Origin of the sequence: Paraconexibacter sp. AEG42_29 (genome assembly GCF_040581415.1) — a bacterium.
Classification (GTDB): Bacteria; Actinomycetota; Thermoleophilia; order Solirubrobacterales; family Solirubrobacteraceae; genus Paraconexibacter.
Map to the genome: position 1 here is coordinate 111837 of NZ_CP114014.1, position 56693 is coordinate 168529.

Below are 56693 nucleotides of genomic sequence, written 5' to 3' on the forward strand. Positions count from 1 at the left end.
GCCGATCGCGTTCGTGCCGTCCGGGATGCCGCTGATGCGGATGAGCGGCGCGCCGCCACCGCCCTGGCTCGGTCCGTCGATCGTCAGCGGGCCCGTGATCTGGGGCAGGCCGGCGCCCGTGATCGTCAGCAGCGCCTTGTCGCCCGCGGCCCCGATCGCGAAGGTGACCGTGTCGGCACCCGGGTTGGCGTTGGCGGCCGCGATGGCCTGGCCGAGCGACCCGGGACCGGAGGCGTCCGCGGTGGTCACCGGGTAGGTCGCGGCAGCGGCCGGGCTCGCAAGGAGGCCGGACCCGAGCACGAGGACGGCGGGCAGCAGACGTGACAACGCGTTCATCGGCAGGGACGTTACAAGCGAAAGGCGCCTTTGGGGCGCATTTCGTCCCATTCACTAGGATCCGGGCGATGGCCACCGACCCGGCGAGTCCCGGCGCGGGACTCGTCTCCGTCGTCATCCCGACCTTCAACGAAGCGGACGGCATCGAGCGCTGCCTGACCGAGTGCGCGGAGGCCATGCGAGCGCTCGGCGTGCCGTTCGAGCTGCTGGTCGTGGACGACGGCTCCACCGACGACACGATCGCCGTCGCCCAGGCCGCGGGCGACGCCATCGAAGGGGTGCGGATCGAGGCGGCGAGCGTCAACGCCGGCAAGGGGTCGGCGCTGATCCGGGGGATGCAGCTCGCCCGCGGGGAGCTCGTCCTGTTCGTCGACGCCGACCTCGAGGTGCATCCGCGTCAGCTCGGCCTCCTGCGCGAGACGATGTTCCGCGAGGACGCGGACATCGTCATCGGGTCGAAGCTCCACCCCGACGCGGAGATCGACTACCCGCTGAAGCGGAGGATCCTCTCGCAGGGCTACTACGTGCTGGTCCGGGTCCTCTTCCGCCTGCCGGTCCGCGACACCCAGACCGGGCTCAAGCTCTACCGCCGCCGCGTGCTGGAGCGCGTCGGCCCGCGGCTGCTGGTGAAGCGGTTCGCGCACGACCTCGAGGTCCTCGTCAACGCCCACCGGCTCGGCTACCGCATCGCGGAGGCGCCGGTCGTCGTGACGCGGGAGCGGGCGTTCCCGCGGGTCGGGGTGGGTGACGCCCGCGTGGTGCTGCGCGACACGCTCGGCGTCTTCTACCGCACGTACATCACGCGCTACTACGACCGCGTCGGCCGCCACGTCGACCGGGCGCTCGGCGACGCGCCCGGGTGGCGCTCGGCCGGCCCTGACGGTCCACCCGACGCCAAGAGCTGACGGAACCGGCAGAAACCGCCCCCGGCCCCGGCCGGGTGGCGTATGGTCGGTGGCGGGGGCGTTTTCTGCAGGGGGAACGCTGCCGCGGCAGAGCACCGCGGGCACCAGACCTGCCGGACCGGGACCTGTGTCCCCTCTCGGTCCGGTCAGCGGCGGCTGATCCGCCCGCTCGATCCGCCCAGGTCGGCCGGGCACCAAGGCAGCCGCCACCCTGGTCCCGCCCGTCGCACGATGCGACGGGCGGGGTCGTGGGGTCCCGCGGGACCGTCCGCCCGCACAACTCTTAGACTGCGCGGATGCGTCGGCGCCAGCGCACAGCGGCCTTCCCGCTGCATCGCCACTCGCTCCCGCAGATGGCGATCGACGGGATCCTCGTCGCGGCCGCGTACTTCCTGGCCTACCGGCTGCGGTTCGACCAGGGCCTGCCCGAGCGGTACGACGACCTCCTGAAGGCGACCGTCGGGTGGACGGTGGCGATCAGCCTCGTCGTCTTCGCGGCCTTCCGGCTGTACCACCGGTGGTGGCGCTACACCCGCCAGGCCGACCTCGTGTCGATCGCGCAGGCCGTGACCGTCGCGACGCTCGCCGTCGCGGGGTTCGTCGCGCTGTTCAAGCCCGTGACGGCGTCCTCGCGGCAGGCCGGCGACGTGGCCGTGTCGCTCCCGACCGGCGTCATCGCGATGTTCTTCCTGCTGGCGCTCATGTTCGTGGGCGGCGCGCGGTTCATCGCGCACGCGGTCTACGAGCGTCAGCCCCTGGCCAGCTTCCGCGGGACCCGGGGCGAGCGCGGCGTGCTGATCGTGGGCGCGGGGGACGGCGGGCAGCTGGTCCTGCGCGAGATCCTGCGCAACCCCGAGCTCGGGCTGCTGCCGCTCGGCTTCGTCGACGACGACCCGCTCAAGCAGGGGCAGCGCATCCAGGGGGTGAAGGTCCTCGGGACGACGGGCGCGGACTTCGCGGAGGTCCTCGAAGAGGTTGGTCCGCAGGAGGTCATGATCGCCGTCCCGTCGGCCCCCGGCACCCTGCGGGCGCGGATCGTGCGCGAGTGCCGCCTGAAGGGCATCCAGGTGCGGACGCTGCCGACCGTCTTCGAGCTGCTGCAGACCGGCGGCAACGTCGTCCGGCAGGTGCGCGAGGTCCAGGTCGAGGACGTCCTGGGCCGCGAGCCCGTCGTGATGGACGTCGAGAAGTTCGGGCGCTACCTCAACGGCGAGCGGGTGATGGTGACCGGGGCCGGCGGGTCGATCGGCTCAGAGCTCTGCCGCCAGATCGCGCGCATCACTCCCCAGGCGCTGATCCTGCTCGACCACGCGGAGGACAACCTCTTCACGATCCAGCGGGAGCTGATCGAGGAGCGCCACGTCCACCAGGACGGCCTGGCCACGGTCCTGGCCGACTGCAAGGACGGCGAGCGCATGCGCGAGGTCTTCAAGCGCTACCGCCCGACCGTCGTGTTCCACGCCGCGGCCTACAAGCACGTGGGCCTGATGGAGCTGAACCCGGTCGAGGCGGTCAGCAACAACTCGATCGCGACCCGCTTGCTCGCGCGCCTGGCCGGTGAGCTCGGCGTCAACCGCTTCGTGCTGGTGTCGACCGACAAGGCGGTGAGCCCCGCGACCGTGATGGGCGCGTCCAAGGCCTTGGCGGAGTACGCGATCGAAGCGGCCGCCGACCGCTGGCCGCAGACCCAGTACAGCGCCGTCCGCTTCGGCAACGTCCTAGGCTCCAGCGGCTCGGTCGTGCCGATCTTCCGGCGGCAGATCGCCCGCGGCGGGCCGGTGACGGTCACCGACCCGCGGATGAAGCGGTACTTCATGACGATCCCGGAGGCCGTGCAGCTGATCCTGCGCTCGGGCAACCTGAAGGGGACGGGGACGGGCGGCCGGGCCTCCGGCAGCGAGATCTACGTGCTGGACATGGGCGAGCCCGTGGAGATCATGCAGCTCGCGCGCGACATGATCGAGCTGTCCGGGCTGCGGCCGGAGAAGGACATCGCCATCGAGGTGATCGGCCGCCGTCCCGGCGAGAAGCTCGACGAGGAGCTCTTCAATCCGTTCGAGCTCGTGCAGCCCACGCCGGTCGAGCGGATCTCCCGCGCCGAGCGCCTGCCGATGGACTCCCAGCAGGTCGAGGCGATGTTCAACGAGATCCAGCTGCTGGTGCTGGAAGGCGACGCGGCCGCCCTGGCCGTGAAGGTCGCCGAGCTGTCGGCCGTCAACCGCGCCGCCGCCGCGGAGTAGCCGGGCGCCGGCGGGGGATGCGGCGTGTCACCGGATCCCGGTGGTACATGCAAGTCCGCGCCCACGGAGCCTGCCTGCTGACGTGAGGGGCGGTTCCGCCGACGTCGTTCCCTAGACTTCCGTCGTTCATGCTGGACTTCGCCGTCTTGGCCCTTTCGGTCAACGACAAGATCACGGACGCCGGAGCGTACGCAGGGTTTGCGTCCGTCATCGGGCTCGCGGTCCTGTCGGTGCTCTACTTCGCCCAGGCCCGGGAGCTCAAGCGACTCCGGGAGTGGGCCGGGCGCGCGCCCGAGCGCGCCGCCGAGATGCAGGAGCGCATCCAGCAGCAGGGTGGCGAGCAGCAGCGGCGCGTCGTGGCGCAGCCCGCCCCGCGTACGCCGGCCGCCGCCGCGGCCACGCCCGCCGGCCAGGCGGGTCAGCCCGCTGCTCGCCCCGCCGCGGCCCCCGGTGCCCCCGGTGCGTCCCCGGCCGGCGTCCCCGCCGGTGCGTCCCCGGCCGCGCCCGCGACGGCGGCTGCAGCGGCCGCCGGAGCGGCGGGCGCCGCGGGTACCGCCGCCGGTGCAGCAGGCGCGACCGCGGGTGCCGGCGGAGCAGCGACCGCCGCTCCGGGCACGCCGTCCGCGAACGACGACCAGGCGACCCAGGCCATTCCGGCCGTCGGTGGTCCCGCGACCCCCGCGGCCCGGCCCGAGCCCGCCGTCCCGCTGCGGTCGGCGGCGCCCCCGACCGCCGTCCCTTCTCTCCGTCGCCTGGCCTCGCAGGAGCCCGAGCCCGAACCCGCGTCACCCGCCCGCACCACCCTGGCGGTGGTCGGCGGCGGTCTGGCGCTCGTGCTCGTCGTGGTCCTGCTCGCCACGCAGGTCTTCGGCGGCGACGACGACAGCGGCAGCTCGCAGGCCTCGCCGCGGACGACGACCACGTCGACCGACACGACCACGGCGCCGGACGACACGCCGTCCACCCCCACGACGCAGGCCAGCACCCCCGGCCTGCCGCCGCTGGTCCCCGCGAACTACCAGGTGACCGTCCTCAACGGGACGACCGTCAACAACGCGGCCCGCGACGCCGGCACCCTGCTCGAGTCCAAGGGCTACAAGCTCGGGAACGTCGGTCAGGCGGCGACGAACACCGTCACCACCACCACGGTCGCGTACGCGGACAAGAGCCGCCGCGCCGCCATCGACATCGCCACGAAGCTCGGCATGACCCCGGCCGACGTCGTCGTCCCCGCCACCGCGAACGACACGGCGGTGGGGGGCAGCGCCAAGGTCGTCGTCACCCTCGGCTCCGACACCGTCAAGTAGCCGCGGCCACCCGCGCCGTCGCCTCCCGAACCACCCCGCTCCGCCCACGTCCGTCCGCCCGCTCTCCATGCTCTTCCTGGCCCGTCACGGCGAAACCGCCTACAACGCCGAGGGCCGCTTCCAGGGGCAGGCTCCGGTCGGGCTGACCGCGCGCGGGGTCGACCAGGCGCACGCCCTCGCCCGCACGGCCGCCGAGCGGGAGTGGGGCGGCCTGTACTGCTCGCCGCTGCCCCGCGCACGGCAGACCGCCGCGATCGTCGGCGCCGCGATCGGCCTGGAGCCGGTCGAGGAGCCCCGGTTCATGGAAGCCGACGCCGGGAGCTGGACCGACCGCCTGTACACCGACGTCGAAGCGGCGGACCCGGACGGTTGGGCCGCGTACAACGCGACCGACCCGGCCTTCGCCTTCCCGGACGGGGAGTCGCTCGAGCAGCTCTCGACGCGGGTGCACGACGGGTTTCAGGCGGTGCGGGGCGTCGGCCGCGAGCCGGCGCTCATCGTCTGCCACCGCGGCGTGATCCGCGTCGCCCGCTGTCACGCCGACCCGCGGGGCCTGGCCGGCTTCATGTCGTGGGACGTCGCCAACGGCACGGTGGAGGCTCTTTGAGCACCGCCGGCCCCTCGCGCCTGGCGCAGGTCGTCTTCGCGCTGCTCGTCGCGGCGACGTTCGGCGCGTTCTTCGTGGCGCAGCGCCTCAAGCACGACCCCTCGCCGGTGCAGCAGTTCAAGCAGCAGGGCGTCTTCTCGCCGAACCAGGACGGCCGGCTCGACACGCAGCGCATCAACTTCAAGGTCGTGCGCGACGACGACATCACCATCGAGGTGCTGGACAGCCGCGGCGACCCGGTCAGGAAGCTGGTCGACGAACGCCGCCTGCGCGCCTACCGGCCGACCCGCTTCACCTGGGACGGCAAGACCGACGACGGCCGCATCGCCGCCGACGGCCGCTACCGGATGCGGATCACGCTCCGCGAGGAGGGCCGGTCGATCGTCTGGCCCGAGTCGTTCGTCCTGGACACCAAGCCGCCGGCCGTGCGCGTCCTGAGCATCGGGCCCAAGCCTCGGCCGCAGTCCGGGTTCGCCCGTCCCCTGCCCAAGCTGCTCCCGTCGACCGACGGCGGGGCCGCCCAGGTGCGCTTCAGCGGCCCGGCCCGCCGCAGCACCGCCACGGTCTTCCGCACCGATCCCGGCAGCGAGGAACGCGTCTTCGGGCCCGCCAAGATCGCGGACGACGTCCGCACCTGGCAGTGGGACGGGACCACCCGGCGCGACGGGCCGGCGCCGGCCGGGACATACGTCGTCGTCATCAGCTCCCGTGATGCGGCGGGCAACATCGGGCTGTCCGTGCCGCTCGACGCCCGCACGGGCCTGCCCGCGAGCAGCTACGGCACGCCGTTCGCCGGCCGCGGGGGCATCACGATCCGGCGCCTCGGCGTGCTGCCGCCGAACACGCCGACGGCCGCGGGTGCGGTCGGCGCGGTCGCGATCGACTCGCGGACCACCCCGTATCGCTGGTCGCTGCGCCGCGTCGGCGGCCCGCGCAAGCCGTCCAAGCGCGGCGGCCTCGACCGCCCGCTGCTCAAGCTGCACGCACCGCCCGGGGTCTCGCGGCTGTTCCTGCTGAGCGTCCGCGCGAACGGGGTGCAGCAGCGCGTCCCCTATCCGGTCCAGGCCGCGGAGATCGTCGCCGGTGACGACACGTCCGACCCGCGCGGGGTGCTCGTCGTCCTGCCCGCGATCACGTGGCAGGGACGCAACCCGGTCGACGACGACGGGGACGGCCTGCCGAACCTGCTCGACCGCGGCCTGCCGATCCGCCTGTCAAGCCGCGTCTTCAGCGGCACCGGGCTGCCGTCCGGCTTCCCGCAGAACGAGGGACCGCTCTTCTCCTACCTGGACCGCAAGCACCGGCGTTACGACCTGACCACCGACGTCACCCTCGCAGGGCCGAACCCGCCGGAGCTCGGCCGCTACCGGGGTATCCTGATCGCCGGCGACGCGCGCTGGCTGCCCACAGCGGTCGGGAAGGCGCTGCGGACGTTCGCGCAGGCCGGCGGGACGGTGGTCTCGATGGGGACGGACTCGCTTCGCCGCGAGGTGAAGCTGACCGCGCGCCAGCGCCTGATCGACCCGACGCCGGCGGCGGACACCGACCTGTTCGGCGCACGGCTCTCGCCGCGGATCCGGGTCGACCCCGGGGCGCCCGCGATCGAGAACGTCAAGGACACGATCGACCTGTTCGAGGACGGGACGGGCAGCTTCGCGGGCTTCGCCGGCTACGAGCGGACGCTGAACCTCACCGAGGACGACCCGCGGCTCCTGGCGTCCGCCGTCGACGCGAGCGGCAAGCCGGTCGTCGCCGCCGTCCGGTTCGGCAAGGGCCTGATCATCCGCACCGGCCTGGTCGACTTCGCGTCGCGCCTGAACGCCGACCGCAACGCGGCGGCACTGATGGAGGCCATGTGGCGCAAGCTGTCGCGGTGATCCTGGCGGCCGTCCTGGCCGCCGGCGCGCTCGTCGCCCCGACGGGTGAGGGCCGCGCGCTCGCGATGCTCGGCGCGCTCGTCGTGGCGCCGATCCTGCTCGTCGCGCACGTCTGGGACACGAGCGCCTTCGAGCCGCTGCGGGACCATCCGCCGCTGGCGCTCGTCGTCGTCGCCGGCGGCGCCGTGCTGGTCGGGGGGCTCGCGGTGCTGTTCGACCGACAGCCCGGGCTGTTCCCCCTGGCGACCGTCGCCGCCGTCCCGTTCCGGGTCCCGATCGCGGTCGGCGGCTCGACCTCGAACCTGCTCATCCCGCTGTACGTCGTCATCGGCGCGGGCGCGCTGGCCTACGCGGTCCCGCGGCTGCGGCCGGGCGGGTCCGGGTCCGGCTCCGGAGGCGGGCGGCGGCGCGGCGGTCACGCGCCCGGAGTCGACGCGCTCGCGGGGGTCCTGGCGCCGCGCGAGGGCCGCGTGCGCGAGCCGGAGCACCCCGTCGGCCGGCTCGAGCTGCTGCTCGCGGCGTCCGTGGTGCTCTACGCCGTGCAGGCCACGTACTCGTCGGACGCGGACCACGCGCTCGAGAACGTGATCTTCTTCTACGTCCCGTTCGCGATCCTGTTCGCGCTGCTGGGCCGGGTGCAGTGGACCGCCGAGCTCGTCGGGCGCTGCCTGGGCGTGCTTGCGGTGCTCGCCGTCGTCTTCGCCGGGATCGGCTTCGTCGAGTACGGGACCAAGCACGTCCTGCTGAACCCGCGGGTGATCGCCTCCAACCAGCTCGAGTCGTACTTCCGGGTGAACTCGCTGTTCTTCGACCCGAACATCTACGGCCGCTTCCTGATGGTCGTGATGCTGGGCCTCGCGGGCACGGTGCTGTGGGCGACCGTCCAGCGGACCGCGATCAGCGCGACGGCGGTCCTCGTCGTCCTGTGGGCGGGACTCGTCCTGACGTTCTCGCAGTCCTCGTTCGTGGCGCTGCTGGTCGGCCTCGCGGTGCTCGGCGGGCTGCGCTGGTCGGTCCGCGTCGCTGCGCTGGCCGCCGGGGCGCTGGTGGTGGTCGCGGTCGGGCTGGCCCTGCTGGCGCCGGACGCGATCCGCTTCGACCTCGGCGACTCGAAGTCCGCCGACACGGCCACCAGCGGCCGCTACGACCTGATCGAAGGCGGCCTGGACCTGTTCGCCGACTCGCCCGTCGTCGGGCAAGGCGCGGGCGCCTTCGCGAAGGACTTCCGCCGGACCCAGGGCGCGTCGGACGCCGGCGCCGCGTCAGCGTCGCACACGATCCCGGTGACGGTCGCCGCCGAGCAGGGCATCCCCGGGTTCCTGCTCTACGTGGCGCTGCTGATCGCCGCCTTCGGGCGCCTGTTCCGCGGGGCGCTGACGTCGGTCCCGCGCGCCGTGGTGGCCGCGGCCTTCCTCGCGCTGGTCGTGCACACGCTGATGTACGCTGCCTTCCTCGAGGACCCGCTCACCTGGACGCTGCTGGGTGTGGGGGTGGCGCTGGCCCGGATCGCGCCGGGCGGCCAGGACGTCGCGGAGCGCGTGGCGGCCCGGCGGGCCGCGGCGGCCGCGCGCACGTCGCCGTCCCCCTCCTGACGGCGGCGGCCGCCCTGCCGCCGTGCGGCCCGAACGTCGATCTCCCCGTCCTGTTCCGCAGGGAAACCGACGCTCGCCCGGCGGTCAGGTGCCGCGCGTGTCGACGCCCACGGCGTCCAGGCGCGCCCACAGCGGCGCGTTCTGCGTCGCCGCGGTCTGGGCCAGCGCCCAGGCGCGCAGTTCGAGGTCCGGCGCCGTCCGTGTCCCGGCGGCGGCCCGCAGGGCATCGACGAACGCCGGGGCGCCCTCCGCGAACGTCACCGCGGTGGCCCACGTCTGCGCGCCGGCCAGCGGCTGGGACACCGTCCGCCGGCCCAGCAGGGCGTACTTGAGGATCCGGAAGGGCAGCCCGGCGTCGTTGAACGGCTCGACCTTGAAGGGGACGACGCCGACGTCCGCGCAGAGGATCAGCCGGGCCGCCGCCTCGTCGTCCTGCGCGCCGAGCCAGACGAGGTTCGGCGCCGCGCGGCAGGCGGCGTAGTCGGGGTCGTCCTTGCACTCGTCGTCGTGCCACGCACCGACGAGCAGCAGGACGAGCTCGGGCATGCGTCGGCTGACCTCGTGGAGCAGCGCCCAGTCGTTGCGCCAGCCCAGGTGGCCGAGCGACACGGCCACCACGGGCGGCCGCACCTCACCCTCCGGCCCGCGGCCGCCGACGGGATCGGGCGCCGGGAAGCCGTCCGCGCTGAGCGGGACCAGCGTCGCCTCGCGACCGGCCTCCGTCTCCAGGTCCGCGAGGGCGCCCGAGGCGACGAAGGTGATCTGCGACCGCGTCGCGGCCTGCTCGTGCAGCAGCTCGAGCCGCGAGCGCATTCGCGGGCCGGCGTCGTAGGCCCGCTCGTAGCGGTCCCAGCGGCCGTACCAGAGCTCGCAATCGCCGCCGACAAGACCGATGATCGCCCGCGCCAGGATGTACTGGACAGGGTGGAAGATGACGACGACGCGGGGGACGCCGCCACGGGTGACGTCCCGGCGGGCGTCGCGCGCCAGCGTCTTGACCAGCCGCCGCGCCTGGCCCCCGGCGAGCAGGTCGGCGACGACCCCGGGCAGGCGGGCGAGCGCACCGTAGGGGACGCGCGGCGGCTCGATCGCGACCACGCCGGGCGCGCGCAGCAGATCCTCGGCCTGGTCGCGCAGCAGGAAGCCGTCCAGCGCGCGGGGGAGCAGCAGCAGGCAGAGCGGGCGCAGGGCGGGGTCGTGGGCGGTCGGGTCGAGCGGCGGCACAGCAGCGCGCAGGCTACCGGCGTGCGACCCTTACCCGGTGGTCCCGCCCACCCCACCGCACCGCCACGGCAGCACCGTGACGACGCTCGCGCAGGCCCGCACGCTCTTCTGGGCGGGTCGCTCGCCGCGGATCCTGGCGGCCGGAGTCGCGGCGCTGCTGGTGGCCCGGTGCGCCTTGGGCGGCGCGCCGACATGGCGGGACGCGGCCGCGGCGGCGACCATGCTCGCGGTCTTCCCGTTCGGCGAGTGGGCGATCCACGTCTACCTGCTGCACCTGCCCCCGGTCCCCTGGCGCGGGCGCAGGGTGGAGCTCGTCACCGCGGCGTCGCACCGCGAGCACCACGAGCGCCCGCATCACCTGGGCCTGATCCTGCTCGGCCCGTCCGAGGCCGTCGCGTTGCTGGCCGGCGCGGTCCCGCTCGTCGTGGGGACGGGAGTCGGGCTGCTCGCGGCCGCCGGGGTCGGCGTCCGGCTCGGTCCCGTCCTGACCGCAGTGCTGATGACCTACGTGCTGATCCTGCTGTACGAGTGGACCCACCTGCTGATCCACACCGCCTACCGCCCGCGGGGCCGCGCCTACCGGGCGATCCACCGCGGCCACCGCCTGCATCACTTCAAGAACGAGCACTACTGGCACGGCATCACATCGACCGTCGCGGACCGCGCGCTCGGCACCTCGCCCGACCATCGCAAGGTCGAGCGGTCGCCCACCGCCCGCACGCTGCGCGAGTCCTGAGAAGCCGTTGACCGCCTACCTCAAGCGCCTGCTGGCCAGCAGCATGGCCTACCAGGCGCCGAGCCTCATCGCTGCGTTCCTGGCCGTCATCACGCTGCCGCTCTACACGCGGTCGCTGACCCCGGCCGACTACGGCTACGCCGAGACGCTGCTGACGTTCATCATCTTCACGTCGATCCTGCTGCGGCTGGGGCTCGGCGACGCGTTCCTGCGGTTCTGGTTCGACGACGAGGACCACGCCCGCCGGGTCGACCTGGCCCGTTCCGTGATCGCGCTGACGGCCACGATCTCGGGGGTCGCCGCGTTGGTCGGGGTCGCCCTCGCGGACCCCCTGTCCAGCCTGCTGCTGGGCCGCGAGGACGGCGGCCTGATGCGGCTCGGCCTGCTGGGGCTGTGGGCCTTCACGAACCTCGAGATGGCGACGGCGCTCCTGCGCGTGCAGGAGCGGCGCAAGGCATACGTCCTCGCGTCGGTCGGCAACGTCCTGCTGACGATCACGCTCACCGTGACGCTGGTCGTGATCCTCGACGGCGGCGCCCGCGGGTACGTCCTGGGCAACTACGGGGCGTCGACGCTGGTGCTCGCGGCCCTGTGGTGGGAGCAGCGCGAGTTCGTGGCGGTCCGCATCCGGCGGGGGACGACCGCCACGCTGCGCCCGCTCCTGGCGTACGGCGGGCCGACCATCCCGGCGGAGGCGACGGTCTTCCTGCTGAACGTCGTCGATCGCGCCTACATCCTGCGGACGCAGTCGGCCACGGCGGCCGGCGTCTACGCGGTCGCGATCAAGCTCGCGACGGCGGTCATCGTGGCGGTGCGGGGGTTCCAGGCCGCGTGGCCCCCGCTGGCCTACTCGGTCACCGACGATGCCGAAGCCAAGCGCCTCTACGCGCTCGTCACCTCCGCGTACGTCGCGGTCACCGGGCTGGTGGTGGCCGCCCTGACCCTGATGGGCCGCTGGATCGTCCGGCTGCTGGCGGCGCCGGAGTACTTCGAGGCGCACGAGGTCATCCCGTGGGTCGCGCTCGGCTGGGCGCTCTACGGCCTGAACCTCGTCTTCATCACGATCGCCGGCCGGGCGAAGGTCACCACGCGCAACTTCCCGGCGGCCGTCGCGGGTGTTGCGGTCAACGTGCTCGTGCTGGTGGCGCTCGTGCCGTCGATGGGCATTCGCGGGGCGGGCATCGCGCTCTGCTCGGCGTACGTCGTGATGGTGCTCGTCATCCACCGACTCACCCGGACGCTGTTCGAGGTCCCCTTCGAGTGGGGCCGGCTCACGCTCCTGGTGCTCGTCATCGGCGGCATGGCGGTCGGCGGCGAGCTGCTGCTGCCGGACGCGGGGGCCGCGGGCTTCCTGGCGCGGTCGGCCCTGCTGGCGGCGATCCCGGTGGTCCTGCTGGCGGCGGGCGTGATGCGGCCGGAGGAGAAGGCGGGCCTGCGGGCGCTGGTCGCGTCCCGTCGCGGTCGGGGTCGTGGCCGCGGCGGCGGGGACACCCCCTCCACCGTCTGACGACCAATTCTGGTCGCTGGCACGACCACAATCGGACGTCAGACGCCCGAAGCGGGGAGTGCCCGCACGGGCCTCAGAGGCGGGCGCCGCCCTTGTTCAGCTCGAACGCCGCCTCGCGCAGGCCCTCGCCCTCGTTCGGGCGCAGCGTCGCGGACACGTGCCGGCGGTAGCGCTTGGGATCGTGGCCGGGGAGCACGACGGCGACGACCGAGCGGACGAAGTAGGTGTAGGCCGTGAGCCAGCGGACCGTCCACGCCGCCAGCCGCGAGTGGTGCTTGCGCATGTAGCGGTCCCGGTTGCGCGAGAGCTCGACGATGCGGCGCTCGGGGACGACGTCCGTGCTGAGTTGCTCGTGGTGGATCGCCTGCGCCCCCGGCACGTACAGCGTGTGCCAGCCGGCGTCGTCGAGGCGCTTGCAGAAGTCGACCTCGTCGGAGTAGACGAAGAACAGCGGGTCCAGCCAGCCGATCTGGGCGGCGGCGTCGGTCCGCACGAGCATGGCCGCGCTCTGCGCCCAGTCCACGCGGCGCGTCCGGTCGCCGCCCGACTGCACGGTGGTGATCCGGTGCAGGCCGAGCGCCGCGGCCAGCGCGGTCGCCGGCGTCGGGAAGCGCCAGGCGCAAGGCTGCGCTCGGCCCTTCGGGTCCAGCAGCTGGGCCCCGGCGGCCCCGGCCTCGGGGTCGGCCTCGAGGGCCGCGATCAGTGCCTCCGTGGCCCCGGGCTGCAGCTCGGAGTCCTCGTTCAGCAGCAGCCCGAAGCGCCCGCGGGCACGCTGCAGCAGCAGCGTGTCGTTCTCCGCCTTCCCGCGGCGCCGGTCGTTGACGATGACGCCGTCGACCGTGGGATGGGCACGGGCGGCACCGACCGAGCCGTCGCCGGACGCGTTGTCCAGGACCAGGACCTCCGTCGCGACCCCGGCCGCGTGGAGCCGCTCGCGCTCGGCGGCGATCGCGTCCAGCCCGCGCACGAGCAGCTCTCGCTGCGCCGTGTTCACGATGAGGAAGGACAGGTCGACCGCCACGCCCCTCCCATTCAACAACACCGCGGTCGCGTATCGTCGCGCGGGCCGTGCGCGTCCATCTCGTCGATCCCCCGGCCTACACGCCGCCTTACGACCGCGCGCTGTGCGCCGCCCTGGCCGCGGCGGGGGCGGACGTCACGCTCGTCACCTCCCACTTCCGCCACGGCGACGTGCCGCCGGCGCACGGCTACGCCGTCGACGAGCGCTTCTACCGCCGCGCCGTCCCCCGGCCGGTGCAGCACGTCCCGGACATGCTCGGCTACGCACGAGCCCGCGCCCGGCCACCGCGGCCGGACGTCGTCCACTGGCAGTGGGCCTCGATCCAGGAGCTCGACTGGGCGCTCACCGGCCGCCGCTCACGCTGCGGGCCGATGCGCGTCATCACCGCCCACGACGTCCTGCCGCGGGTGGCCCGCCGCCTGCAGACGGCGGGCCAGCGGCGGCTCTACGCGGGCATGGACGCGGTGGTCGCCCACACCGCGCACGGCCGGGAGCGCCTGATCGCCGAGGCCGGCGTCGATCCCGGCCGGGTGCACGTGATCCCGCACGGCGCGTTCACCCACCTCGCGGACGTCGAGCCGCAGGCCCCGCCGGAGCTGGAAAGGGCCGGCGCGAGTGCCGACGCGCCGCCTGCGGCGCTGCTCTTCGGCCTGCTGAAGCCCTACAAGGGGCTCGACCTCCTCTACGAGGCGTGGCGCAACCTCCCGGCCGGCGCGGGGCAGCTGTGGATCGTCGGGGCGCCCCGGATGGAGCTGCCGCCGGCGCCGCCCGGGGTGACCGTCGTGCCGCGGTTCGTCACCGACGCCGAGGCGGCCTGGTGCCTGCGCGCCGCGGCGCTGACCGTCCTGCCGTACCGCGCGATCGAGATGTCGGGGGTGCTGTTCAGCGCGCTCGGGCTGGGGCGGCCGCTGCTGCTCTCGGACGTCGGCGGCTTCCCGGAGGTCGCCGCCGCAGCCCACGTCCCCGCAGGCGACGCCGACGCCCTCGGCGCGGAGCTGCAGCGGCTGCTCGGCGATCCCGCGGCCCGCGATGCCCTCGCCGGCGCATCCGCGCAGGCGGCCCGCACCACCTACGCCTGGGACGCGATCGCCGCGCGGCACCTGGAGCTCTACGCACGGAAATCGTGACGGCGCGGTGGGCGCGCCGTAGTACCCCCAGCGCGGCCCGGACGGCCGCCCACCCGCTCCCCACCGAGGAGGACCCATGAGGATCCCCACGGTCGCCGCCCTGGCGACCACCCTGGCCCTGGCCGCCGCCACCGCCGCTCCCGCCGTCGCTGCCGCCGACGACACGGCCGCCACCCTGTCGATCAACGGGACGGGGGTCACGATGATCACCCCCGACGTCGCGACCATCTCGGTCGAGGTCCGCTCCGGGTCCGCGAACCGGGTCACCGCCCGCAGCCGCGCGAACATCCGTACCAAGAGCGTGCTGAACGCCCTCGCCCGGCAGGGCGTGCTGCGCACCGCGATCACCACCACCGGCGTCGAGCTCAGCCGCACCCAGGTGAATCGCAAGAAGGTCTTCTACGCGTCGTCGAACACGATCGTGGTGCGATTCACCGACATTGCCAAGGTCGGCCCGTCGATCGACGCCGTGACCAAGGCGGGCGCCGACACCGTCGACGGGCCGCAGCTCTCGTTCTCCGATCCCTCGGCCGGCCTGGCCGAGACGACGCGCGCCGCGATCGCCGACGCCCGCCGGCGTGCGGACGACGCCGCGGCCGCCGCCGGCCAGCGGGTGACCGGCGTGCAGTCGATCGTCGTCGATCCCTACAGCGTCCCGGAGGTCGCGGGCGGGACGTCCTACGACGCTTCGGCGCCGGCGCCGAAGCGCGGCGAGCCGACGCAGGTCGTCGCCGGACGCCAGGAGGCGACCGCCACGGTCCGGATGGTCTTCACCATCGCCCCGGCGTAGGGCACGCGTCGGGCCGGGGGCGGACCGGGGTGGCGGGCCGGTAGCCTCCCCGGCCCGTGTCCGCCCGCCTCGCCAGGAGCAGCTTCTGGGCCGCCACCGGCGGGCTCGTCTTCGGGCAGCTGGGGTACCCCGCGGCGCTGCGGCTGCTGCCCCGGCGCCCGCTCGCCGCGGCGCCGCGCGACGCCGCGCTCCCGTCGGTCAGCCTCGTCATCGCGGCGTACAAGGAGCAGGAGGTCATCGCCGCGAAGGTCGCCAACGCCCTCGCGCTCGACTATCCCCGCGAGCTTCTGGAGGTCGTCGTTGCCTGCGACGGCTCGCCCGACGCGACCGCCGAGCGCGCCCGCGCGGCCGGGGCGGACGTGGTCCTCGAGCTGCCGCGCGGCGGCAAGATCCGGGCCCAGGACGCCGCCGTCGCCCGCTCGAGCGCCGACGTCGTCGCGTTCGGCGACGCCAACGCGCAGTGGGCGCCGGACGCCCTGCGCGAGCTGGTGCGCCCGTTCGCCGACCCCGAGGTCGCCTACGTCTGCGGGCAGGTGTCGTTCGTGAACCCGGACGGCGCAGCCGGGACGAACCAGGAGGGGCTCTACTGGCGCTACGAGATGTGGCTGCGCGCGGCCGAGTCCGCGCGCTGGTCGGTCACTGCCGGCAACGGCGCCATCTACGCGACGCGCCGCACCGACTACCTCGTCGTGGACGCCGTGATGGGCCACGACCTGAGCCTGCCGTTCAACCTGGTCCGCCGCGGCCGCCGGGCCGTGTACGCGCCCGACGCGCACGCAAGCGAGAAGATGGTCCCGTCGATCGAGGGCGAGTGGCAGCGCAAGCGGCGGATGATGAGCCACGCCTGGGCGATCATCCTGCGCGGCGGCCTGCTGGATCCGCGCGGCTTCCCGCCCCCGTACCTGCTGATGCTGGTCGGCCATCGCTGGCTGCGCTACGCGGCCCCGTTCCTGCACCTGGTCGTGCTCGCGACCGGTGCACGGCTCGCGGTCCGGCCCGGCAACTCCGCGGGCGCCGGCAACCGCGGCGGCGCCTCCGTCCCGCGGCTGGCGTTCGCCGCCCACGTCGCCCTGCTCGCCGCGGCCCAGGCAGGCGGGGGCGCAGGCCGCGCCGGCCTGATCGCCCGCTACTACACGCTGACGAACGCCTCGATCGCCGCCGGCCTGCACGACCACCTCCGGCACGGCACCGCCGCCGGCTGGGACGCCCCGGAGGGCACACGATGAACGACCCCGCAGGCCGGCCGACCCCGACCCCGGGCGGGCAGCCCGAGCGGTTCGGGGTCCGCCGCATCGTCGATGTCCTCGTCAGCGGGGTCGCGCTCGCGCTCGCGTCACCCGTCCTGCTGGTCGCCGTGGTCGCGATCCGCCTGGAGAGCCCCGGCCACCCGATCTACCGCCAGCGGCGCAGCGGCCTGGGCGGCAGCGAGTTCGACGTCATCAAGCTGCGGACGATGGTCTCGGGCGCGGAGTTCATCGGCGCCGGGCTGGCGGTCGACGCGGGGGACGCGCGGATCACGAAGGTCGGCGCGTTCCTGCGGCGGACCTCGATCGACGAGCTGCCGAACCTCGTCAACGTCCTGCGCGGGGAGATGTCGCTCATCGGCCCGCGCCCGACGCTGCCGCAGCAGGTCGAGCAGTACACCGATCGCCAGCGCGGCCGGCTGGCCGTCAAACCCGGCCTGACGGGCTGGGCCCAGGTCAACGGCCGCGCCTCACTGCCGTGGAGCGAGCGCATCGAGCTCGACCTCTGGTACATCGCGCACCGCTCGCTGCGCCTCGACGCCCGGATCATCGTCCGGACGGTCAAGGTCCTGCTCGGCGGCGGGGGCGACACCTACCGCGGCGAGGCGGGCGGCTGGCGGCCGTAGAGCCCAGCCCGCGGACCAGAGCGGGAGTTGGCCCCCTGGGCCAACTCCCGACCGTCGATCGCCCCCTGGGCGGTCTACGGCACGAGTTCCGGGCCCTTGTCCGTGTAGTCCTTGCGGAACGCGCGGATCGCGTCGAAGACCTGGTCGTTCATCGCGGGGCAGGCCAGGAGCTGGCCCCAGGCCGCGGCGGCGACCTTCGGCTTCATGCCGGTGTTGTTCTGGAAGACGAGCACGTGGTAGGCGTCGGAGCCGTTGAGCTCCTCGCTGCCGAGGGTCTCCAGCTGGTTCACGGTCTTCACCGGCGTGCCCGGCGGGTACTGGATCTCGATGCGCCCGTGCTCGAGCGAGTGGACGTAGTTCTCCTTGGCGGGCTCGTTCCCGGCGGCGTAGATGCCGTCGGTGGCCGGGATCTCGTTGTGGTCGCCCGACGTCGGCGGGTTGGTCTTGTACGTGACCTCGCCGGTGACGTGGTTGCTGCCTTCGATCTCCGGGCTGGAGAGGACGCAGCCTGCGGCCTTCGCGGCCGGGGCCAGCTCGGTGATCTTCACCGGCGGGATGGCGACCTTCGCGTCGATGCCGCCCTCCTCCACCGTGCCGGTGCTCTCACCGCCGCCGCCGCTGGACGCGATCAGCGCGCCGGCGCCGCCGAGGATCGCGATGACGAGGACGACCCCGAACACCAGCTGGATCCGCTTGCTCGTGGCGGCCGCCTTCGCGGCTTGCGCCTCCTGGGCCTCGCGCTCGGCCTTGCGGGCGGCTTTCTCTTCCTGGCGGCTGCTCATCGTGCGCGTAAGGGTAGGCGAACGGGCGCCTCCGGCGCGTCGGACGGCCACACCTCCTGGAGGAACGACTTCACCTCGCGGGTGAGGCGCTGGGGGGAGAGGCGCATCTCGAGGATCGAGGCGGCTTCGACCAGGCGGGCGTTCGGGAGCTCGTCGGCCAGCATTCCGGCGTCCGTCATCGGGTGGACCGGGTCACGCCGGTGGCCGATGATCAGCGTCGGCTGCTGCAGCTCGCGACGGATCCGGGACGGGGGCGCGACGCGGGCGAAGAACAGGCCCTGCAGGACGGCGGCGCTCGGCCGCGGGTCCTGCCGGACGAGGTCCAGCGCGACGTCGGCGGGGCCGGCGGGCAGCGGGAGCAGGCGCGCGACCCGGCTGACGAACCGCAGCGCCGGCTCCCCGAACGTGAGCGCCAGCATCAGCGGCGTGAACGCCACGGCGCAGCCGATCAGGGCGTGGTCGAGGACCGGCATCTCGATCAGCAGGCCCTTCACGCGGTCGGGCGCGAGCGCGGCGGCCTCGAGCGCGGTGTTGGCCCCGAGCGAGAGGCCGCCGACCACGGCCTCGTCGACCTCGAGATGGTCGAGCAGGCCGATCACCTGCTCCCCGAACGCGGTCATCGAGTACTTCCACATCTCGCGGGGGCGGTCGGAGTCACCGTGCCCGAGCAGGTCCATGGTCACGACGCGGTAGCCGCGGCGCGAGAGGTGCTCGGCGAGCGGCGTCATCAGCTTCTGGTTGAAGAGCAGCCCGTGGATCAGGACGACCACCCGGTCGCCGGCGCCGTGCTCGTCGTAGGCGAGCCGGTGCCCGGCGTGCATGAACGTGCCCATCCTCCGAGTCTACGGTCCGCAGCTGAACCGGATTCAGCACGGGAACGTGTAACTGGCTAAGGTTGACGCCAGCGTCACTTTTCGTCCCGGCATCGAGCAGGAGAGAGTTCCCATGGCCAAGCAGCCCCGCATCCTCAGTGGTCAGGTCGTCGCCATCACCGGCGGCGCCCGCGGCATCGGCAAGGAGACGGCCCGCGCGCTCGTCGCCCAGGGGATGAAGGTCGCGATCGGCGACCTCGACCTCGCCGCGACCGAGAAGACCGCCGCCGAGCTCGGGGGTGGGCGGGATCAGGTCAAGGGCTACGCGCTCAACGTGACCGACCGCGACTCCTTCACCGCCTTCATCGACGGCGCCGAGCGGGACCTCGGTCCGCTCGACGTGCTGATCAACAACGCCGGGATCATGCAGCTCGGGCCGTTCCTCGAGGAGGACGACCTGACCGCGCACCGTCAGGTCGACATCAACGTGCACGGCGTCCTCTACGGCATGAAGATCGTCCTGCCGCGCTTCGCCGCCCGCGGCCGCGGCCACCTCGTGAACATCGCGTCGTCGGCCGGCAAGGGCGGCTTCCCCGGCGGCGCCACCTACTGCGGGACCAAGCACTTCGTGGTCGGCGTCTCCGAGGCGGTACGCGGCGAGCTGCGCGGGACCGACGTCGAGGTCAGCTGCGTCATGCCGGGTGTCGTCAACACCGAGCTCGCGACCGGCCTGAAGGAGGCCCGCGGGGTCAAGAACGTCCAGCCGCAGGACGTCGCCGAGGCGATCGTCGAGGCGCTGCAGGTCCCGCGGTTCGACGTCTTCGTCCCCAAGTCGATCGGTCCGATCACGAGCGTCATGGGCCTCGTCCCCCGCCGTGGCCGCGAGGCGATCGTGCGCGTCATGAAGGCCGACCAGGTCCTCGCGTCCGCCGACCCGAATGCCCGCAAGGCCTACGAGCTGCGCGCGGCGGCCTCCGAGCCCGGCCTCGAGCCCGGCGAGCAGGTCAAGCAGCTGACCGAGTAGCCCAGGCCGCGCGGTTATAGTGAAAGTCGATCGGACATTTGTTCTTTCCGACAGTCACGAGACCGGAGACCACCCCCATGAGCCTGACCATCGGCGACACCGCCCCCGACTTCGAGGCCGACACCACTGACGGCCGCATCCAGTTCCACGACTGGATCGGCGACAGCTGGGCCGTCCTCTTCTCCCACCCGCGCGCGTTCACGCCGGTGTGCACCACGGAGCTCGGCTACATGGCGAGCATCAAGCCCGAGTTCGACCGGCGCGGCGTGAAGATCATCGCGATCTCGACCGACCCGGCCGAGGGCAGCGCGGAGTGGTCGAAGGACATCGAGGCCTCGCAGGGGGCGGCGGTCAACTACCCGATCATCGGGGACACCGACCACGCGGTCGCCAAGGCCTACGGCATGCTGCCGGCCGACGTGGAGGGCGACCCGACCGCTCGCACGCCCGCCCAGAACGCGACGCTGCGCAACGTCTTCGTCATCGGGCCGGACAAGAAGATCAAGCTGCTCCTGATCTACCCGATGACCACGGGCCGCAACTTCGACGAGGTCCTGCGCGTCATCGACTCGCTGCAGCTGACGGCGGGCCACGCGGTCGCGACGCCGGCCCAGTGGCAGCCGGGCAGCCCGGTCATCATCGCCGGCTCGGTGACGAACGACGCGGCGAAGGAGAAGTACCCGGACGGGTGGGAGGAGCCGCTCCCCTACATCCGGGTCGTCCCGGACCCCACGACCGCGGCGTAGCCACTCGCCGTCCGGCCCCCAGCGCCGAGACCCGTTGTTCATCACCCAGTCCGATGCTCACCGGGTCTCGGCCGTCGTCCGGGTCGACAGCGCACCCTCGCGGGAGAGGATGCGCCGCAGGATCGCGATCGACGAGGCGTAGGTCGAGTCCATCCCGCGGTAGTTCAGGCCCCGCGCGCCGAGCGTGCGGGCCTGCGTGTACGGCGTGTCGGACGCGTAGTGGATGATCCCGAAGTCGATCGGGAGCTTGGAGAAGTTCACGTGCTGGCCGATCGGGTAACGGGCTGAGTCGGCCACCTCGTAGACCGCGGCGCAGTACGGCCCGGCCTCCATCTCGACGACCGTGTACGCCTCGCGGTAGTAGAAGTCGAGGTAGGTCCGGTTCTGCAGGAACGTCGACTTGACGGTCACGGCGCGCTGGTTGTCCAAGCCGCTGCCGAACCGCAGGTACGGCGCGATGTCCTCGACGCCGAACGCGTTGTCGAGCCAGTACGTCGTGTTCGAGTGCTCGTCGTGCACGACGCTGGAGATCAGGACGTCGCCCACGTCCGCGTTGAGCGTCGCCGCCTTGCCGAGGACGTAGACCGAGGACAGCGTGTCCGCGTCCTCGCAGATCTCGCGCAGGATGTTGTACGCCGCCAGGCCGAGCGGGTAGTCGACGTTCACGATGACCCCGCGGCTGGCCGCCAGCGCGGCGGTGTCCACCCCGCCGATCCGCGGGTCCAGCCGCGCGGGGTCCAGGTCCCGCACCGCCGTCACCTGCGCGGCCACCGACAGCGCCGTCGTCGACCCCAGGTGGACGACCCCCGCGCCGCGCTCGGCGTCGCGCCGGCGGGCGGCCTGCCGCGGGTGGGCCACGTGGTAGTCGCGGGCGGCGTAGTAGAGGAAGTTCTCCCACGACCCGCGGGTGGCGCCGGTGTCGAACGCGCGGACCTCCTCGCGCAGGTCGCGCGGGCCCTCGCGGCGGACCCAGTCGACCAGCTCGTCCTCCATCGCGCGCGCCTCGCCGCTGACGAGGTTCGCCAGCGAGTGGGTGTTGGAGGAGACGAAGTAGACGGGACCGTCCTGCAGCCCGGTGGCGTCGATCGCCGTCCGGATCGGGCGGAACCAGTGCCGGGTCATCCGCGCGTAGCCGACCGCGCTGCCGCCGAGCATCCGGATGCGCAGCCGCATCTCCCGCGTGGCCACGTCCCCGAGCCGCGCCGCGAATGCCGTCCCCCAGACCTCCTGCAGCCGGGCCCAGTCGTCCTGGGAGCCGCCGAGCGCGCGGGTGCAGTCGTCCGCCCCCGGGGTCTTCTGCGGCCGGGGCCACCCGACGCCGCGCAGCTTGCGTCGCAGCTTGTTCCACTCGATCTGGAAGGCGACGAGGGTGGGGACCAGGTCGTCGAGGTCGCTCGTGCTGGACAGCAGGACGGCGTACGTGAGCGGTCCGGCGGGGTCGTCGTCGGCGGCGGGGGGCGGCGCGGCGAACCAGCGGCGGCGGCGGGCGACGGCCTCGACCGGCTCCCAGTCGTCGAGCGGCCCGATCCCCGCCTTCGTGAACTGCGACGCCTCCTGCCCCATGACGATCCGCGTGGCGCGGAAGACCTCCGCGGGCAGTCGCGCCGTGGCGTACATGAACGCGCCGAGGTCCAGGACGTCCTCCTCGGCCGCGTGCGGGTGCAGCGATGAGGCCATCGCGCGGTGCGCGGCCTCGAGGACCCGCAGGTCGGTCTCCCCCGTCGAGCGCAGGAGCGTGCTGTAGGTCCGCTGGTAGAGCGCAACCTCCTCGGCGGCGAGCTCGACCGACGGCGGCGTCGCGCCGGAGCCCCCGAGCGCCGGCGTCATCGGCCGCGGCCGCGCCGTGCGCAGGCGCCAGAATCGCTGCGCGCGGGGACGCGGGCCGCGTAAGGTGTCGCCCGTCGAGCATCCATTCGTCCACCGGCGGGCCCCTGCGTGATCGCTGCGGTCTGCGGCGGCGTCATGCTGGACAACCTACCCCTCGCACGACCTCCCGGATCGTCCTGAACGTGAACCGCTCCCTCCGCCTGATCGTCCTGCTGACCGCGTGCTCCGCCGGGCTGGCGCTGCCGGCGGGCGCGTCCGCTCGGATCGTCGCCCCGAAGATCACCGAGCCCGCGAACGCGTTCGCGCCGGTGTTCTACGACCTGGACGGGACGACCGGACGCGGCATCACCGTCGCGGGGACGGTCGCCCCCGGGGCGTCCGACGGGGAGAAGCTCGACATCGTCTGTCTGCGGCGCGGCGAGGGGCGCCGGCCTGCGCCTGCCCCCGGCGCCGTCGGGGCGGACACCGTCGCGGCCGGCGTCGCGGTCCGCGTACCGCAGCCCGGCAGCGCGGGCACGTTCTCGGTGACGGCCTCGGCGGACAGCACGGCGTTCGTCTCGCCGTGCCGGCTGCTGGCGCTCACTGCCGGGAACAGCACCGTCGAGTCCGACGCGTCCGGCCCGTCGATCTACCCGTCGGTGCTGCGCGACTTCGTCGAGACCGCCCCCGGGAACCCGAACGCCGGCCAGCGCTACGACGTCGATGCGAGCACCGTGACCGCCGGCCTCACGAGCACCGCTCACATCGAGTCGTTCGGGGGCTGTGGCCTGTGGAACGCGCGCCCGCTCGATCCGGCCGTGGCGCCGGACAAGGCAGCGCTGAACGTCTTCGAGTGCGCCGGCTACGCCGACGACGTGGCGGACGGGACGTCGCCGACCCGGAGCGAGCTGCAGATCGACGGCCGCAACGCCTTCACCGGCGCCATGGCGGCACTCGGCAGCGGTGGTCTGCCGGGCGTGGCGGGCCGTCCCGCCCTCACGCGGTCGGGCACGCGCGATCCGGCGACCGGGCTCCTGCGGCTGGCTGAGAGCACCGACGTCGTCCGCTGTCAGACGACTCCGGCGGGTTATCCGTTCACGGATCCGGCCGAGTGCGGCGGCCTCGTCGGCACGGGCGTACGGCTGGTGCGCCAGGTGACGATGTCCGAGGACGGCCGCTCGACGACGATGCGCGACCGCTGGGAGTCGACCGACGGCGCCGACCACATCCTCGACCTGCTGCTCGAGGTCGACTTCGCGACGCAGGACTACGGGATCCGGGTGCCGTGGACCGGCGGCGGCGTGACCGCCTACCCGGGATCGGCCAGCCTGCCGGGGCCGCCGAGCGTCCCGGCCAGCATCTTCGTCAGCAGCGACCGCCGCGTCCCGGACGGTGACCTCGCCCACGCGACCGGCGCCGTCAGCTTCTCGACGGCGCCTTCGGCCGTCGAGTTCATCTCCGGCCTCGGGGATCCCTCGCGCTTCATGGAGCTGCGGTACATCCGCAGCGTGACGGCGGCCGCCCCGCTCGAGCTCGTCCACACCTTCTCGATGGCACCGACCGCCGCGGAGTCGGCGGCCCTCGCCGGGAAGGCCGAGGATGCGTTCACCGGGCCGAGGGTGGCCATCACCTCCCCGGCGGCAGGAAGCACGACGGCGCTGGACACCGTCACCGCGACCGGCACCGCCTCCGACGACCGCAGCCTGGCGTCGCTGATCGTGAACGGGCTGCCGGTGAGCACGGCCGACGACGGCTCCTGGAGCGCACCGGTGGCGCTGAGCCCAGGCGCCAACACGATCGTCGCTCGCGCCATCGACAGCGCCGGGAACGCGACGGAGGCGTCGGTCGCGGTCACGCGGGTCGGGGCGAAGCGCTGCGTCGTCCCGAAGGTCAAAGGACTGAAGTCGGTGGGCGTCGCGATCACGCCGCTGCGCAAGGCCGGCTGCCGGCTGGGCAAGGTCCTGACGATCTACTCCAAGCCGAAGATCGTGGTGAAGGGCAAGCGGCGGCTGAAGGTCACAGTCAAGCGGTTCGCGGTCCTGGGGTCCAAGCAGAAGCAGGGTCGCCGGCTCGCGCCCGGAGCGGCCGTCGACCTGATCGTCCAGGGCCGGAAGCCGAAGGCGGGTGCGAGGAAGCCGGCGGTGAAGAAGCCGAAGCCCGGGGTCAAGAAGCCGACCCCGGCGGCCGCGAAGCCGAAGCTGCCGACGTACGTGCCGGACCTGCCGGCCGCCTCGCGGCGGCGCTGACCCAGGCGGCCGGAGGATTCCGCGGGGCCTACCCCCCGAATCCTCCGAGCGGCGGATCCGGCCCCGGTGCGCGGAGGATTCAGCGGGGCCTACCCCCCGAATCCTCCGAGCGTGCCGTCGGCGTGGCCGCGGCGTGTCGGCGGAGGGACGCTGCCAGCGTCACGGACGCGACAGACGCCGGACGGGACCGCGCGGAGGATTCGACGTGTCGGATCCACCCAACCCCAGGAGCCTCGCGGCTATGCGCAAGAACCGTCTCACCGCCGTCCTCACCGCTGCCGGCATGGCGACCGTCCTCGTGCTGCCCGGCGCGGCGGACGCGCGGCAGAACACCGGCCCGAAGGCGCCGACGGCCTGCAAGGCCGGCGCGATGAAGAAGGACAAGGACGGGGCCGTCACCCACGTCTGCAACAAGAAGGGCAAGTGGGTGAAGGTGCTCTACCGCACGGCCGGCGAGGCGCCGGCGGCGCAGCCCGCGTCCGAGGCGGCCAGGCAGAGCGGTGGGGGCGGCACGCCGTCGCGCGGCTGCGACTTCGACGGCGCGCCGGTCGGGGTCGGGGACACGGTGTCCGTCGTCGTGCACACCCGCGTGGGCAGCCGCTGGACCGCGGTGACCACCACGTTCATCTGCGGCGACGACGGCAAGCTGCACCAGGTCGCGCGGACGGCGCCCGCAGCCGTGGAGCCGCGCGACGCACCGGTGGTGACCGCCGCCGACACATCGGCGGCGAAGCGCGCCGGTGGCGCAGGGACGCCCACGCGGACGTGCGCCGACAGCAACGCCGCGCCCGGCGACGAGGTCGTCGTGGTCGTGGACGTCCGCTCGGGCAGCGGCAAGCTGATCAAGCGCACGGTCACGCGCTCCGTCTGCGGCGACGACGGCTGGCTGCACCCCGTCGCCCGCTGACGCCCGGTCAGGACGCGGCCGCCCGCTGCTCGGGCAGCCGCGTCGTCCGGGGGCTGACGCCGCCTGGCAGCGGCTCATAGACTCCGGCAGACATGACCGAACCGATCGACCAGCTCTGCATCGACACCATCCGTGCCCTGAGCATGGACGCCATCCAGGCGGCGAACTCCGGCCACCCGGGCCTGCCGCTCGGCATGGCGCCCGCGGCCTTCGTCCTCTACGCGGACGTCATGAAGCACGATCCCGCCGACGTCGACTGGCCCGACCGCGACCGGTTCGTGCTGTCCGCCGGACACGGCTCGATGCTGCTCTACAGCGCGCTGCACCTCGCGGGCTACGAGCTGTCGTTGGACGACATCAAGGCGTTCCGCCAGTGGGACTCGCGGACCCCCGGTCACCCCGAGCGCGAGCGCCACCACGACGGCAGCTGGCGCACCCCGGGCGTGGAGGTCACCACCGGCCCGCTCGGCCAGGGCTTCGCGAACGGCGTCGGCATGGCGATCGCCGAGCAGCACCTGCGTCACACGTTCGGCAGCGAGACGCAGGACCACTACGTCTACGCGATCGTCTCCGACGGCGACCTCATGGAGGGTGTCGCGTCGGAGGCGGCGTCCATGGCGGGCCAGCTGGGCCTCGGCAAGCTGATCTACCTCTACGACGACAACGACATCTCGCTCGACGGCCCGACGTCCCTGAGCTTCGACAGCGAGGACACGTCCAAGCGCTTCGAGTCCTACGGCTGGCAGGTCCTCGAGGTGTCCGACGCCAACGACATCGACGCGCTGCGCGCCGCGCTGGCCGAGGGCAAGGCCGAGACCGCCAAGCCGACCCTGATCCACGTCAAGTCGATCATCGGCTACCCGTCGCCCAACAAGCAGGGGACGAGCGGCGCGCACGGCTCACCGCTGGGCGACGACGAGGTCCGCCTCACCAAGGAGGCGATGGGCTGGGACCCGGACAAGACGTTCTTCGTGCCGGACGGCGTGTACGAGCGATTCGGCGCCGGCGGCCGCAAGGGCGCGGAGGCGCGCTCGGAGTGGCAGACCCGCCTCGACGCCCTGAAGCAGGACGCGGCCAAGGCCGAGCTGTGGGACAAGGCCTGGGTCGGCGAGGCGCTGCCCGGCGTCGCGGACGCGCTTGCGCCCGGCAAGATCGACTGGGGCAAGCCCGCGCTCGCCACGCGTGCGGCCGGCAAGGCGGCGATGGCGGCGTTCAGCTCGTTCGTCCCGACCATGGTCGGCGGGGCCGCCGATCTCTCCGGCTCCACCAACACGCTGTTCCCGGGCGGGGACGACGAGACGCTCTCCAAGGGCCATCCCGGCCGCAACGTCTACTACGGCGTCCGCGAGCACGCGATGGGCGCGGCCGTCAACGGCATGGCGGCCCACGGCGGCATCGTCCGGCCCTACGGCTCGACCTTCCTGCAGTTCGCCGACTACATGCGCGGCTCGATCCGCCTCAGCGCGCTGATGCAGCTGAAGGTCGCGTGGGTCTTCACGCACGACTCGGTCGCGCTCGGCGAGGACGGCCCGACGCACCAGCCGGTCGAGCATGTCGCTGCCCTGCGCGCGATCCCGGGCCTGACCGTCCTGCGTCCGGGTGACCCGCTCGAGACCGCTGAGGCCTGGCGCGTGATCCTCGAGGACCTCGACGGCCCCGGCGTCCTGATCCTGAGCCGCCAGAACCTGCCGGTCCTGGAGGGCGCGCCGGTCGTCGGCGGCGTCGAGCGCGGCGCCTACACCGTCCGGGGCACGGAGGCGCCCCCGCAGGCCGTCATCGTCGGCACCGGCTCGGAGGTCCACACCGCGCTCGAGGCGGCCGACCTCCTGGAGAAGGAAGGCCTCGTCGTGCAGGTCGTCTCGATGCCCTCGTGGGAGCTGTTCGAGGCGCAGGACGAGAGCTACCGCCAGCAGGTCCTTCCGCTCGGGGTCCCGAAGGTCTCCGTCGAGGCGGGCATCGCCATGGGCTGGTCGCAGTGGGTCGACGCGTCCGTCTCGATCGAGCGGTTCGGGGCGTCGGCTCCGGGCGAGGAACTGCTCGAACGCTTCGGCATCACCCCCGCAGCCACGGCCGCGAAGGTGAAGGAGCTGATCGGCTAACCGGACGGCTTCCTGCCTGTGGTCGCCTTCGCGGCGACCGCAGGCGCAGGAACGGGCGCTCCTGCGCCCAGCAGCGGCAGCAGGCCCGACACCTTCGAGCTGACCGTGATGTGGATCGCGGCCGGCTCGCGGACCCAGGCGATCAGGTTCAGCGCCGTCAGCCGGTCCAGCGCGTACTGGAAGGCCAAGGACTGGGCCGGGCTCACGTACTGCCGCGCGATGTCGAAGGTGAACCCGGTCGTGTGCAGCGAGTAGGCCTTCGTCGCCTGGATGTTCGAGCGCGTGAGCGCCTTCTGGTACGGCCGGTCCCGGATCGAGCTCGTCACGACCAGCGGCCCGTTGCCCGAGATCCCCTGTGTCGCCGCGCCGATGTACAGCAGGACGGCGAGCGCCTCGGGACGCAGCGCGCGGTACAGCCGCTTGGACTGCTTGAAGCGCGGAGCGAACTCGCCCATGGCCGGCGAGATCACCAGGCCGTACCGGGCCAGCCGGTCGGCCTGCAAGCGGACGAGGTCACCGGCGGCCTGCGCACGGCCGAGCTCGAACGGGTCCTTGAACTCGGGGACGCTGAACTCGGGGTGCAGGACCTCCTCGGCCGAGTTCTTGTTCAGCTGCAGCTCCGACTGCTCCGCCAGCTCGGCCGGATCGGACCGGTACGTCGCCATGATCGACTGCGCCGCCTTCACCCGCCACAGGTAGGTCGAGGAGTCGTCGCCGAGCGACCGCAGGAACTCGTAGGCCTCGCGGTGGTCCACCGGCGAGCTGCCGAAGTAGAGCTCGGCGTACGACACGTCGTCCCCGCCGTCGTAGCGCTTCAGCGCGGTCTGAAGGTTCCCGATGCCCATGTGGTAGCTGACGATCGCGAGCTCGGGGTCGTCGCCCAACTTCTCGGCGCCGAGCTTCAGGTAGCGGACGGTCGCCGCGAGCGCCTTGACGGGGTCGAAGCGCTCGTCGATCCGGGCACGCTCCCGCCGGCGAGCAGCGACCTTCCGCCCCCGCGCGATGCCGCGGGTCAGCCTCGCCGACGCCGCCACGTCGACCTTCAGGCCCAGCAGGTTCGTCCCCGTCTCCGCCAGGATCTGCGTCAGCCCCGCCGCTCCGCTGAGGTCGCGCGGGTTGGCCAGCGCGTCCGGCCGTCCTGCGCTCTCCAGGAACACGATGCCCTCCAGCGCGTCCGGATCGATGCCGCCGGCCGTCGCCGCCGCATCGATCCGCGGGCGCAGGGCCGCGACGCGCCGCGCCGTGGCGACAGCGCCGCCCGGCGACTTGGCGTAGAGCACGTGCGCCAGCCCGGCGGCCGCGCGGCGTTCGCGGTCCGCCCGCAGCGCGTCGGTGTACCGCAGCGGGTCGACGCCCTCGCCCTCGGCGGACCCGGGCAGGAGGTCACCCGGACTGCGCTCGATCTCGGGCAGCTGCACGAGCCCGTCCGCCGGGATGCTGACCCCGCCGGCGCCGCGCGCGTCGTCGTCCCCGTCGCCACCGGACGTCAGCGCGAGTGCGCCGCCGGCCCCGACGAGGACCGCGAGCAGCAGCAGGACACCGGCGCGGAGGCGACGCCGGCGCAGGGCGGTCATGCGGGCGGGGCGGGAGGGCCGCGGCGGACGGGACGACGTGCTGGCCATCACGACAACCGTGGCACAGTTTCCTGAAGGCCCGCCGTGCGACCCTTGACGGCGTGACCGAGCCCCTGACGATCTCCACCGACCCGGCGCGCCTGGACATCGACCTCATCCACGCGTTCCTCAGCGAGCAGGCGTATTGGGCGATCGGCCGCCCGCGCGCCCTGACCGAACGGGCCATCGCCCACTCGCTGTGCTTCGGCGCCTACGACGCCGAGGGCGCGCAGCTCGCCTTCGCCCGGGTCGTCACCGACCGCGCGCTCTTCGCCTACCTGGCGGACGTCTTCGTGGTCCCCGAAGGACGGGGTCGCGGCGTCGGCAAGGCACTGGTCGCGGCGATCATGGAGCACGAGGACGTCCGCTCGCTGCGGCGCGTCGTGCTTGCCACCGACGACGCCCACGGGCTCTATGCGCCGTTCGGGTTCACGCCGCTGTCGGACGCCGAGAAGTGGATGGGCATCCGGCGCGGCCCGGTTTGACGGCCCCGCGCCTGGCCATGGGCCTCGGGCCATGGGCCACCGGCCGCGGGCGGTGGCTCACCGCAGCCGGTAGACCTTCGTCTTCGACGTGACCCGGCCCGTCAGGTCGCGGCCGGTGAACTTGACCGTCGCGGTCACGCGCTGCTTGCGGCGCAGCGCGGCCAGGATGCGGTCGGTGCCGAGCTCGGACGGCGCCAGGTTCACGACCGCGAGCCCCGGGAACTCGAGGGCCCGGCGCTCGGTGTCGAGGGTGATCGCTCGCCGCTGGCCGCGGATGGTGACCTTGCCGCTGATGACCCCGGCGCACGGACGGCCGCACGAGACCGCGGGCCGGACGGCGAACTCCTGGCGGAACTCCTGGATCGCCGCGCCGCCGAGCGAGGCGACGAACCGCTCGGCCGGGTCCTTGGCGACCGAGCCGCACGGGACGGCGCCCTTCACGCCGAAGCGCTGCACGCGGCGGTTGCCGGTGTCGGCCACGTAGAGGGTGCCGCGGCAGTCGGTGGCCAGCGCCGTCGGCTCCGTGAACTGCGCGGCCTGGCTCCCGGGGGAGAGGCCGACCGGGCTCTGGTAGGCCCCGCTCGCGCTGAACTGCTGCACGCGCGAGAGGCGACGGTCGGAGACGAACAGCGTCCCGGCGCCGAACGCCAGCGACTGGTTGTCCTCGAAGAACGGCCCGGGTGCATCGCCGCTCTCGCCGAGGGAGCCGAAGAAGGCGCCGTCGAGGCCGAACACCGACACCGTCGGGGCGTCGGTGACGTACAGACGGCCGTCCGGTCCGCTGACGACGTCGCCCGGGCGGTCGAGCGCCTCGCTCTCCAGCGTGCCGGCGGCCGCGCCGCCCTGGGTGAACAGCGTCAGCCGGCCGGAATCGGCGACGACCAGGCGCCCGCTCGCGTCGAACGCCATGCCCTTCGGGTCGGTGATCTGGCCGGGCCCGCTGCCGGAGGCGGCGAACGCCCGCAGGTACTTCCCTGTCGCGCTCCAGACGCTGATGCGGGTGCGGTCGGGCCCGTCCTCGGCCACGTAGACGTTCCCGTCCGGCCCGACGGTGAGCGCCCGCGGCTCGTAGAGCAGGCCGGGCACCTGGTCGTTGTCCCCGCGCTCGCTCTCGTCAGCGCTGCGGCCCCACTGGCGCACGAGGCGGCCGTCGCCGGTGAACTTCTGCACGCGGCCGTCCCCGTCGACGAACGTGTCCAGGACGTAGACGTAGCCCCGGGTGTCGGTGGCGACGTCCTCGATGTCCGTGAACTGGCCGGGCTTCTCCCCGAGTGAGCCCCAGCTGCCGAGGTAGTCGGCCCCGGCGGCGGGCGGGGGCGCCAGGACGGCCGACGCGAGCGTCGCGACCGCGCCCGTGAGCGTCAGCCGTAGCGCGGTGCGCAGGCGGGCGGGGATCATCGTGCGAGCCCCCAGGCCGGGCCGGTGAGCTCGACGTTGCGCGCGACCAGGCGCGGCTGGCCCCCGCGGGTCGGGATCACGAGCAGGTCCTTGCCGCGGTTGAAGGCCACCTGCGTTCCGTCCGGCGAGAAGATCGGGTTCGTGTCGCGGTCGCCGGTGGTCAGGTTCCGCAGGCGCTTGCCGTTGGCCGGGTTCCAGAGCTCGATGCGGCCGCGGAACTTCTGGTCGCCGTCCTCGCCCGTGGCGGGCTCGGACACGACGGCCAGGGTGCGGCCGTCCGCTGACGTCGAGACCCCGGACAGCGCTCGCGTGGGGTCCTTGGCGACGGCGCGCGCACACTCGCCCTTGGCGTCGAGCAGGCACATGTACTCGTTCCCGAGCTCCGGGCCGTCGGGCTCCTCGTCCTTGATCAGCCCGTCGCGGTACCAGCCGTGGGTGACGACGGTGGTCTCGACGGTGTCCGAGTCCTTGTCGCCGAGGCTGCGGATCTCCAGGCTCGGGACGAGCGGGTAGTTGCACTGCAGGATGAAGTCGACGCCGGGGAAGCACGACGGGACCGTCACGAGCTGGTTCCAGGCGACGCTGCGCCCATCGGCCCGCAGCGCCGGGCGGCTGCCCGACTTCGACCAGAGCGTGCGGGCGCGCCCGTCGCGGCCGGCGCGGAAGATCTCGTCGTCGTAGTCGAAGCTCGTGGTGGCCCCGGTCTGGGACACGGTCACCGCCGCGTAGGGCTTGGCCTTCGTCCCGGACAGGATCACCTTCGACCGGCGCGAGACCGGGTCGATGCGGCAGATCGAGTAGCTCCGGCAGACGCCGTAGAGGTACGAGCGGCCCGCGACGGTGAGCTTCGGGACCGCCGAGCGCACGCGGAAGGCGCCGCCGAACCGGCCGGCCGCGTTCCCGTTCGCCGACTTGTCCTCGACGGGGGCGGGCGTGGGTGTGGGTGCAGGCGTGGGTGTAGGAGCCGGAGCGGGGGTCGTCGGGGCCGGCGGCGGGGTGCCGCCCTCGGGCGTGAGCGAGAAGCTCCGCAGCGTGTCGTAGGTCTGGCTCGCATCGGCCGTGTTGCCGATCAGCGCCCGCGCGCAGTCGGGCTCCGCGCCGCCCGGCAGGGTCGCCGCGGTGCTGAGCGTCACCGTCGCCCCGTCGACGGTCCGGGTCGTGGGGATGTCGGCGTCGCTGTCGCTGCGCCGCGCGAACGGCGTGAAGGTGCTGGCGGGATCGGTGAAGCCGACGACCGTGACGCTCGGACCGGTGCAGGCCAGCCCGTCCAGGCGGCCGACGAAGACCCCGGCGTACCCGTTCGTCGCCGCGGTCGCGGGACCGGCGAGCGTCACCGTGGCGGTGGTCCCGGACGCGGGGTCGTGGCGCACGGTCAGGCCGGTCACGTCGCGGGCGGGGAGCGGCCCGTCCCCGGCGGAATCGGTGCCGCTGCCCGTCTGGACCGCGGCGCCGGCGCCCGGTGAGGCGGCCAGCAGGAGCGCAACGGCGAGCCCCGTAGCGCGAATGGTCGTCCCCAGGCGTCCGTGCGTCACGCACTCGCACTTCTCCGCACGGCGCCGAGTTGAAACCGGCGGGTCAGATCGCGGCGCGCACGGCGAGGGCGCGCGCCGGGACGTCGGTGATGACGGCCTCGACCCGCGGGTCGGCGAGGAACCGCCGGAGGCCGTCCTCGCGGTTGACCGTCCAGACGAACGCGCCGAGGCCCGCCGCGTGGGTCCGCTCGAGCGCGCCGAGCGAGGCGATCAGGAGGTGCATGCCGACCGCGTCCGCCCCGCAGGCGCGCGCCCGGGCGACCGGCGACAGCTCCGAGAGCCGCGTCCGGACGGGGTGCGGCCCGGGGCGATCGGTCCCGACGAGCAGGCCGGTCCGCACCTGCGGTGCGCGCTCCTTGACCTCCGCCGCGACGGCGTCGAGGAACGAGGTGACGATCAGCGGCTGCGCGGGGTCGGCGTCGGGGTCCGCGTCGCCCAGCGCGGCGAGCACGCGGTCGACGTAGCCGGCCTCCTTGAGCTCGACGTCGAGCCCGATGCGGCCGCGGGCCAGGTCGATCACCTCCGCCAGCAACGGCGGGGTGTGGCCGGTCATCGCGCCGATCTGGGCCCGGGTGAGGTCCGCGACCGGCTTCCGACGGACGTGACCGTCGTGGAACGTGATGAGCTGGTCGTCCGCGGTGCGGCGGACGTCGAACTCGATCGCGTCGGCGCCGGCCACGATCGCGCCCTCGAACGCCTCCAGGCTGTTGTCGACGTGGCCCGCAGACGCCCCGCGGTGGGCGACCACGAGCGCTGTCATCGCGCCTCCGGGCCCGACGCGCCCAGCGGCAGGCGGTCGTCGAGCCAGGCGACGACCGTGTCCGCGATCCCGCGGACGTCCTTCTTGAGGCCGTGATCGCCGGGCACGCGGGCGACGGTCCAGCGGGCCGGGTCCTGCGCGTCGTCGTCGACCATCCCGAAGCGGTCGTTCACGCCCTGCACCACCAGTGTCGGCACGCCGGCACCGGCCAGCTCGGGCAGGCGGGAGGGGCCGGACGTCCCGTCGCGCCGCGCGGGCGGCTGCAGCGGAAAGGCCAGGCAGAGCACCGCGACGGCGCCCACGGCGGTCGCGGTGCGGCAGGCGACGCGCGCGCCCGAGGACCGGCCGCCGCAGACCACCGGCAGGCCGGCCAGCGGCCCGTCGCGCAGCGCGGCGAGCACCGGGATCCAGGCCTCGTCGAGCTTCGGCGCCGGGGGCGTGGACTTCTTGCCGGCCACGCGGTACGGCTGCTCGACGAGGGCGACGCTGACCCCTGCCGCGACAGCGGCCGCGGTCACGGCGACGAGGTCCGGGGCGGTCACCGAGCCCCCCGCGCCGTGGCCGAGGACGAGGCCCCCGCGGGCGGCGCCGGTCGCGGGGTGCAGGTGCGCACGCGCCGGGCCGTGCGGGGTGTCGAGCTCCATGACGGTCATGCGTGCCGACCATTGTGCAGCGCGCGGCGGCCCCCGGCCATGCCCAGATGCGTCAGATCCCGGTTGCGGCACCGGGCGCGGCCCGGTTGACTTGGCCGATGCGCGATCCGCGGCGGGGCTCGACCACCGGCGATCACAGGGGCAGGCGGCTGCGCCGCGCCGGCCTGGCGACCGCGGCGCTGCTCGCCGGCACGGCCACGGCGGTGGCGATGGCGATCGCGCCCCCGAACGACCCGGACTACGGGAAGCAGACCGCCGCCGGCGGGGCGCTCGCGATCATCAAGCACCCCGAGGCGCTGCGGACGATCGGCAAGACGCCGCTCGCGGACGTGCTGGTCACCGCGCTCGACACCGGCCTGGACCTCGACCACCCGGAGTTCGCCGGCCGCCTGGCGACCGTGCCCGCCGGGACCCCGGCGCCCAAGGTCTACGGCAGCCCGCCGACCGACCCCGCCGTGGTGCCGCCCGGCGGATCCAGCGGCTGGGACCTGATCGGCACGCTCGAGCCCGGCGACAGCACGCTGAAGCCGGACGCCGACCCCACCGACCCGGTCGGGCGGACCAGCCACGGCACCGCGGTCTCGGGCGTCCTGGGCGCCGCGACGGGCAACGGCGTCGGGGGCGCCGGCGTCGCGCCGAACGCGCGTTTCCTGGCGCTGCGCACCTGCTGGGACGACGACAACTGCTACCAGTCGATCCAGGCCGACGCGACCACGTGGGCCGTCGACCGCGGGGTCCGCGTGGTGAGCATGAGCTGGCTGTCCTCGCCGGTCGGGGGCGACGGCCGCTGGGGCGACGGCTTCGACACGGTGATCAAGCAGTCGACGAACGCTCTCTTCGTCGCGATCCCGGGCGGCAACGGGGACGGTGGCAAGCTCGCGGACGCAGACCGGCGACCGTGCGGCGACCCGGCGGCGAACATCCTCTGCGTCACGACGTCCTCGCCCGGCGACGGCCTCGACTGCGGTGAGGTCAACCCGGCGATCGTCGACCTCGCCGTCCCCACGCAGAACAGCGTGACGGCGGCCAACGGCGGCGGGACGCAGGCGACGGGCTGCGCCACGAGCTACGCCGCACCGGTCGCGGCCGGGGCCGCCGCGGTCCTCTTCGGCCTGGACCCGAAGGCGACCCCGGTGGACGTGAAGAACGCGCTTGTCGACTCGGCGCGCAAGGTGCCGGCCTTCGCGGGCAAGACGGTCAGCGGCGGTGTCCTGGACCTCGACGCGGCGGTCAAGCTGTTCGCGCAGCGGCGCGGCATCACGCTCGTCCCGGACACCGGCACGGGGACGACGACCACCCCCACGACGACGACGACCGGGACGACGACCACCGGGGGGACGACGACCCAGCCGACCACGGCGCTCCCGCCGCTGACGCCGGTGTCGCCCCGCAAGCTGACTGCGACCGGCACCCGGAAGGGCTTCGCCACCTTCACCCTGAAGGGGCGGCTCACGCTGCCGCCGGGGGCGAGCACGGCGCGGTACTGCGGTGCGGGCGGATCGGTGACGGTCACCGCCCGGTCGGGGCGGCGGACCCTGGCCACGCGGAAGGCCAAGCTCACGAAGACGTGCCGGTACTCCCTCGTCGTCGCGTTCTCGCGCAAGACGCGGATCGGCGGGACGTCCGTGCGGTTCTCGGTTCGCTTCGGCGGCTCGTCGGCCGTCCGTGCCCGGGCCGCGCAGACCGTCACGCTGAAGCTCGGCCGGCGCACCTGACGCGGCGACGACCGGTTCTGGAAAGGTGTGGCTGTGCCGTCCCTCTGGCTCATCCGCCATGCCCCTGCCGCCGGCAACCTGAACGGCGTGTTCATGGGGCAGCTGGACGGCGAGCCGGACGTCGACGGGCTGGCCGCCGCGGGCGCCCTCGGCGGCCAGGTGGCCGCCGACTTCATCTGGTCCAGCCCGCTGCGCCGTGCCGCCCTGACGGCGGCTGCGATCTTCCCCGGCCGGGACGTCGTCCACGACGACCGCCTGATGGAGCGCCACCTGGGCAGTTGGCAGGGCCGTGTGAAGGACGAGGTCCGCGCCGAGCGGCCGGACGCGTTCACCGACGCCGGCACCCTCGACCTGACGATCACGCCGCCGGGCGGCGAGAGCCTCGCGGACCTGAAGACGCGGGTGGGCGCGGTCCTGGACGCGGTCGCTGCGCTGCCCGACGGCTCGACGGTCGCGCTCGTCGCCCACAACGGCGTCCTGCGCACGGCGCGCGTCCTGCTCGGCCAGATGGACGTGCACGAGGCCTCGCGCACCCCGGAGAAGTTCGCCAGCCCGGCCCGGCTGACGCTCGACGCGCCGCGCCTGGCGCGGCTGAGGGCCGCCCGGCGCATCACGTAGGGTCTGGGCAAGCGTGCCCTCCGGAAGCTCCGTCCTGCCCCTGCCCCCGCGGGCGTCCAAGCCGCGCACGGCCGGGCTCACCCACGTGCTGGACCAGGGCCTCGGCCCGGCGGAGGTCGACAGCCTGCTCGCCGTGGCCGGTCCGCACATCGACCTCGTCCGGCTCGGGTGGGGCTCGGCGTTCGTCACCGCGAATCTGCCGGACAAGCTCGCGCAGTACCGCGACGGCGGCGTCCCGGTCATGGTCGGCGGCACGCTCACCGAGCTCGCGTGGCTCCACGGCCGCGTCGACGCGCTGCGCACCTGGCTGCAGGAGCACGCGATCGACCGCGTCGAGGTCTCCTCCGGCGTGGTCCCGATCCCGGCCGACGAGAAGCACGCGCTGATCACGGCGCTCGCACAGGACTTCACGGTCTACGCCGAGGTGGGGGAGAAGGACAGCGACGCGATCCTTGCGCCCTACCGCTGGGTCGAGCTCATCCGCGCCGCGCTGGCGGCCGGGGCGGAGCTCGTCGTCTGCGAGGGCCGCGCGACCGGCACCGCGGGCCTCTACCGTGCCGACGGCGAGGCGCGTACCGGCCTGATCGACGAGATCGTGCACGAGGTCGACCTCGCGAAGCTCGTCTTCGAGGCCCCGCGCAAGGACCAGCAGTCGTGGCTGATCAACCGCTTCGGAGGCGCGGTGAACCTCGGCAACGTCCCGCCGGCCGAGGTCATCTCGCTCGAGTCGCTGCGGCTCGGGCTGCGGGCCGACACGCTGCCGGCGTTCCACAACAGGAGCGGAACGTGAGTGCTGACCACAGTCCCGGGAAGGTGAGCCCTCCGGGCGAGTCTTCCCTGCCCACCGTCCTCCTGACCGGCGTCGGCAAGCGCTTCGACATCGTGTCCGCCTTCGGCCGGCACGCCCGGACGATCGCCGCGGACCCCAACCCGCTCGCACCCGCCCGCTACGCCGCCGACCTTGCCGTCGTCCCCCCGCGGATCGACGACCCGGACTACATCCCGTACCTCGAGCGGCTGGTCGCGGAGCACGACGTGAAGGCAGTCGTCCCGCTCACCGACCTCGACATCCACGTCCTCGCCGCCGCCGGCGACCGGCTGCCCGCGTTCGTCGCGTCGGTCGCGACCACGGAGGCGATGTACGACAAGTACAAGACCCACCTCGAGCTCGAGGCCCGCGGGCTCCCGTCCCCGCCGACGGTCCTGCCGCCCGCTGAGCCGCCGTCCTACCCCGTCATGGTCAAGCCGGTGTTCGGGTCGGGCGCCCGCTCGATCCACCCCTGCGCGGACCGCGCGGAGATGGAGTTCTTCGTCGGCTACGTCAAGGAGCCGGTGATGGTCCAGCGGCTGATGGGCGGCCCGGAGTTCTCGATCGACGTGCTCTGCGACCTGGACGGGCGCTGCCTGAACGCGATCCCGCGGACGATGCTCGAATCACGTGGCGGCGAGTCGATCAAGGGCCAGGTCATCCACGACGAGGAGCTGATGGGCCTGGCGGTCCGGGTCGCCGAGGCGTTCGCCTTCCGCGGGCCGGGCACGATCCAGATGTTCCGCGACCCGGAGATCGGCCTGGCGATCACCGACGTGAACCCGCGCTTCGGCGGAGCCTTCCCCGCGCCCATGTACGCCGCGCTCCCGGGCCGGACCTACCCCGAACTGATCGTCCGGATGGCGCAGGGCGAGCGGATCGAGCCGCACGTGGGCGAGTTCCGCTCCGGCCACCACTTCACGCGCTACTACGAGCAGCTGGAGCTGGACGCCGACCAGCGCCCGACGGGCCGCCCGATGCTGGGGTGAGAGTTGGGTTGGCGGGGCGGTCGGCGATCGGTCGTGGCCCTTCGCGGCTGGGGCGCTGAAGCACTCGCGCCAGGGGCAGCCGTCGTCCGGCGCCGGACGCCGCTGCGGACCACGACCGCTGGCCCACCACCCCGCGCCGCACTCCACGCGCGTCGAGCGTCGATTTCCCGTCCCTATGCATGGGGAAATGGACGTTCGGTTTCCGGCCTTGCCATCTGGCGGATCGAACGTCGGTTTCCCCATGACATGACAGGGGGAAATGGACGTTCGGCTCCGGTCGGCGGAACGTGGCCGACGCTGCCGACCGCCACAGCCGCGGGCTGGCGTCGTCGACCTCCGCCCTGGCCGACGCCCCGCACCCAGGCACAGAGCGCCAACAAGCGCCCCTCGGCGTCTTCAGCCCGCGGTTCTCAAAGCCGCCGCGACCACCAGGTCCTCGGCGTCAGCGCCACCGACCCGCCGCACGACCGATCGACGCCGGTGACGACGTGCAGCTTGGCCTCAGCAGCCGACCGCGCGCCGGACGAAGACCAGCAGCGCCGCCACGATCGCGTCCGCGTCGGGCGGCGCCGCCGCCAGCGGGGACGTCGGGCCCACCAGCGCCTCGCCGAGGGCGCCGACCAGGGCCGCCGCGGTCAGCGCCGCGTCCTGCGGGGGGATCTCCCCGTCGTCGACAGCGGCCTGCAGCAGCAGCGTGAGGTCCTCGCGGTAGCGCTGGCGGAAGACCAGGCGCTCGGCCTCGACCAGCGGGTGCACGGGCTCCGCGATCAGCGTCCAGGCCAGCCGCGGGCTGCGCAGGGCGCGGGTGCAGAACGTGCCGAGGACGGCCTCGGCGCGGGCGACGGCGGTGGGCAGCGCGGGGTCTGCCCCAGCCGCCTGCATCGCGGACAGCTCCCGCGAGCAGACCGTCCGGAAGAGCTCGGCGTAGAGCTCGCCCTTGCCTGGCCAGTGGCGGTAGAGCGCGCCCCGGGACGCACCGGCACGGTCGGCGATGGCGGCCACCGAGGCGGCCGCGTACCCGCCCTCCCGGGTGAGCTCGAGCGCGGCCGCCAGCAGGCGGTCGCGCGTCGTGGCCCGGCCGGACGTGGCGGCCGCGTCGCTCACGACCGGTCCTCCTCGGCGATCGGGGCGCCTTTGTACGTGCTCGGCCCGCGGTCGCCGTACGGCCCGTCGCGCTCGGCGACCGCTTGCCGGAAGCCCGCCTCGGCTGCCCGCTGCTGGAACGCGTAGCCCTCGGCGGTGTGCCGCGTGATGCCGTCGAAGACCGTCCCCAGCACCTGCGTGCCGTGCAGGCCCCGGGCCATCGTCTCCTGGTTGACCAGCAGCTTCATCATCATCAGCTGGTTCACGGGCGTCTGCGCGATCCGCGCCACCAGGGCCTCGGTGGCAGCATCGAGCTCGTCCGCCGGCGGGGCATCGATCGCCAGGCCCCACTCCACGGCCTCCGCGCCCGACAGCGAGTCCCCGGTGAACAGCAGCCGCTTGGCCCGCTGGGGACCGAGGCGGTGCGCCCACATCGACGTGGTCGGCGAGCCCCAGACGCGTGCCGGCGGGTAGCCGATCTTCGCGTCCGCCGCCATGATCAGCAGGTCCGAGCAGAGCGCCATGTCCGTCCCGCCCGCGACGCAGAACCCGTGGACCTTGCACACGACGGGCTTGTTCGCGTGGAAGAGCGACATGAACCCGCGGACGTTGCGGGCCATCATCCCGTAGTCGACCATCGGGTCCCAGACCCCGGAGGGGTCGTGGTTGCGCATCTGCACGAGCGGGTCCAGCGGCGAGCCCTCGGGGGCGGACGTCCCGGCGCCGAAGTCGCCGTCGCCCATGCCCTCGGCGCTGTCGACGAGGTCGTACCCGCCGCAGAAGCCCTTCCCGTTGCCGGCCAGCAGGATCACGTGCACCGCGGGGTCCAGGTCCGCCCGCTCGACGCTCTGCTCGAGCTCGGCGATCAGCGTGCGGGTGATGCCGTTCCCGCGGGCGGGCCGGTTCAGCGTGATGCGGGCGACCCGCCCCGTGACCTCATAGGTCAGCGCGCGCAGCTCCGTCATGCCGGCAGGGCGCGGTCGATGAGCGCCCCCGCGTCGACGCCGCGCGGCAGCGTCCCGTAGACGCGACCCCCGCCGCCGCCCAGGCGCGCGGCGCAGAACGCGTCGGCGACGGCCGGCTCGGCATGGCGCACCAGCAGCGAGCCCTGGAGGGCGACGGCCAGGTCCTCGACCAGGCTGCGCGCCCCGAACTGCGCGGCGGCGAGGTGCTCGCGCACGTCTGCCCCCGGGCCGGCCGCGGTGGCCAGCCCGCCCAGGTCGGCGCGCAGGCCGGCCAGGTGGGCATCCAGCCGCGCGTCGGCCCCGGCCGCCAGGTCGCATTCGGCCAGGAACGCCGGCAGGCCCTCGGGCTCCTTCGCCAGCGCGCGCAGGACGTCGAGCGCCATCACGTTGCCCGACCCCTCCCAGATCCCCGGCAGCGGCGCGTCGCGGTACAGCAGCGGCAGCCCCGAGTCCTCGACGTAGCCGTTGCCGCCCAGGCACTCGAGCGCCTCGGCCGCGTGCGCCGCCGCCCGCTTGCAGATCCAGTACTTCATCACTGCGGTGCCGAAGCGCCGGAAGGCCGGCTCGTCCGCGTCGTACGAGCGCGCCATCCGCAGGGCGGCGACCGTCGAGGCCTCGGACTCGAGCGCCAGGTCCGCGAGGACGTTGCGCATCGCCGGCTGGTCGACCAGCCGGGCGCCGAACGCGGACCGGCCGCGGGCGTGGTGCACGGCCTCCAGCGCGCCGCGGCGGATGCCGGCCGTCGACCCCAGCAGGCAGTCCAGGCGGGTGTGGCCGACCATCTCGATAATGGCCTTCACGCCGCGGCCCTCCTCGCCGACGAGGCGGCCACGGATGCCGCGGAACTCGACCTCGGACGAGGGCAGCGAGCGCGTCCCGAGCTTGTCCTTCAGCCGCTGGAACTCCATTCCCGGGCCACGCTCGACGAAGAAGCACGAGAGTCCGGCCTCGGCCTGGGCGAGCACCAGGAAGACGTCGCACGGCGGGTAGGAGCAGAACCACTTGTGGCCGTGCAGCTCGTACTCGCCGCCGCCGACCGGGACCGCCCGCGTCGTGTTGGCACGGACGTCGGACCCGCCCTGGCGCTCGGTCATCGCCATCCCGGCGATCGCGCCGCCGTCGTAGTCCGGCCGCGTCAGCCGCTCCTCCCACTCGGCCGCGATCTCCGGCGCGCCGCCGCGCAGGGCGGGGACGACGGCGTACGTCATCGAGATCGGGCACAGGACGCCCGAGTTCATCTGGCCCATCAGCATCAGCAGGCCGCCGCGGACCACGTGCCCGCCGGAGCGCGTCTCGCGCCAGGGAAGGGAGTGGACCTCGCGCTCGATGCTCGCGCGCAGCATCCAGTGCCACGAGGGGTCGAGGTCGACGGCGTCGACACGGTTCCCGTAACGGTCGTAGGGAACCAGCTGCGGCTCGTGGCGCTCGGCGCGGCGGCTGTGCTCGCGCGCCTCGGGGGACCCGGCCAGGGCGCCGGCGTCCCGCAGGCGGTCCTCGCCCCAGGCACCGCCTTCGCGCGCGATCGCCTCGGTGAGCGCCGGCCACTGCGTGAAGTGGTCGATCGGCTCCAGCGGCGCGGCCTGGTTGAGGACCTCTCGGGTCTGGACGTGGTCGTCGAGCAGGGTCACGGCATCGGCTCCTTGTGAATCGGGATTCACACGACGCTAGTGAATCCGGATTCACAGCGCAACTCCGTCGCGTTCACCGGGTCCGCCGCCGCAGCTGTCACCGTTCCGGGCCAGTCCTCCGTTCGAGGACGGCTTCCGTCTGCCGATCTGGCTGCCTGCGAAAAAGGACTCTCGCCTTGCGCCGTACTCTCCGCTCCCTCCTGGCCGCGACCGTGATCGGGCTCGCCGCCGCTCCCGCCGCGTCCGCGGCCGAGCCGCCGAACCAGAACGACCCCTGCTCCAGCAACGCGCGCAACACCTGCGGGACGACGGGCGTCGGGGACTACAAGACGTACAAGTTCGGTCCCCGCTGGTTCGGCGACTACCGCGGCGCGATCCCTGGGGTCACCGGGGCGAGCTTCTGCATCGACCTGCGCTTCTGGTACCCGGCGAAGTCCTACGGCTACGAGAAGCGCTCGCTCAGCGCCGGCCTCAAGAACCGCGACGGGGACACGGTCACGGTGGGGAACCTGCGCCGGATGGCGTACGCGCTGTGGTCCGACGGGCGCACGCAGAGCAAGACCTCGCAGGGCGCCGTGATGCTCTACGTCCACCGGCTGATGGGCGACGGCGCCCCCGGTGAGATCGACCCGAAGGCCGTCAGCCCGGCGGTCGCCGCGGCGTTCACGCGCATCACGCGCGAGGCGACGAAGTACGCGGGCCCGTACAAGCTGGACCTCAAGGCGCCCGACAAGCTCGTCGCGGGCAAGGCCGACAAGCTGACCGCGCGCGTGCTGGCGGCGTCGGGGGCCGCGGTGCCCGGCGTCACGCTGAAGCTCAGCGGCAGCGGCGCGGACGGCCTGGCGAAGACTGCCAACACGGGGTCCGGCGGCAGCGTCGACATCCCGGTGACGGCCGACGACGCGGCGGGCGGGCTGAAGGTCACCGTCACCACCGAGGACCTGCCGTCGACCCTGCCGGTGATGTACGTCCCGACGAAGGGCCCCGCGGCCCGGAGCGGCCAGCGCCTCGTCGTCCCCGACTCCCAGACGCTGACTGCGCGCGCCGCGGTGACGGTGCAGGCCCAGCCGACGGTCCGCACGCAGGTCAGCTCGGCGACGCTCGAGCCGGGCGACGCCGTCAGCGACACCGTGATCGTCGAGGGCCTCCAGGGCCGGACCGCGACCGTCAACGCGATGCTCTACGGCCCGTTCCCGTCGGTCGACAAGATCGTCTGCACGACGCCGCCGGTGTGGACCGGCACGGTCACCGCCACCGGGGACGGCTCGTACGTGACCGAGCCGGTGGTCCTGACCCAGCCCGGCTACTACACCTACCGCGAGTCGCTCGTGGCGACCGACACCGTCGCCGGCGTCGAGACCGCGTGCGCCGAGGCGTCCGAGACGACCGTCGTCCGCGGGCGCCCGGCGATCCGCACGCAGATCAGCGCGGCGGAGACCAAGCCCGGCGCCCAGATCACCGACACTGCGGTGGTCAGCGGCCTCGGCACCCTCAGCGCGCCGGTCCAGGTCGAGCTCTGGGGCCCGTACGACGCGCTCGCGGACATGACGTGCACCGGGACACCGGTCCACACGAGCACGTTCACCGCCAACGGGGACGGCTCGTACGTCACCGAGCCGGTGACGCTCCCGCGGGCGGGGTACTACACCTACCGCGAGGCGATCCTCGAGACGCCCGCCTACGCAGGCGTGCAGACCGAGTGCGGCGAAGCGACGGAGACGACCTTCGCCAAGGCCGCCCCCGCCGTCACCACCGTGGTGTCCAGCGCCGTCGTCAAGCCGGGCGCGAGCATCTTCGACCGGGTCAAGGTCACGGGCGCCGGGCAGACGCCGCTGAAGATCGAGGTCGACCTCTACGGGCCGTTCGCCTCGCGCGCGGCCATGCGCTGCACCGGCACCCCGCTCTCGCGCACGACGCTCGAGACGCCGGGGGACGGGACGTTCAGCTCCGCCAAGGTGAAGGTGGCCAACGCCGGCTTCTACACCTACCGCGAGCGGATCAAGGGCACCGCGCTGATCACGGCGACGCAGACCGAATGCGGCGAGGAGGCCGAGACGTCGCTCGCGGCGCCACTGATCCTGACGGGCCGCGGCGACCGCACGACGGGGCACGGCGGCCTGCCGGCCCGCAAGGCACAGACGGCATCGGCGGTCACCCCGACGCGCGTGTCCGTCGCGCGGCTCGGCGTCAGCGCTCCCGTCGCGGCAGTCGACATCGACATGGCGACCGGCGCGCTCGACGTCCCGAAGAACATCCAGCGGGTCGGCTGGTGGCGCGACGGCGCGGCGCCCGGGAGCACCGCCGGCACGGTCCTGCTCGCGGGCCACGTCGACAGCGCCCGCGACGGCGGCGGCGCGTTCTACGCGCTGAAGGGCGCACGGCCCGGCGACGTGGTCAAGGTCACGAGCGACGACGGGCGGACGCGGTCCTACCGGGTGACGTCGCGGAAGTCCGTGCGCAAGAACGCGCTCCCGGCGTCGATCTTCACGCGCAAGGGGCCGAAGCGCCTGGTGCTCGTGACCTGCGGCGGCCCGTTCCTGCAGGACGTGGGCCACTACCGCGACAACGTGATCGTGACCGCGCGGCCGGTCTGAGGACGCCTTGCCCGAGCCGGCGCCCGCTGCGGCGCTGGCTCAGGCCTGGCGCGGCACGATGAAGCTCGTGACCAGCGCTGTCGCGAAGCCGATGAGCCGGTCGTCCGTGAAGTGGTCCGGGTCGGTGAGCGCCAGGCGGATGCCCTGCTCGGCACCGGCGATCAGGATCGCGGTCGTCAGCTCGGCGTCGAGGTGGTCGAGCCGCAGGTACTCGAGGCCCCAGCTCACCAGCGGCTCGATCTGCAGGAGGAACTGCTGGTGGTTGCGCTCGACGGCGGCGCGCGCCGCGGGCGGCATGCCGTCGGCGGGCAGCACGAAGATCCGCCAGGTGGCGGGCCGCCGGCGCGCGGCCTGCAGGACGGCGCCGAGCGCGGCCTGCAGCACCTCGGCGGGATCGGCGTAGGGCGGGCGCGGGATCGCGGCGGCGAGGTCGGCCACCGCGCGCTCGAGCTCGCGGTCGACCATCGCGCTGAGCAGCGCGTCGGGGTTGTCGAACGACGCGTAGACGACGGTCTTCGCGAGGTCCGCCTCCCGGGCGACCGCCTCGATCGAGAACGCGCCGAACCCCTGCGTGTCGACGATCTCCAGGGCCGCGTCCAGCAGCTGCTCGCGCCGCTCCTCGCGGGAGCGCCGGGGTGAGTACTTGCGGGTCGGAGCCTTGGCCATCGCGGGGTAGCTTGACATGCGACAACCGCGGTACCACGCCTGTGTCACGGCCGGATAGCATCGGCCCATGCGCTCAGCCCGTGTCCTGACCCTCGCCGGGGCGGCGGCGGCAGCCGTCGCAGTGGCCGGTTCGGCAGCGGCGGTCACGCCCGTCACCCCCGACCCGGTCGCGCCCGCTCTGACGTCGACGCTGAAGCAGCTCAAGGCGAAGACGAAGCTCCCGGTGCTGCTGCCGTCCGAGCTGCCCGTGTTCCGCGAGGGCAAGAAGCCGCTGTACCCGACGATCGGCGCCGACGCCAAGAGCTACGCGGTGACGCTCGGCCTGGTCCCGGACTGCGGCGCGAACGTGTGCAGCGTCGGCTACCTCTACGCGCTGCGGACGAAGAAGTTCCCGTCCGCTGCCCAGGGCAAGTACAAGGTGAAGCTCCGCAAGGGCGCGACCGGCCGCTACCAGCCGCTCTCCTGCGGCGCCAGCTGCACGCCCCCGACGATCACCTTCCGCTCGGCCGGGGTCAACTACTCCTACTCGTTGAAGCTCGACATCAAGCGGCCCGACACCGACCGCTCGGTGCTGACGAAGCTCGCGAACCAGGCGCTGGCCGCCGGCCCGCGCTAGCTTTCGCGGGGTCGGTCAAGGGCGGCGGTGGCCGTAGGTCATCGCCGCGACTGGCAATCGCGGTATTTGCGTGGATCGGGCTGCGGGCCCCGGCAGGTCGCTCTGGGTGCGGCAGGCTGATGAGGCGCCGTCGTGCGGCAGGCTTTCGTGTGCGCCGTCAGAGAGCGGCTGCGCGGGCGGGCGGCAAGCTAGTGTGCGCCGTCGAGCGGCTTAGCCGGAACGCCGTCACCGCCCGCGCGCCGAGCGCGAGCGTAGCGCCGATCGTCGTAGGGCTGTTGGGTTTGAAGAAGGCGCCAGCAGAGCCGGCAGGCGTGCCGGGCAAGCGCAACGCGCGCTTGCATCGGGCGCATCCCGCGCGCGGTCAGCTGCGTGTTGCGGGCGGCGAACGCTGGGGCGTAGAGCGAGAGGCCCCAGGCGATGCCCATCAGCGCGTCGCGGTGCTCGGCCATTCCGGTCCTGGCGATCTTGCCGCGCCGGGTGATTGTCGAGGACTGATAGCTCGCCGGCGCCAGACCCGTCGCCGAGTACAGATGCTCGGGGGTGGGCCAGCGCTCGATCGGCAGCGTGAACGCGCTGAACGCTGCAGCGCGAACGACCGCGACCCCGGGCAGGCTGGTCAGGACCTGACCCGGCGTCTGCGCAAGGAGCGCCTCAAGCTGGGTCTCGCAGACCGCGATGTCGGCTTGGAGGTCCTGCCAGCGACGCAGGTCGCGACCGAGCCGCTGCGCGCGCAGCTCGGCATCGACCGGCGGCGCCAGGAGCCGCTTCCAGCGCTGTGCCCAGAACGCGGCGGTCGCCTCGGTCATCCGGCCCGGTGCGCGAGCCAAGAGCGACCGCGCGGACGGTGCTCGACCGGTGAACGCGACCGCGCAGGCAAGCGCGGCCTGTCCGGTCGGCGAGTCGATGAGCAACGCCCGACCCTGACAGGCCGGCGAGGACAAGCCCGGGCAGAGCGCATTGAGCTGATCGTGCAGCCGCTGCTGCAGCTTCTTGCGCGCGTCGACGAGCTGGCGGCGATGACGAACCGTCCCCAACAACGCCTCGACCGCATCCGGCTCAGCGGCCCGGCCGGCACCCTGCCTCAGCAGCCAGACCATCGCAGCGCAATCGCGGTCATCAGTCTTAAACCGCCGCGATCCAAGCTGCGCCCTGGCCGCGGTCGTCTCCGATGGCGCGAACAACCGAAGCGACCCCGGCCAGCGTCGCTGGATCTCCGTCGCCCACGCCCGATGCAACGCCCCGGTCTCTTCCATCCCGATCACCGGCGGCCCGCCGACCCGGCTCTCCGCGATCAACCGCTCGAGCTCCTCGATCCCGTCACGAAGCACCGGCAACGACACCGGCTCCCCGATCAACCCACGCTCCCCGGTGGTCAACCACACACGATTCACCGCCTTGCCCGGATCGATCGCGATCACCAACGTCGACGCCGGCACCTCCGTCCGCAGCAGTCCGTCCATCTCTCTCCCTCTCAGGACAAAGAAGAAGACCCTCCCCGACACCGCCGAGAAGGACCTCTCAACAACCGGACTGCTGATCTATCAGCCGGCTCGCTGAGCGTCGGGCGCGTCGACGACCGCGAGCACGTCCCCGGCCGACACCTGGTCGCCCGCCGCGACCGGCAGCGCGCTCAGCGTGCCGTCCGCCGGCGCGACGATCTCGTGCTCCATCTTCATGGCCTCGAGTACGAGCAGCGGCGTGCCGGCGGTGACCTGCGCGCCGGCCTCCGCGAGGACGCGCAGGACGGTGCCGGGCATCGGCGAGGTCAGCGACCCGGCGCTGAGCGCGGCCGTCGGGTCGACGAACCGCGGCAGTTTGCGCAGCGGCGCCTCGCCGTCGGGCGTCGTGACCGCGTCCGGGCCGACCCGGTAGGTCCGGCGCAGACCGTCCGCCGTCAGCGTGACGGCGTCCGCCGCGACCGCGTGCAGGACGATGCCCGCGGGCTCCACGAGCTGCGTGCCGGTGCGGTCGTAGCGGTAGCGGACCTCGAGCTCGTCCTCGTGGGCGGTGGCGAAGCGCGCGACCTGCGGGACGGCGGGGTTGTTGCGCCAGCCGGAGGGCACGCCCGCCAGCACGGTCGCAGCCGCCCGCCGGCCCGCCGCCCCGGCGAGTGCGGCCGCCAGCGCGGCGACGCGGGTCTGCTCCGCGTCCAGCAGCGGCGCGGCGAGCGCGGCGACGTCCGCGCGGTCCAGCCACGCGGTGTCGGCCTCGCCGCCGAGGAACTCCGGCGAGCGCAGGACCCGAACGAGGAAGTCGCGATTGGTCGTCGTCCCCTGCACGGCGGCGCGGGCGAGGGCGTCCGCGAGCTTGCGCGCGGCCTCCTCGCGGGTGGCGCCGTGCGCGATCACCTTGGCGATCATGGGGTCGTAGAACGGTGAGATCTCGCTGCCGCTCTGGACTCCCGTGTCGACCCGCACGGCGTCGTCGACCTCGAACCGGGTGAGGGTGCCGGTGACCGGGAGGAAGTCGTTCGCCGGGTCCTCGGCGTAGAGCCGGGCCTCCATCGCCCAGCCGTCGAGCGGCGGCGCGGCGGCAGCGGCCGGCAGCGCGCGGCCCTCGGCGACCAGCAGCTGCAGCTCGACGAGGTCGAGCCCCGTGACCAGCTCCGTCACCGGGTGCTCCACCTGCAGCCGGGTGTTGACCTCGAGGAAGAAGAAGTCCTGCGTCCCGTCGACCAGCAGGAACTCGACGGTGCCCGCGCCCGTGTACTGCAGCGCCTGCCCCGCCTTGATCGCGGCGTCGGCCAGCCGCGCGCGCAGGGCCGCGTCCACCGCGGGGGACGGCGCCTCCTCGATGACCTTCTGGTGGCGGCGCTGGACCGAGCAGTCGCGTTCGTGCAGGGCGAGCACCGTCCCGTGCGTGTCGCCCATGAGCTGCACCTCGACGTGCCGCGAGCGCGGGGCGTAGCGCTCCAGGAAGACGGTCGCGTCCCCGAACGCGCTGCCGGCCTCGCGCTGGGCGGCCTCGACCGCGCCGGCCAGCGCGCCCGCGTCGGCCACGACGCGCATGCCCTTGCCGCCCCCGCCCGCGCTGGCCTTCACCAGCAGCGGGAAGCCGACCCGCGCCGCCGCGTCGTCCAGCGACTCGCCGTCGGTCAGGTGCGCACCCGGCAGCACCGGCACGCCGGCCGCCTCCATCCGCTCGCGCGCACCGATCTTCGAGCCCATCGCGACGATCGCCTCGGGCGACGGCCCGACCCAGATCAGGCCCGCGTCCACCACGGCGCGCGCGAACCCGGCGTTCTCGGACAGGAACCCGTAGCCGGGATGGATGGCGTCCGCCCCCGTGGCCAGGGCGGCCGCGATGACCGCATCACCCCGCAGGTAGGAGTCCGCCGGGCTGGAGCCGCCAAGCGCCACGGCCACGTCTGCTTCGCGCACGAAGAGGGCGTCCGCGTCGGGCTCGGAGTAGACGGCGACCGTGCCGACACCCAGGCGGCGACAGGTCGCGAAGACGCGGCGGGCGATCTCCCCCCGGTTGGCGACGAGAACACGGTTGATGGAAGCGGAAGGCATGGGAGGGACCTCGTCCTACATTCGGAAGACGCCGAAGCCCTCGGCGCCTTCCACGGGTGCGTTGTGGACGACGCCGAGCGCCAGCCCCAGGACCGTGCGCGTGTCGCGCGGGTCGATGATCGCGTCGTCGTAGCCGCGCGAGGAGTTCGCGAGCGCGGTCTGCTCGGACTCGATCTGCGCCTCGACCATGCCGCGCATGTTCTTGTCGAACTCCTCGTCGTACTCCTGCCCGCGGGCCTCGGCGGCGCCGCGCGCGACGATCGACAGCACGCCGGCCAGCTGCGCCGGGCCCATCACCGACGACTGCGCGTTCGGCCAGCTGAACAGGAACCGCGGGTCGTAGCCGCGGCCGGACATCGCGTAGTTGGCCGCACCGTACGAGCCGCCGATGATCACGCCCAGGTGGGGGACCTTCGAGTTCGACACGGCGTTGATCATCTTCGCGCCGTCCTTGATGATCCCGCCCTGCTCGTAGTCCTTGCCGACCATGAACCCGGTTGTGTTGTGCAGGAAGACGAGCGGGACGTCCTTCTGGTTCGCGAGCTGGATGAACTGCGCGGCCTTCTGCGCCTCCTCGGAGAACAGGATCCCCTGGATGTTCGCCAGCACGCCGACGGGGTGGCCGTGGATCGCGCCCCAGCCGGTGGACAGCGACGCGCCGTAGAGCGGCTTGAACTCGTCGTAGCGCGAGCCGTCCAGCAGGCGGGCCAGGACCTCGCGCGTGTCGAACGGGACCTTGGGGTCGGCGGACGGCAGCGCGACGAGGTCCTCGGTGTCGTACAGCGGGTCGGCCGGTGGCAGGGTCGGCCCCGGCCCGTGCCGGCGCCAGTTCAGCGACCGCACGATCTCGCGCCCGATCCGCATCGCGTCCTGCTCGTCCGCGGCGAGGTAGTCGGCCAGGCCGCTGGTCTTCGCGTGCATCTCCGCGCCGCCGAGCTCCTCGTCGCCGCTGTCCTCCCCGGTCGCCATCTTCACGAGCGGCGGCCCGCCGAGGAAGACCTTCGCGCGCCCCTCGACGAAGACCGTGTAGTCGGACATGCCGGGGACGTAGGCCCCACCCGCCGTCGAGTTGCCGAAGACCAGCGCGATCGTCGGGATGCCGAGCGACGAGAGTCGCGTCAGGTTGCGAAAGGTCGCGCCGCCGGGGACGAACGCGTCGGCCTGCGTCGGCAGGTCCGCGCCGCCGGACTCCACCAGGGAGATCAGCGGCAGCCGGTTCGCGACGCAGATCTCGTGCCCGCGCAGCGCCTTCTTCAGCGTGTACGGATTCGACGCGCCGCCGCGGATCGTCGGGTCGTTGGCGCTCACGAAGCAGACGACGCCCTCGACGACGCCGATCCCGGACACGAGCGAGGCCCCGGTCGTGAAGTCGGTGTGGTGGGCCATGAACGGCTGCAGCTCGAGGAACGGGCTGTCGCGGTCCAGCAGCAGCGCGATCCGCTCACGCGGCAGCAGCTTGCCGCGTTTGCGGTGGCGCGCGACGTACTTCTCACCGCCGCCGCCGTTGAGCGTCTCGAGCAGGCCGTCGATCTCGGTCAGGCGCTCGAGCATGGCGGCGCGATTCGCGGCCGCCGCGTCCGAGCGCGGGTCGAAGCTGGAGCGGAGCGTCGCCACGGCGCGAGCATATGCTGAAACCGATTCAGGTGTTCGCCGTTGTCCCGGCCCGACAAGCGGCACCGGCCCGGTTGGGTGGTCTGACAGCGCGTCGCCGGTCAAGGCGCGGATAGCGTCTGCCAATGAGCAAGCACCCAGTTGTCATCTACGGCGCCAGCGGCTACACCGGCCGCCTCGTGGCCGAGTACCTGCGCCAGTTCCACGTGCCGTTCACCGCGGCCGGGCGTGACGCAGGCAAGCTGCAGGCGATCATGGACAAGGTCCCCGGCATCGAGACCGCGACCTACGACTGCGTCGCCGTCGAGCACACGGTCGAGGGGCTGACCGAGCTGTTCAAGGGCTCCAAGGTGGTCTGCAACATGGTCGGCCCCTTCGCGGCCCTCGGCATGGACGTCGCGGAGGCCGCGCTTGCCGCCGGCTGCCACTACATCGACACGACCGGTGAGCAGAACTGGATGATCGACGTCCAGGAGAAGCTCGGCGACGCCTACGCGCAGGAAGGCCTGCTGCTGTCGCCCTGCATCGCGCAGATGTACACCAACGGCGAGATCGCGGCCAACATCGCGCTCGAGAACCCGGGCGTCGACACCCTCGACACGCTCGTCCTGTGGGGCGGCGATCCGACGATCGCGTCGACGGCGTCGATCTTCACGATCCTGATGGCCGACCACCTCTACCTCGAGAACAACGAGTACCAGAAGTGGCCGGGGGACGCCTCGTTCAACGTCTCCGTCCCGGGGCAGCACGAGACGGCGCTCGTCCTCACCTGGGGCGGGATCGCCCACCCGGTCTGGTTCAAGGACGACCCGCGCGTGATCACCTGCAAGTCGCGCGGCGGCCTGTTCAACCAGACCGTGATGCAGGGTGTCGTCCAGGTCATCGAGATCATCGAGACGCAGGTCAAGCCCCTCCCCACCGAGGAGGAGCAGCAGGCCGCGATCGCCGCGATCACCGCGCAGATGCCGGAGACGGTGACGCCGCCGCGCGAGAACGCGCTCGTCAACCGGTCGCTCGACAGCGTGATCGGCAGCGGCCCGCTGGGCGCGGTCCAGGTCGTGATCCGCGGCAACAACAACTACCAGCAGACCGGCCTGCTGCAGGCGTACGCCGCGTTCTCGCTCCTCAGCCAGCCGCCGAAGCGCGTCGGCTTCGCGTCGGCGTGCCAGGCGTTCGGGCACCGCGAGCTGCTCGGCGTCCAGCAGCGCTTCGGCCTCGTCGGCGAGCCGGTCGTCACCGCCGTCTGATCAAGCGTCGTCCCTCCGACGATCCGGGCCGCCCGTGGGCGGCCCGGTGTCGTTCTGGGGGTTGGGCTCGGGTCAGCGACTGCGGTGCCGCGGCGAGAGCCGTGGCTTCAGCGGGCGGACCGGCCGCACGGGCTGGGGGACGACGGGCATCACCGGACGGCGACGCGGCTGGCCGGGACGGGGATTCGGTACTGGCATGGGTGCTCCTGACGACGGAGTTCGGCATTGGGGGCGCCGGACCGCGACGGCCACGGGCGCACGAGAGCGTACGACGGGGCAGGGACGGCAGGGGTCACGGACGGCGGACAGGGCACGCGGCGACAGCCGGGGCTGGGCGTGCGGATCGGTCTGATTCTCAGTTGTCCATGACGGTCATGACCGTACCAGCCGGCCCCGACCGGGCGCAAACGGCGTAACCAAAGCCGTTCGAGGTCCTAGCATGGTGAGAGCGATCTGGGACTCCATTGCGCCCGGTCGCTCAACCGATCCGCCGCTTCATCCGATATCACCCAGTGACCGTGGTCCTGCTTCCGAACCACATAGAGCTCTACCCGGACCGCGACGGCCTGCCGTCGGTCGCGGTCACGTTCGACCTGACGCCGTCCCAGGTGGAGGCCGTCCTCCACGGGCTGCGCACGGTCCGGGAGGCGCGTTACGCCCTCTCGCAGATCTCCACCGACGACGCGATCGCCCTGCGGGAGTTCACCGCGCTGATCGACGTCCTCGCCGATCTGTCCGGGCGGCAGGGGGTCGGGCGCGTCCAGATGACCGTCGCCCGCCTCGGTGTCCTGCGCACGGCGCTTGCGGAGTTCGCCTCCGGCGAGCACCTCGAGCGCGAGGGGGACGCCCTGCAGCGCCCGATCATCCTCGAGGTGCTCGACGCGGTCGAGGAGATCCACGTCCGCGCGGTTCGCGCCGCCCTCGACGGCGCACTCACGCCGAACCCGTAGCGCCGCGGCGCCCTGCGGCGCCTACGGCGTCCGCCCCGGCGTCGTCAGTCCTCGTCGCGCTGCTCCTCGTCGCCGGCCGCCGGCGCCGACTCCTCGTTGCGCTGCACGGTCCCCTCGACCTGCGGCGGACCCTCGAGCCCGCCGGCCCGCAGCGTGATCTTCTTGCCGTCCTTCGTCGTCAGCGAGAACGGCTTGCGGTCGTACGGATCACTCGGGATCGGGCTCATCGTGCGAGCCTAACGCCGGGGCTGCCGCCTGCGCGCTACCCGGTCGTCTGCCGGTAGCCGAGGAGCTTCGACACCGTCACGAACGTGTAGCCGCGGCTCTTGAGCGTGCTGATGATGGTGGGGACGGCCTTCCGCGTGTTGGGCCGGGTGCTGCTGCCGCCGGCCTCCCCGTCGTGCATGACGATGATCGACCCCGGGCGCGTCGCCTTCAGCACGCCGGCGACGATGTCGGCGGCCGGCGGCTCGTCGTAGTCCGCGGGGCTGACGTCCCAGGCGACCGTGCTCATCCCCTCCGCGCGGGCGCGCTTGACGAGGTCGCTGCCCACGGAGTCGAACGGCGGGCGGAAGGCGCACGGGGTGTAGCCGGTCGCCTTGCGGATGGCGTCGCTCGCCTTGGTCAGCTCCGTCGTCGCCTCCGGGCCCCCGTTGCCGAGGTCGGCGTGCGTGAAGCTGTGGTTCTGGAACTCGTGGCCGGCGGCGAACGCACGCTTGACCACCGCGACCCGCGCCGGGATCTTGTCGGCCTGGGGGAAGAAGGTCGCTTTCACGTTCGCCGTCTTCAGGCTCGCCAGCAGCTGTGCCGTACCCGCGGACGGGCCGTCGTCGAAGGTCAGCGCCACGAGCTTGCGGGTGCGCGGGCCGTTCTTGACCACCGCGCTCCCGGGCTTGCTCTTGCAGCCCGTCACCCGTGGCGTCTGGGCGGCTCCGCCCGAGGTGGCCACGCCGCCGGCCGCCAGGCCCGCGACCAGCACACCGGCCACCACCGCTCCCGCACGCGCTCGCATGGACTGCACTATGCCTGAGGCGCGGGCGCAGGACCACGACTTGCCGCATTCCGCTCGTGTCCCTTCGTCTCCCGGCAGCGGCAGGTGACGATGCCCCGCCGGGCCACCGTCGGCCGGCTCGACCGGCGGAACCGCCTGGCCCCCGGGCGGTTCCGTGAAGGAAGTGGAGCTAAGGAGACTCGAACTCCTGACCTCTGCCATGCGAAGGCAGCGCTCTACCAGCTGAGCTATAGCCCCGGGGTGACCACCGATGGTACCGGCGCGGCGCGTCCGGGGTCGCGCGCGGCGGGAAGTGTCGCATACTCGCCGCTGCAGGCGCTCACCCACGGCGCGTCACCTGCCGATAGCACGGGTACGCTCGCCTCGGCGTGCGCGCGGACCGGCCCCGCGCGCAACACGCTCCAGGCCCCGCGACTCCCGCATGAGCTTCCGCAACCGCCTCACCCTGTTCTTCGTCCTCATCGTCATCGTGCCGATGCTGTCGCTGACGGTCGTGCTCTTCAGCCTGATCTCCGACAACGAGAACGGCAAGCAGGACGCGGGGGTCGCGGCGCGGCAGCGCAGCGCGGTGAACCTCTACGAGGCCGAGAAGGCGGAGGCCGGCGCGGCGCTCGCCAAGGTCAGCGGCGACCGGGTGCTGGCGACGGCGCTCCGCGAAGGCGACCAGGAGGCGACGACCGACCGCGCGCAGGAGCTCCTCGGGACGCTGCGGCTCAAGCGCATCCAGATCACGCGCGACAGCGCCGTCTACACCGACGTCGGGTCCCGGACCGCGACCTTCCCCGCGACGGGCAACCTGGCGTTCCGCAGCGGCGGTGCGTCGTTCGGGTCGCTCCGCGTGTCGCGGACGGGGCCGCGCGCGTACGCGAAGCTCGTCAAGCGGGTCACCGGCCTCGACGTGGTCATCACCCGCGACGGTGCGCCCCTCGCCAGCACCCTCGCGGCCGGCTCGACCGTGCCGGCCATCCCCGCCGAGCGGTCGACCGTGACCGTGGGCGACCAGCGCTTCCGCACCGCGGCGTTCCCGGTCGAGGGCTTCGGCGGCAGCCGGGTGCAGGTCGCCGTCCTCGACTCCACCGAGCGCGTGCGCGCGGACGTCCGCTCGCAGCGCATTTACACCGCGCTCATCCTCCTCGGGTTCTTCCTGCTCGCGTTCCTCTTCGCGCTGCTCGTCTCCCGGTCCCTGCAGCGCCAGATCGACGGCTTCCTGCAGGCGGCCCGGCGGATCGGGGCCGGTGACTTCGCAGCGCGCGTCCCGACGACCGGCGGCGACGAGTTCGCGGAGCTCGGCCACGAGTTCAACCAGATGTCCGGCGAGCTCGAGCGCAAGATCCAGGAGCTCCAGGACGAGCAGGCGCGGCTCGCGCTGGCGATGCGCCGGATCGGCGAGACGTTCGCCTCGAACCTCGACCGCGACGCGCTGCTGGAGATCGTCCTGCGGACCGCGGTCGACGGCTCCGGGGCGGCCGGCGGCCGCGCGACGATGCGGACCCGGCCGGACGGCCAGCTGCGCCAGGTCGCGCAGGCGGGGACGCTCGACGACCTCACCGCCGCGCTGCGGCAGGCCGAGGCCGCCGTGCTTGAGTCCGGCGCCCCGCGGGAGGCGACCGTCGGCGGCGTCACCGCGCTCGCCCACCCGCTGCGTGCGGTGCAGCAGGGCGAGGAGGACGGGCCGCCGCGGGTCACCGGCATCGTGTCGGTCGGCCGCGCCGCCACCCCGTTCCGGCCGTCCGAGCGCGAGCTGTTCCACTACCTCGCCGGTCAGGCGTCGGTCTCGATCGAGAACGTCGGGCTGCACGAGGCCGTCGAGCGGCAGGCCGTGACCGACGAGCTGACGGGCCTGGCCAACCGCCGCCGGTTCCAGGAGGTCCTCGGCGGCGAGGTCGAGCGCTCGCGCCGGTTCGGCCAGACCGTCGGCCTGATCATGCTGGACATCGACAACTTCAAGAAGGTCAACGACACCTACGGGCATCCGGCGGGCGACCTCGTCCTCAAGGAGGTCGCCCGTGTCCTGCGGGAGAGCTCGCGCGAGATCGACCATCCCGCCCGCTACGGTGGCGAGGAGCTCTGCTCGGTGCTGCCCGGGACGGACATCGAAGGCGCCTACCAGCTCGCCGAGCGCGTGCGGATCGGGATCGAGTCGCTGCGGCTGCCGATCCGCACCGCGGACGACGAGCCGCTGCAGGTCACGGCGAGCTTCGGGGTCGCCACGCACCCCGGGTCGTCGGGGGACGTGCGGTCGCTCGTGGCCGCTGCCGACGCGGCGCTGTACGAAGCCAAACACTCGGGCAAGAACCGCACCGAGCGGGCCGCCGAGGTTCCGTCGGCCTGACCCCGGTCGTCGCCCGTCGCACGCGACGGTGCACACGCGTCCAGGCAGGCGGGTACAGTTCGAATGGATGGGACTGCTCGACGACGCCATCCGTGAGCACCTCGAGCTGAAGCGCCGTCACGGCGCGGACGCCAGCGAGGTCGCTCGCCAGGAGCACGAAGCGCTGGGACCCGTTGTCCGGGGGGAGCTGACGATCCCGGACTCGCCACCCGCCGCGACGTCGTTCCACGACGATCCGGCCCAGGGCGGTGGCGGTCCGCTGACCCTCGACAAGGAGCCCGAGGACCGGTACGACCCGGTCGTCGACGAGCCGTCGTTCTTCACCGACACCGCCCCGCCGGC

At 73.3% G+C, this 56693-nt stretch carries 48 protein-coding genes and 1 tRNA gene (2 of these 49 cut by a window edge); 28 read left to right on the plus strand and 21 right to left on the minus strand.

Annotation, left to right across the window (positions count from 1 at the left end; genetic code table 11):
- Window positions 1-336, minus strand: partial view of a right-handed parallel beta-helix repeat-containing protein gene (locus DSM112329_RS00550; protein ID WP_354699853.1) — the start only. Its footprint begins 2421 nt before the window's first position; the window shows 336 of its 2757 coding nt (coding positions 1-336); the start codon lies at window positions 334-336; its stop codon lies beyond the left edge, outside the window.
- A gap of 68 nt (window positions 337-404) precedes the next feature.
- Here DSM112329_RS00550 and DSM112329_RS00555 point away from each other — a divergent pair, with 68 nt between their 5' ends.
- The 6 genes from DSM112329_RS00555 to DSM112329_RS00580 all read left to right on the plus strand — a co-directional run bounded on the left by DSM112329_RS00555 (window position 405) and on the right by DSM112329_RS00580 (window position 8864).
- Window positions 405-1241, plus strand: coding sequence for a glycosyltransferase family 2 protein (locus DSM112329_RS00555; protein ID WP_354699854.1), 837 nt, complete (start codon window positions 405-407; stop codon window positions 1239-1241).
- 296 nt (window positions 1242-1537) lie between these two features.
- A complete protein-coding gene (locus DSM112329_RS00560; protein ID WP_354699855.1) occupies window positions 1538-3481 on the plus strand; it encodes a nucleoside-diphosphate sugar epimerase/dehydratase in 1944 nt (647 codons plus the stop codon).
- A gap of 128 nt (window positions 3482-3609) precedes the next feature.
- Window positions 3610-4788, plus strand: coding sequence for a LytR C-terminal domain-containing protein (locus tag DSM112329_RS00565; RefSeq protein ID WP_354699856.1), 1179 nt, complete (start codon window positions 3610-3612; stop codon window positions 4786-4788).
- A gap of 67 nt (window positions 4789-4855) precedes the next feature.
- The gene (locus DSM112329_RS00570) at window positions 4856-5395 is read left to right on the plus strand and encodes a histidine phosphatase family protein (protein ID WP_354699857.1); all 540 of its coding nucleotides are present in this window, start codon (window positions 4856-4858) and stop codon (window positions 5393-5395) included.
- Window positions 5392-7272: a hypothetical protein gene (locus DSM112329_RS00575; protein WP_354699858.1), complete on the plus strand. Its 1881-nt coding sequence runs from the start codon at window positions 5392-5394 to the stop codon at window positions 7270-7272. Before DSM112329_RS00570 ends, DSM112329_RS00575 begins: the two co-directional genes overlap by 4 nt.
- Window positions 7251-8864: an O-antigen ligase family protein gene (locus DSM112329_RS00580; protein WP_354699859.1), complete on the plus strand. Its 1614-nt coding sequence runs from the start codon at window positions 7251-7253 to the stop codon at window positions 8862-8864. Before DSM112329_RS00575 ends, DSM112329_RS00580 begins: the two co-directional genes overlap by 22 nt.
- Window positions 8865-8948: 84 nt before the next feature.
- Here DSM112329_RS00580 and DSM112329_RS00585 read toward each other — a convergent pair whose 3' ends face one another.
- Window positions 8949-10088, minus strand: coding sequence for a hypothetical protein (locus tag DSM112329_RS00585; RefSeq protein WP_354699860.1), 1140 nt, complete (start codon window positions 10086-10088; stop codon window positions 8949-8951).
- A gap of 37 nt (window positions 10089-10125) precedes the next feature.
- Between DSM112329_RS00585 and DSM112329_RS00590 the strand changes: the two genes are divergently transcribed.
- Window positions 10126-10824 (plus strand): sterol desaturase family protein, encoded by a 699-nt coding sequence (locus tag DSM112329_RS00590; protein WP_354699861.1) that lies wholly within the window; start codon window positions 10126-10128, stop codon window positions 10822-10824.
- Window positions 10825-10831: 7 nt separating this feature from the next.
- Window positions 10832-12331, plus strand: coding sequence for a lipopolysaccharide biosynthesis protein (locus DSM112329_RS00595; RefSeq protein WP_354699862.1), 1500 nt, complete (start codon window positions 10832-10834; stop codon window positions 12329-12331).
- 73 nt (window positions 12332-12404) lie between these two features.
- Here the strand turns inward: DSM112329_RS00595 and DSM112329_RS00600 are convergent, their stop codons facing one another.
- Window positions 12405-13352: a glycosyltransferase gene (locus DSM112329_RS00600; RefSeq protein ID WP_354699863.1), complete on the minus strand. Its 948-nt coding sequence runs from the start codon at window positions 13350-13352 to the stop codon at window positions 12405-12407.
- Between the two features lie 47 nt (window positions 13353-13399).
- Between DSM112329_RS00600 and DSM112329_RS00605 the strand changes: the two genes are divergently transcribed.
- The 4 genes from DSM112329_RS00605 to DSM112329_RS00620 all read left to right on the plus strand — a co-directional run bounded on the left by DSM112329_RS00605 (window position 13400) and on the right by DSM112329_RS00620 (window position 17139).
- On the plus strand, window positions 13400-14479 hold the full coding sequence (locus DSM112329_RS00605) for a glycosyltransferase family 4 protein (RefSeq protein WP_354699864.1): 1080 nt from the start codon (window positions 13400-13402) through the stop codon (window positions 14477-14479).
- A 76-nt stretch (window positions 14480-14555) separates the two neighbouring features.
- A complete protein-coding gene (locus DSM112329_RS00610) occupies window positions 14556-15269 on the plus strand; it encodes an SIMPL domain-containing protein (protein ID WP_354699865.1) in 714 nt (237 codons plus the stop codon).
- Between the two features lie 56 nt (window positions 15270-15325).
- Window positions 15326-16495 carry a glycosyltransferase family 2 protein gene (locus tag DSM112329_RS00615; protein ID WP_354699866.1) on the plus strand — a complete coding sequence of 390 codons (1170 nt, stop codon included), beginning with the start codon at window positions 15326-15328 and terminating at the stop codon, window positions 16493-16495.
- Window positions 16492-17139, plus strand: coding sequence for a sugar transferase (locus DSM112329_RS00620; RefSeq protein ID WP_354699867.1), 648 nt, complete (start codon window positions 16492-16494; stop codon window positions 17137-17139). Before DSM112329_RS00615 ends, DSM112329_RS00620 begins: the two co-directional genes overlap by 4 nt.
- Before the next feature lie 74 nt (window positions 17140-17213).
- Here DSM112329_RS00620 and DSM112329_RS00625 read toward each other — a convergent pair whose 3' ends face one another.
- On the minus strand, window positions 17214-17921 hold the full coding sequence (locus DSM112329_RS00625; RefSeq protein WP_354699868.1) for a DUF3105 domain-containing protein: 708 nt from the start codon (window positions 17919-17921) through the stop codon (window positions 17214-17216).
- On the minus strand, window positions 17918-18754 hold the full coding sequence (locus tag DSM112329_RS00630; protein ID WP_354699869.1) for an alpha/beta fold hydrolase: 837 nt from the start codon (window positions 18752-18754) through the stop codon (window positions 17918-17920). The genes DSM112329_RS00625 and DSM112329_RS00630 overlap by 4 nt, the downstream gene beginning before the upstream one ends.
- Window positions 18755-18866: 112 nt before the next feature.
- Between DSM112329_RS00630 and DSM112329_RS00635 the strand changes: the two genes are divergently transcribed.
- Together DSM112329_RS00635 and DSM112329_RS00640 are read left to right on the plus strand one after the other, a co-directional pair.
- The gene (locus DSM112329_RS00635) at window positions 18867-19757 is read left to right on the plus strand and encodes an SDR family oxidoreductase (protein WP_354699870.1); all 891 of its coding nucleotides are present in this window, start codon (window positions 18867-18869) and stop codon (window positions 19755-19757) included.
- A gap of 77 nt (window positions 19758-19834) precedes the next feature.
- Entirely contained in the window at window positions 19835-20503 is a 669-nt protein-coding gene (locus DSM112329_RS00640; protein WP_354699871.1) for a peroxiredoxin, read from the plus strand.
- Between the two features lie 57 nt (window positions 20504-20560).
- Here the strand turns inward: DSM112329_RS00640 and DSM112329_RS00645 are convergent, their stop codons facing one another.
- Entirely contained in the window at window positions 20561-22330 is a 1770-nt protein-coding gene (locus tag DSM112329_RS00645) for a hypothetical protein (RefSeq protein WP_354699872.1), read from the minus strand.
- 182 nt (window positions 22331-22512) lie between these two features.
- Here DSM112329_RS00645 and DSM112329_RS00650 point away from each other — a divergent pair, with 182 nt between their 5' ends.
- The 3 genes from DSM112329_RS00650 (at window position 22513) to tkt (ending at window position 27561) form a co-directional block, all read left to right on the plus strand.
- The gene (locus DSM112329_RS00650) at window positions 22513-24555 is read left to right on the plus strand and encodes a hypothetical protein (RefSeq protein WP_354699873.1); all 2043 of its coding nucleotides are present in this window, start codon (window positions 22513-22515) and stop codon (window positions 24553-24555) included.
- A 241-nt stretch (window positions 24556-24796) separates the two neighbouring features.
- Window positions 24797-25462, plus strand: a complete 666-nt coding sequence (locus tag DSM112329_RS00655) for a hypothetical protein (RefSeq protein ID WP_354699874.1) — start codon at window positions 24797-24799, stop codon at window positions 25460-25462.
- A gap of 92 nt (window positions 25463-25554) precedes the next feature.
- Window positions 25555-27561 (plus strand): transketolase, encoded by a 2007-nt coding sequence (tkt, locus tag DSM112329_RS00660; protein ID WP_354699875.1) that lies wholly within the window; start codon window positions 25555-25557, stop codon window positions 27559-27561.
- Here tkt and DSM112329_RS00665 read toward each other — a convergent pair.
- Complete coding sequence (locus DSM112329_RS00665) at window positions 27558-29135, minus strand: transglycosylase SLT domain-containing protein (protein ID WP_354699876.1); 1578 nt, start codon at window positions 29133-29135, stop codon at window positions 27558-27560. The two genes, tkt and DSM112329_RS00665, sit on opposite strands and share 4 nt — an antisense overlap.
- 101 nt (window positions 29136-29236) lie before the next feature.
- On the opposite strand from DSM112329_RS00665, the gene DSM112329_RS00670 reads away from it, so the two are divergent.
- A complete protein-coding gene (locus tag DSM112329_RS00670; RefSeq protein WP_354699877.1) occupies window positions 29237-29659 on the plus strand; it encodes a GNAT family N-acetyltransferase in 423 nt (140 codons plus the stop codon).
- Window positions 29660-29716: 57 nt separating this feature from the next.
- Here DSM112329_RS00670 and DSM112329_RS00675 read toward each other — a convergent pair whose 3' ends face one another.
- From DSM112329_RS00675 to DSM112329_RS00690, 4 genes are read right to left on the minus strand one after another with little or no spacing between them, the layout of a single operon-like run.
- The gene (locus DSM112329_RS00675) at window positions 29717-31057 is read right to left on the minus strand and encodes a hypothetical protein (protein ID WP_354699878.1); all 1341 of its coding nucleotides are present in this window, start codon (window positions 31055-31057) and stop codon (window positions 29717-29719) included.
- Window positions 31054-32589 carry a hypothetical protein gene (locus tag DSM112329_RS00680; protein WP_354699879.1) on the minus strand — a complete coding sequence of 512 codons (1536 nt, stop codon included), beginning with the start codon at window positions 32587-32589 and terminating at the stop codon, window positions 31054-31056. Before DSM112329_RS00680 ends, DSM112329_RS00675 begins: the two co-directional genes overlap by 4 nt.
- A 43-nt stretch (window positions 32590-32632) precedes the next feature.
- Window positions 32633-33349: a glycerophosphodiester phosphodiesterase gene (locus DSM112329_RS00685; protein ID WP_354699880.1), complete on the minus strand. Its 717-nt coding sequence runs from the start codon at window positions 33347-33349 to the stop codon at window positions 32633-32635.
- Window positions 33346-34002, minus strand: a complete 657-nt coding sequence (locus DSM112329_RS00690) for an alpha/beta family hydrolase (protein ID WP_354699881.1) — start codon at window positions 34000-34002, stop codon at window positions 33346-33348. Before DSM112329_RS00690 ends, DSM112329_RS00685 begins: the two co-directional genes overlap by 4 nt.
- Before the next feature lie 98 nt (window positions 34003-34100).
- On the opposite strand from DSM112329_RS00690, the gene DSM112329_RS00695 reads away from it, so the two are divergent.
- From DSM112329_RS00695 to DSM112329_RS00710, 4 genes are read left to right on the plus strand one after another with little or no spacing between them, the layout of a single operon-like run.
- A complete protein-coding gene (locus DSM112329_RS00695; RefSeq protein WP_354699882.1) occupies window positions 34101-35717 on the plus strand; it encodes a S8 family serine peptidase in 1617 nt (538 codons plus the stop codon).
- A 33-nt stretch (window positions 35718-35750) separates the two neighbouring features.
- Window positions 35751-36335: a histidine phosphatase family protein gene (locus DSM112329_RS00700; protein ID WP_354699883.1), complete on the plus strand. Its 585-nt coding sequence runs from the start codon at window positions 35751-35753 to the stop codon at window positions 36333-36335.
- Window positions 36336-36348: 13 nt separating this feature from the next.
- A complete protein-coding gene (locus DSM112329_RS00705; protein ID WP_354699884.1) occupies window positions 36349-37125 on the plus strand; it encodes a phosphosulfolactate synthase in 777 nt (258 codons plus the stop codon).
- A 23-nt stretch (window positions 37126-37148) separates the two neighbouring features.
- Window positions 37149-38132: an ATP-grasp domain-containing protein gene (locus tag DSM112329_RS00710; RefSeq protein WP_354699885.1), complete on the plus strand. Its 984-nt coding sequence runs from the start codon at window positions 37149-37151 to the stop codon at window positions 38130-38132.
- Between the two features lie 501 nt (window positions 38133-38633).
- Here the strand turns inward: DSM112329_RS00710 and DSM112329_RS00715 are convergent.
- The 3 genes from DSM112329_RS00715 to DSM112329_RS00725 are packed head-to-tail and all read right to left on the minus strand — an operon-like array spanning window position 38634 to window position 41808.
- The gene (locus DSM112329_RS00715) at window positions 38634-39236 is read right to left on the minus strand and encodes a TetR/AcrR family transcriptional regulator (protein WP_354699886.1); all 603 of its coding nucleotides are present in this window, start codon (window positions 39234-39236) and stop codon (window positions 38634-38636) included.
- Window positions 39233-40180 (minus strand): crotonase/enoyl-CoA hydratase family protein, encoded by a 948-nt coding sequence (locus DSM112329_RS00720; protein WP_354699887.1) that lies wholly within the window; start codon window positions 40178-40180, stop codon window positions 39233-39235. Before DSM112329_RS00720 ends, DSM112329_RS00715 begins: the two co-directional genes overlap by 4 nt.
- Window positions 40177-41808, minus strand: coding sequence for an acyl-CoA dehydrogenase family protein (locus DSM112329_RS00725; protein WP_354699888.1), 1632 nt, complete (start codon window positions 41806-41808; stop codon window positions 40177-40179). Before DSM112329_RS00725 ends, DSM112329_RS00720 begins: the two co-directional genes overlap by 4 nt.
- A gap of 176 nt (window positions 41809-41984) precedes the next feature.
- On the opposite strand from DSM112329_RS00725, the gene DSM112329_RS00730 reads away from it, so the two are divergent.
- Window positions 41985-44402 (plus strand): class F sortase, encoded by a 2418-nt coding sequence (locus DSM112329_RS00730; protein WP_354699889.1) that lies wholly within the window; start codon window positions 41985-41987, stop codon window positions 44400-44402.
- 39 nt (window positions 44403-44441) lie between these two features.
- Here the strand turns inward: DSM112329_RS00730 and DSM112329_RS00735 are convergent, their stop codons facing one another.
- A complete protein-coding gene (locus DSM112329_RS00735; RefSeq protein WP_354699890.1) occupies window positions 44442-45086 on the minus strand; it encodes a TetR/AcrR family transcriptional regulator in 645 nt (214 codons plus the stop codon).
- Between the two features lie 49 nt (window positions 45087-45135).
- On the opposite strand from DSM112329_RS00735, the gene DSM112329_RS00740 reads away from it, so the two are divergent.
- Window positions 45136-45684 (plus strand): hypothetical protein, encoded by a 549-nt coding sequence (locus DSM112329_RS00740; protein ID WP_354699891.1) that lies wholly within the window; start codon window positions 45136-45138, stop codon window positions 45682-45684.
- 188 nt (window positions 45685-45872) lie between these two features.
- On the opposite strand, the gene DSM112329_RS00745 is transcribed toward DSM112329_RS00740, so the two are convergent.
- The 3 genes from DSM112329_RS00745 to DSM112329_RS00755 all read right to left on the minus strand — a co-directional run bounded on the left by DSM112329_RS00745 (window position 45873) and on the right by DSM112329_RS00755 (window position 50813).
- The gene (locus DSM112329_RS00745) at window positions 45873-47144 is read right to left on the minus strand and encodes an IS110 family transposase (protein WP_354699892.1); all 1272 of its coding nucleotides are present in this window, start codon (window positions 47142-47144) and stop codon (window positions 45873-45875) included.
- An 81-nt stretch (window positions 47145-47225) separates the two neighbouring features.
- Window positions 47226-49199 (minus strand): biotin carboxylase N-terminal domain-containing protein, encoded by a 1974-nt coding sequence (locus DSM112329_RS00750; RefSeq protein ID WP_354699893.1) that lies wholly within the window; start codon window positions 49197-49199, stop codon window positions 47226-47228.
- Between the two features lie 15 nt (window positions 49200-49214).
- On the minus strand, window positions 49215-50813 hold the full coding sequence (locus tag DSM112329_RS00755; protein WP_354699894.1) for a carboxyl transferase domain-containing protein: 1599 nt from the start codon (window positions 50811-50813) through the stop codon (window positions 49215-49217).
- Between the two features lie 122 nt (window positions 50814-50935).
- Between DSM112329_RS00755 and DSM112329_RS00760 the strand changes: the two genes are divergently transcribed.
- Window positions 50936-52057 (plus strand): DUF5938 domain-containing protein, encoded by a 1122-nt coding sequence (locus tag DSM112329_RS00760; RefSeq protein WP_354699895.1) that lies wholly within the window; start codon window positions 50936-50938, stop codon window positions 52055-52057.
- Between the two features lie 518 nt (window positions 52058-52575).
- A complete protein-coding gene (locus DSM112329_RS00765) occupies window positions 52576-53007 on the plus strand; it encodes a hypothetical protein (protein ID WP_354699896.1) in 432 nt (143 codons plus the stop codon).
- A gap of 44 nt (window positions 53008-53051) precedes the next feature.
- Here DSM112329_RS00765 and DSM112329_RS00770 read toward each other — a convergent pair whose 3' ends face one another.
- From DSM112329_RS00770 to DSM112329_RS00780, 3 genes are all read right to left on the minus strand, one after another.
- Window positions 53052-53234, minus strand: coding sequence for a hypothetical protein (locus DSM112329_RS00770; protein ID WP_354699897.1), 183 nt, complete (start codon window positions 53232-53234; stop codon window positions 53052-53054).
- 35 nt (window positions 53235-53269) lie between these two features.
- Window positions 53270-54019, minus strand: a complete 750-nt coding sequence (locus tag DSM112329_RS00775) for a polysaccharide deacetylase family protein (protein ID WP_354699898.1) — start codon at window positions 54017-54019, stop codon at window positions 53270-53272.
- 164 nt (window positions 54020-54183) lie between these two features.
- Window positions 54184-54256, minus strand: a tRNA-Ala gene (locus DSM112329_RS00780).
- 184 nt (window positions 54257-54440) lie between these two features.
- Here DSM112329_RS00780 and DSM112329_RS00785 point away from each other — a divergent pair.
- Both DSM112329_RS00785 and DSM112329_RS00790 read left to right on the plus strand, forming a co-directional pair.
- On the plus strand, window positions 54441-56351 hold the full coding sequence (locus DSM112329_RS00785; protein ID WP_354699899.1) for a diguanylate cyclase: 1911 nt from the start codon (window positions 54441-54443) through the stop codon (window positions 56349-56351).
- A gap of 67 nt (window positions 56352-56418) precedes the next feature.
- On the plus strand, window positions 56419-56693 hold the 5' end (the start) of the coding sequence (locus DSM112329_RS00790) for a hypothetical protein (protein WP_354699900.1). Its footprint extends 553 nt past the window's final position; 275 of the gene's 828 nt are visible here — the first part of the coding sequence; it begins with the start codon at window positions 56419-56421; its stop codon lies off the right edge, out of view.

Excerpts from the sequence above, each read along its gene's own strand:
- DSM112329_RS00555 (WP_354699854.1), top strand. The coding sequence starts at position 405 with ATGGCCACCGACCCGGCGAGTCCCGGCGCGGGACTCGTCTCCGTCGTC.
- DSM112329_RS00560 (WP_354699855.1), top strand. The coding sequence starts at position 1,538 with ATGCGTCGGCGCCAGCGCACAGCGGCCTTCCCGCTGCATCGCCACTCG.
- DSM112329_RS00565 (WP_354699856.1), top strand. The coding sequence starts at position 3,610 with ATGCTGGACTTCGCCGTCTTGGCCCTTTCGGTCAACGACAAGATCACG.
- DSM112329_RS00570 (WP_354699857.1), top strand. The coding sequence starts at position 4,856 with ATGCTCTTCCTGGCCCGTCACGGCGAAACCGCCTACAACGCCGAGGGC.
- DSM112329_RS00610 (WP_354699865.1), top strand. The coding sequence starts at position 14,556 with ATGAGGATCCCCACGGTCGCCGCCCTGGCGACCACCCTGGCCCTGGCC.
- DSM112329_RS00620 (WP_354699867.1), top strand. The coding sequence starts at position 16,492 with ATGAACGACCCCGCAGGCCGGCCGACCCCGACCCCGGGCGGGCAGCCC.
- DSM112329_RS00625 (WP_354699868.1), bottom strand. The coding sequence starts at position 17,921 with ATGAGCAGCCGCCAGGAAGAGAAAGCCGCCCGCAAGGCCGAGCGCGAG.
- DSM112329_RS00630 (WP_354699869.1), bottom strand. The coding sequence starts at position 18,754 with ATGGGCACGTTCATGCACGCCGGGCACCGGCTCGCCTACGACGAGCAC.
- DSM112329_RS00635 (WP_354699870.1), top strand. The coding sequence starts at position 18,867 with ATGGCCAAGCAGCCCCGCATCCTCAGTGGTCAGGTCGTCGCCATCACC.
- DSM112329_RS00640 (WP_354699871.1), top strand. The coding sequence starts at position 19,835 with ATGAGCCTGACCATCGGCGACACCGCCCCCGACTTCGAGGCCGACACC.
- DSM112329_RS00645 (WP_354699872.1), bottom strand. The coding sequence starts at position 22,330 with ATGACGCCGGCGCTCGGGGGCTCCGGCGCGACGCCGCCGTCGGTCGAG.
- DSM112329_RS00655 (WP_354699874.1), top strand. The coding sequence starts at position 24,797 with ATGCGCAAGAACCGTCTCACCGCCGTCCTCACCGCTGCCGGCATGGCG.
- tkt (WP_354699875.1), top strand. The coding sequence starts at position 25,555 with ATGACCGAACCGATCGACCAGCTCTGCATCGACACCATCCGTGCCCTG.
- DSM112329_RS00665 (WP_354699876.1), bottom strand. The coding sequence starts at position 29,135 with ATGACCGCCCTGCGCCGGCGTCGCCTCCGCGCCGGTGTCCTGCTGCTG.
- DSM112329_RS00675 (WP_354699878.1), bottom strand. The coding sequence starts at position 31,057 with ATGATCCCCGCCCGCCTGCGCACCGCGCTACGGCTGACGCTCACGGGC.
- DSM112329_RS00685 (WP_354699880.1), bottom strand. The coding sequence starts at position 33,349 with ATGACAGCGCTCGTGGTCGCCCACCGCGGGGCGTCTGCGGGCCACGTC.
- DSM112329_RS00690 (WP_354699881.1), bottom strand. The coding sequence starts at position 34,002 with ATGACCGTCATGGAGCTCGACACCCCGCACGGCCCGGCGCGTGCGCAC.
- DSM112329_RS00695 (WP_354699882.1), top strand. The coding sequence starts at position 34,101 with ATGCGCGATCCGCGGCGGGGCTCGACCACCGGCGATCACAGGGGCAGG.
- DSM112329_RS00720 (WP_354699887.1), bottom strand. The coding sequence starts at position 40,180 with ATGACGGAGCTGCGCGCGCTGACCTATGAGGTCACGGGGCGGGTCGCC.
- DSM112329_RS00735 (WP_354699890.1), bottom strand. The coding sequence starts at position 45,086 with ATGTCAAGCTACCCCGCGATGGCCAAGGCTCCGACCCGCAAGTACTCA.
- DSM112329_RS00740 (WP_354699891.1), top strand. The coding sequence starts at position 45,136 with ATGCGCTCAGCCCGTGTCCTGACCCTCGCCGGGGCGGCGGCGGCAGCC.
- DSM112329_RS00745 (WP_354699892.1), bottom strand. The coding sequence starts at position 47,144 with ATGGACGGACTGCTGCGGACGGAGGTGCCGGCGTCGACGTTGGTGATC.
- DSM112329_RS00750 (WP_354699893.1), bottom strand. The coding sequence starts at position 49,199 with ATGCCTTCCGCTTCCATCAACCGTGTTCTCGTCGCCAACCGGGGGGAG.
- DSM112329_RS00760 (WP_354699895.1), top strand. The coding sequence starts at position 50,936 with ATGAGCAAGCACCCAGTTGTCATCTACGGCGCCAGCGGCTACACCGGC.
- DSM112329_RS00770 (WP_354699897.1), bottom strand. The coding sequence starts at position 53,234 with ATGAGCCCGATCCCGAGTGATCCGTACGACCGCAAGCCGTTCTCGCTG.
- DSM112329_RS00775 (WP_354699898.1), bottom strand. The coding sequence starts at position 54,019 with ATGCGAGCGCGTGCGGGAGCGGTGGTGGCCGGTGTGCTGGTCGCGGGC.
- DSM112329_RS00785 (WP_354699899.1), top strand. The coding sequence starts at position 54,441 with ATGAGCTTCCGCAACCGCCTCACCCTGTTCTTCGTCCTCATCGTCATC.